Here is a 54,771-nt window from a genome sequence, read left to right as displayed (position 1 = left end):
CATCTGACCTGGGTATGCCGGCACAACCGCCTTGCCGTTCGGGCCACTCACGCCTCGACCATCCCGCATCCGCGATGAAAGCATTTCGCCCTATTGCCAGCCCGCCGCCTTGCCCCTATTGTCCCCGCCGTTCTCAGGGCGGGGTGAAAGTCCCTACCGGCGGTATGCAGTTTCGATTGCGAGCCCGCGAGCGCCTTCTTCGGAAGGGTCAGCAGATCAGGTGAGATGCCTGAGCCGACGGTCATAGTCCGGATGAAAGAGAACGCGCGTTCCTGCCGCCCTTGCGGGCTGTCGGGGACGTTCGTGATCGCCTTGGGTGACGTGTCTGTACGCCAAAGGAGATTACCATGACACCCACCCGTTACGCCTTTATCAAAGCCGGCTGGCACGCCGATATCGTCGACCGTGCGCTCGAAGGTTTCCAACAGCTTGTTCCCGCCGAGCAAATCGACGTGTTCGATGTTCCTGGCGCCTTCGAAATGCCGCTGCTGTCGCGCGATCTTGCCGCGAGCGGGCGCTATGCCGCCGTCATCGCCGCCGCCTTCGTCGTCGATGGCGGGATCTACCGCCACGAATTCGTCGCCCAAGCCGTGGTCGATGGCCTGATGCGCGCCGGCATGGATACAGGCGTACCGGTGCTGTCGGTCTCTCTGACACCGCATCATTATCAGGAAACCGAGCATCATACCCAGATCTACCGCGCCCATTTCGTCGAGAAAGGGCGTGAAGCTGCAAAGGCGGCTCTAGTGATCGGCAAAACCCGCGCCGCTCTCGCCGCATAAGGGCATTCATCTTCCGCCGCCGGCTCGACGAGCCGCAGAATGACAACGAAGACGGCGGGAACCGGTCCCGCCGCCTCATCGGATCGACAGACCTTGCGTCATCCCGAGCGACGCCTTGCGTTACAGCGGAATCCGCAAAGCTAGCCAAGAATAATTGATTCGACGCCCCGCCCGCGCTGTGGTCCACTGACCGCCGACATGTATCGCCATTCTTAACGCATCCAAAACCTCAAGGAGCTGAAGATGAGCAATGCAATGCGCAATGAATCCCCTATCGAAAATTCGCAAACACGGCCCGTCGACACCAAGCTCGAAGTGGTCGTCATCCCCGTTGCCGACGTCGACCGCGCCAAACGTTTTTACCAGAGTCTGGGCTGGCGGCTCGACGCCGACTTCGACAATGATCCCGATTTCCGGGTGATCCAGTTTACCCCGCCCGGCTCCGGCTGTGCGATCATCTTCGGCAAGAACGTCACCGCCGCAGCCCCCGGCTCCGCCCAGGGGCTCTACCTCGTGGTCTCCGACATCGAGGCAGCTCGCCGTGATCTCATCGCCCGCGGCATCGAAGTGAGCGACGTGTTCCATGATGCTGCCGGCGTCTATGCCGGCAAAGACGAACCGTACCTCTTCGGACGGCTGCGCGTCGCCGGCCGCGATCCCGAGCACCGCAGCTATCGCTCCTTCGCCTCGTTCAAGGATCCCGACGGCAACGGTTGGCTGTTCCAGGAAGTCACCGCCCGCCTGCCTGGCCGCATCGACGCCGACGAGACGGCCTTCTCCACATCGAGCGACCTGGCGTCCGCCCTGCGCCGCGCGGCAATCGCCCACGGCGAACACGAGAAGCGCAACGGCGGCAAGCACGACGAGGGCTGGCCGGACTGGTACGCCGAATATATGGTCAGCGAACAGGCCGGCCGGGAGCTGCCATTGTAGGAGACGGCAGACGCTGGGAGCACCTGCCTCGCTCTTGGAGGCCCCTCAGGGCGGGGCCTCTTTCCTTTACCGGGGTGCCGCGCGGCACCCCCTCTGTCCAGCCGGACATCTCCCCCACAAGGAGGGAGATCGGCTGGGCGTAACGGCGTCCCCAAACAACTGAGCATTGTGATTGTCGATGCCGTTCGAGAGGGAGCGATGGTCAAGCCTCTTGCCTGCCAATCTCCACCTTGTGGGGGAGATGGCCGGCGGGAGAGAGGGTGGTGCCACACAGCACACCCTCTCTCCCTTTCATCCCAAGACGAGCCCAACCCAACGCCCGCAGCTCGCGACTCACCTGTAGAACATATCCCGCCACTGCTTCTCACCGATCAGGCAATCCGTCGGCGGCCCAGCTCCGGCGACCGTCTCCATCGTCGGCGGCGGGGACAGGCCGCTGATCTCCAGCACCAGCTTGCGGCGCACGGCGATGGCGAAATCCTCGATCTTGTGGACCGGCAGCACGAAGGCGCCGGGACCGCCGATGACGCAATCGGCGTAATATTTGTCGAGCCCGCCGGGCGCATCGGAAGGACGCAGCATGATGGCCAGCCCATTGATGATCATGCCTGATGCCACCGCCTTGTCGCGGACAGGCGTGACAGGATCACCTGAGTTGTTCGGGCCGTCGCCGGAAACGTCGATCACCTCGCGCCTGCCCTGGAAGGGACCGGTGCTGATCATGTTGGCGCCCTGGTCGATGGCGGTGGAGATCGAGGTTCGCCGCTGCGTGGCGATCGGCCGGGCGTCGAGCTTGTCGGCGAAAGCGATCGCATCCGCTTCCGTCTCGATCACCTGCCAGTCGATCATCGAATCCTGGACGACATAGCCCGCCCATTCGAAATAGCTGATGGCAATCCGGCCGGTCAGACCGCCCTTCACCGCATCGATAAATTCCTTGTGCTTGAGCGCCGCGACATAGCCCTCGCGCTGAATGCCGATCTCTTCGAAATCCATCGACCGCGAGGTGTCGACGGCAAGTACGATACTGACGTCGACCTCGTTTGCCCCTGCCTGCGCTGCCGGGACGAGGCCGGAAAGACCCATGAGCACCGCAACTGTCGTCAGCATCGGCAAATCCCCGCGCCATTCAAGCCAGCGAACTCTAACACAGCTGGATTGTCTCGGGACGCCCGCCCGCGCGCGCGGCTTCAATTTTAGGTGATGGCATCGGGAGCCTCAATGCAGGGGCAGCCACAAGGGCGTCTTCCACGCCTTCAGCGCCTCGAGAAAAACCTGCAGGCGCAAGGGCAGGAAGCGGCGTGTGGGATAGACCGCATGCACGAATATTTCCTCCGATGACCAGTCCGGCAGCAGGCGGATCAGTTCGCCTCTTCTAATCTCATCTTCGCAATAGGTGGAAGGTAGGAGCCCGATGCCGTGTCCGCGATAGGTGAAGGCGCTCACCGCCGCGAAATCCCGGCTCGAGACCGGCCCCGACACCTGCTGGCGGACCGATTTGCGGCCGCTGACGAGATGCCACTCCGCTTCGCCGTTGCGGCCGTTCAACAGCACGCACCGGTGGTACTTCAGGTCTTCGGGCGTTGAGGGAAGCGCCCTGCCCTTCATATAGTCCGGCGTGGCGACCAGATAGCGCACGCTCTTTCCGAGCCGCTGTGCGACGATCGAGGAGTCCTTGAGCTCGCCGAAGCGGATGCCGAGATCGATATTTTCGGCGATCAGATCGAGAAACAGGTTGGTGACGAAGAGATCGATCCGGATTTCGGGATAGGTCTTCAAGAAAGCCGAAACGAATTCGTAGAAGACCTCCTGTCCGAAGATGACGGGAACGGAGATCTTCAGCAAGCCTTCCGGCTTTCTATGCGTTTCCGTCAATACCTGCTCGGCGTCCATAAGATGGGCGAGCGGCTCGCTGCACTGATCAAAATAGGCGCGGCCCTGCGCGGTCAGGCTGAGCTTGCGGGTCGTCCGCTGCAGCAGCGTCACGCCGAGTTGCTCCTCCAGCGACGTCACCTTCCGGCTGACGGTGGAGACCGGCATGCCGAGAGAATGGGCAGCGCGGCTGAAGCTGCCGTAGCGCGCCACCGTCACGAAAACCGCGATGTCGTTGAGGTCTGCCATGCCGAGATTTTTGCATTAATGCAAAAGAGAATCCAGATATTTCCATCTAATCGAGGAATGGAGTTTTCGCCATATTCACCCTGCGAAAACAACCACAAATCCGATGGAGGCGCATTCGCAGCCGCCCCATCTCGAGCGACCCGGCCTTCGCAAGCGCAAGACCTCCGTTGCCCGACCAAATTATGGAGTTCAACATGACTACCGGAAAGACTGTCATCGTCACGGGCGCCTCCCAGGGTATTGGAGCAGGGCTCGTCAACGCCTTCATCGAGCGCGGCTACAATGTTGTCGCCACCTCACGCCAGGTCAGCACCTCGGATGCCTTGCAGGCTTCGGAAAGACTGGCGCTTGTCGACGGCGACATCGGCAATGCCGAAACCGCAGCGCAGGTGGCAAAAACCGCTATCGACCGGTTCGGCTCGATCGACGGCCTCGTCAACAATGCCGGTATCTTCCTGGCCAAGCCATTCGTCGATTTCACGATGGCCGACTTCAGGACATTGTCCTCGACCAATCTCGAAGGCTTCATCCACCTGACGCAACTGGTCGTCGGGCAGATGCTCACACAGAAAACCGGCGGCAGCGTTGTCAGCATCACCACGCCATTGACCGATCATCCGATTGCCGGCTTCTCCGCCTCGGTATCGATGATGACGAAGGGCGGCATCAACGCCATCTCCAAGAACCTGGCGATGGAATATGCCAGCGAGAGAATTCGCTTCAATATCGTCGCTCCCGGCGTGGTGGACACGCCGCTGCATAAGGACAATCCGAAAGACTTCCTCAGCACGCTGTCGCCGATGGCTGGCATTTCCAACGTCGAGGAAATCGTCGATGCGGTCGTCTTCCTGACCGAAGCTCCGCGCGTAACCGGGGAGGTGCTGCACGTCGACGGCGGCGCACATCTGGGCAAATGGTAAACCAAGTGAAAGCGTTGGCAGCCGGCGCGGAACGACGGCTGCAGGAACAAGGCATTGCGCTTCCCCCGCCGCCGACACCCCTGGGTGCCTATGTCGAGGCGGTCACATCAGGCAAGCTGATCTTCTTCAGCGGCATGTTGCCGGTTCTCAACCGCGAGCCGCGCTATATCGGCCGCGTCGGTGGCGCACTGACGGTTGAAGATGGCAAGAAAGCGGCCGAAACGGCGGCGCTCAGCGCACTTGCAGCCGCCAAGGACTATCTCGGCTCGCTGGACAGGATCGCAAAAGTCGTCAAGCTCGGCGTCTATATCGCCACCGAAGGCGATTTCCGCGACCATCCGAAGGTTGCCGACGGAGCGTCGGAAATGTTGCTCCAGGTCTTCGGCGAAGAAAAGCTCTCCGGCCGCGTCGTGCTCGGCGTCGCCAGCCTGCCGCTTGGCGTGCCTGTTGAACTTGAGCTCGTTCTCGAGGTTGAGGATTGAAAAAGGGCCGCCCCTCATCCGCCTGCCGGCACTTGCTCCCCGTAAACGGGGCGAAGGGGATACAACCTCTCCGTTCCCCTCCCACCTCTCGTATGGGGCACGTCCCCTCTCCCCGTCAGAGCGGGGAGAGGGTTAGGTGAGGGGCTGACGCCGCGGCACCCTCCGGCAAAACCTCACACCGCCACCAACAGCAGCACGTAAGCAATGACACTCACCATCAAGCCTCGAAACGCAAAGGTGACGCAGCGGTATTTGTTGCGGGCGATGGTGGAGAGGATGTTGGCGTTTTCGAGATATTGGTCGAAGAGATAGCGCTCGTCGCGCCGGAGTGCCGCCTCGAAGAACATGTCGCGATGACCGGGCCAGGCGCCCCAGAACAGCGAGGTCGAGCTGTTCAAGCGACGCGGCAGCACAACGAGGATGGCCGACAGGATGGAAAAGACCGAGGCTGCGGCAAGCAGGCCCGAGAACAGCATGCCGCCCGGCGTCCCGCCGATATAACGTGCCGGGCTGAAAACCGCCCTCACCTCGCTTGAACTCACCAGAAAGGCGAGCATGAAAGTAAAGATATAGGCGGCCTTCTGATCGGAAATCTTGATCTGATCGTAGAAGATGTCATTGATTTTCTTGATATGGTCAAAATATTCGACGCCGATATCCGCGCTCGACGGCTGGCTCAGCATAACCTCAGTTGCAGTTTCGAATTCGCTCACGTGAATACTCCGCCATCAAGTGTTTCCCTGATATTACACTTGGCTGCGAAAGCAAGAACACGTGCGCAACACGCTTGACTTTTCCACTCTACACAGACAAACGGGATGTGGGGTATGGGGTTGAGGTCATGCGGGGGCATTCCAAACACATCTTTCGCGCAGCGGTGGCGCTAGCGCTTGCTCTGCCTGCTTTCGGGCCGCCTGCAATGGCCGATCCCGTGCAGCGCGCAACGCCGGTCGCCGGTTCCGTCATCGCCCGCAAAACCGGCGAAGAGGTCCGCTTCATCGACGTGTCGGACTGGCGTGTCGTCGACATCAATCAGGATCTCCTGACCGGCGACGTGCTGCGCACCAATGCCAACGGCCAGCTCGCCATCGTCTTTTCCGATCACACCCAGGTTCGCCTCGGCCGCAATTCCTCGCTGCAGGTCAAGAAAATGGCCGCGACCGGCGACACGACACTGGAGCTGCAATCGGGAACGATCTGGGCGCGCGCCGAGCGCGGCGGCCAGGGCCTGACGGTCGAGACCCCTGCCGCTGCAGCCGCCATTCGCGGCACGGACTGGACCATGACCGTCGAGGGCAGCAAAACCTCGATGATCGTGCTCGAAGGCCGCGTGGCACTCAGCAACCCGCAGGGCAGCGTCGAAGTGAGCGAAGGCGAAGGAGCGGTCGCCACCATTGGCCAGGCGCCGCGCAAGCTCGTCATCGTCACGCCTGACGACCGCGAGCAGATGCTGTTTTACCTGAACCTGCGCGATGGCTTCGGCCTGATGCCGACCTCGCCGCTGCCGGCAGGCCGCATGGCCGACGAACGCCGCCGGCTGCTCGCTTTACCGCCCGAGCGCCGCACTACCGAGGACTGGCTTGCGCTCGCCGAGGTGCAGAGCGCCTTCGACGGAAGGCAGGTGGCGGCAGCAACCCTTCAGGAGGTTCGCCGCCGCAAGCTGACAGTGGTCCAGAAGGCGCGCGCCGACCTGATCGACGCCACCATTGCCGGGTCCGAAAAGCGTTATGACGATGCCGCAAGGCTGTTTGCATCGGCCATGCCGCATCTCGACCCGGCCCGCCGCAGCATGGCGCAATATGGCGGCTATTTCGCCCGCTCGCTTGCCGATCCAGCCCACGTCGAGAAACCGCCGTCGGCCGCTGTCGGACCCTATGGCGCGATCATGCAAGCTTATACGGCAGGCTTCCTTGAAAATCCCCGCGCCGCCATCGACATCATCAGGCAAGCCGAGAAGCGCTTTCCCGACGATCCCACCCTGCCCGCCATCCGCGCCCAACTCGCGCAGTTGGTCGACGATCGCGAACAAATGCGGGAGGCGGTTGACCGTGCTTTGGCGCTCGACCCGAACCATCCGATCGCCCTTGCCGCGCGCGCCGCCTACAAGGCCGGATACAAGAGCGATATCGACGGCGCCCTTGCCGACCTGAACCGCGCCATCGAGCTTGCGCCTGGCGCATCCGGGTCACTGAACTCGATGGGCCTGCTGCAGGGCGCCCGCGATGCCAATGGTGAGGCAGAAGCCGCTTTCCTCAAGGCAATCGCGCTCGATCCGCAAGATCCCGTCCCCCACGCCAATCTCGCCATCCTCTATCTCGACCAATCAAGGATGAAGGATGCCAAGCGCGAGATCGATGCGGCGCTCGCCGCCGATCCGGGCTTCGACATCGCCCTTCTCGCCCGCGGCCGCTACTACCTGCAGACCGGCGAGCGCGATAAGGCACTGGACGACCTGCTGGCCGCCAGCACCGCCAATCCGGCGCATTCTCAGTCGCAGCTGATGCTCGCCGCCGCCCATTATGAAAAGGGCGACCGCATCCCTTCCGAGCAGGCGGTCGACAATGCCGACAGACTCGACAAGAACGATCCCGTCATTCCGGCCTTCCGCACCGCCGTCGACATCGACGACTATGACGCCGAGGGCGCGATCCGCAACGCGCAGGAATTTCTCCGCCGCTCCAGGGCGCGCGGCGGCGATTACAGCGCGCTCGGCGCCAACGAGGATGCCGGCTCGACGCTCAACAACGCCTTCCGCCTACAGGGCCTGGATGCCTGGGGCCGCTATTACGGCGATGCCGTCTTCAGCCCCTTCGAAGGCACCGGCTATACCGACCAGTCGATCAAGGGCAGCATCTTCCCCTTCAGCAACGCGACTGATTTCGGCGACGACAATATCAGCCAGTACCGCGCCAACACGTCGAGCTTCTCCTCGCTGTTCCAGGGCCTGCTGCTCGATCCGCACATGCTGTCGGGCCGTTCACGCTCGGCAACGCTTCTGCGCACGCCCTTCATCGAAGGCTCGCTCGGCGGCGGCATCACCAGCGTCGACGGCCATACACGCCGCGTCGGCGAGGCCGAGATACAGGGCTTCTCCAACGAGACGATCCCACTCAGCTTCTTCGGCAACCTGACCTGGGAAGAGCTTGCGCGCGACGGCGACTATACTGATTTCGGCGGGTTCTCCACCGATAACAAGATCCTCGGCGGCAACGGCTACCTGACGGCGACGATCACGCCGGACGATAGGGTCGTTGCCTATTTCAACGGCGCGAAACGCGATTATAACCTCGATACGCTGAGCGAGAATTCCCAGCTTTCGACCATTCTGAACGACGGGTTGTTCTTTCCCATATTCGGCGCCGCCGGCCCGCTGGTGCCCGACGAATTGCCGCTCTATCTGAACCGGCGCGACATCATCACGACAACCAATGCCGGCATCGGCTGGAGCCATACGTTCGGCTACGAAAACGTATTGAATGCCGCACTCCTCTATTCCGGCACGCGAACGAAGACGACTGCCGACCTGGCATTCGACTGGGAGATGGTGCCATTCCTCGGCGGTCCCGGCGCCGATATTCGTCCCTTCGGACAAACCGCCCAGGACCAGAGCTCGAAGACCTATGTCGCGGCCCTCAACCACGATATCGGGGTAGGACCGCTGACCTTCCGCTACGGCATAGAGGGCGGCTGGATCGATGCCCATAACAGCGACTTCCTTAACATCGAGGATATCATTCCGCGCCTTCTGCCCGGTGTGACGCTTGGACCCACGGAGACCGATGGCCGTGTCGACATCGGCCGCGCTTATGTCGACGTGCTGCACGAGATCACGCCAGATCTGAAGGGTGAATATGCGCTGTTCGGTACGCGCATGTCTGGCGGCAGCGTCGATGTCAGCCGGCTGGAGCCGCGATTCGGCCTTGCCTGGGCGCCTGTCCAGAACCATTGGCTACGGGCGGCCTTCATGCGCCAGAGCGTTGATACCGGCGTTCCCACCCTCGCCCCGGTCGGCATTCTCGGCCTGCAGCCGAACCAGTTCTCGGTGGGTGTCGAAGGTTATACCGATACGGCGGCGCTGCAATGGGATGCCGAATGGACCGACCGCTTCTTCACCTCGGTCGAATACCAGCACCAGGAACTGCATGATTTCTCGATCGATTTGCCGCTGATTGCGCTTCCGGCGGCCGACAGCCTGCCGCTGTCGCGCGGCAGCATCGACCGCGCCGCCGTCACTGCCAATATTGCGCTCGGCTATGGTTTCGGGCTTTCGGCCACCTATGCCTATATGGAATCGGAGAACAAGGACCCGCTGGAGCCGAATTACGGCGGCTCTCTGCCGTTCATTCCGAAGAATTCCGGCCAGATCGCGCTGACCTGGGTCAACGAGGCCAAGGTCAAGGCGACGGTGGCGGCCAACTATGTCGGCGAGCGCGACGGCGACGATCTCGGCACCAAACTCGACGACTACTGGAGCCTTGACGCTCACCTGATCTGGGAACCGCTCGACAAGCGCATGGCGCTCGAAGCGTCCGCCTACAACCTGCTCGACGAAGACTTCGAAATAACGCCCGGCGTTTCCGGCTGGGGCCGCGCCTTCAAGGGCACGCTCAAAGTCCGATTCTGATGCGGGACAAACCTCGGCGGGCCAGGCATATCACGAGCCGCCATCTCCGGCTGCTCGTGCTGTCGCTGACCACGCTGATCGCCATCTCGCTTCTGTCGCGCCTGCCCGCCTGGTCGCTGCTGGAACTCAGAAGCTTCGACTATCTCTCGACCGTCGACGACCCACGCCCGCCGCAGGGTGGGCCTGTGATCGTGGCGATCGACGAGCCCTCACTGGCCGATATCAACGCGCAATGGCCCTGGCCGCGCAGCCTGCATGCCGAGCTCATCAGGCAGCTGCGCGCAGCCGGCGCCCGTGCCATCGGCCTCGACATCATCATGGCCGAACCCTCCAATCCCGACAATGACGCGGCGATCACCAAGGCAGTCGGCGCCGATATCGTGCTCGCCGGCGACGAAATGCTGATCGAGACGCCGCAGGCCTCGCAGCTCATCCGTGCCACACCGCTGCCGCAGTTGACCGAAGCGGGCGCGGTGACCGGCATCGCCTCGATCGATCTCAGCGGCGACGGCATCTTCCGACGCATTCCAGGTTACGAGGACGGCTTTGCCGCGATGCTGGCGAAAACGTCGGGAGCGACACACGCATCCGTGCCGGCGGGTCAGCTCATCCAATCCTTGGGACCGGCCCGCAGCTATCCCACGGTTTCCTATTACCAGGCGCTCGACCCTGAAAATTTGCTGCCGCCAGATTATTTCAAAAACCGCGTCGTGCTGGTCGGCCTCAGCCTGCAGAATGCGCCCGAGATCGACAAGCGCGGTGTCGATGCCTTTGCGACACCCTATACCGTCCACACCGGCAAGCTCGTCTCCGGCGTCGAGATCCAGGCGACGATCTACGACAATATCCGCGCTGGACTGTCGATCGCGGAAGCCCGCCTGCCGACAGTTGCCGCCTGCATTCTGATATCGGTGCTGCTGGCCGCCGCAACCGTCTGGCGCTCGACAGGATGGCTGACGATCGTGACCAGTGCGGCGGCCCTCCTCGCCTTCGCGGCCGTCAGCTTTGCCGGCATCCGGCTTGCCCATGTCTTCGTCTCGCCACTCGGCCCGACCGTCGCTTATATCTCTGTCGTCTTCGGCCAGGCCGCCTTCGACTATGCCGAGGAGCGCCGCAACAAGCGCCAAATCATCCGCGCCTTCGCCCAATATATCTCGCCCGATCTCGTCAAACGCCTGTCCAACGACCCCTCGCAGCTGAAGCTCGGCGGCGAGCGGCGCACGCTCTCGGTGCTATTTTCCGATGTGCGGGGGTTTACCACCATTGCCGAGACGCTGAAGGACGATCCGGAGCAACTGACCGGCCTGATCAACCGGCTGCTGACGCCGCTCTCCGACGTGGTGATGGATCATGGCGGCACGATCGACAAATATATGGGCGACTGCATCATGGCCTTCTGGAATGCACCGCTCGACGATCCCGATCATGCGCTTCACGCCGTGCGCGCCTCGCTCGCCATGCAGGCGGCGATTTCGAGGCTGAATAGCCAGCTGGAGCGGGAGGCGGCCATATCTGGCCGTAAGCCGCACGTCTTGAAGATGGGCGTCGGCATCAACACCGGCGAATGCATCGTCGGCAACATGGGCTCGACCCGCCGCTTCGACTATTCCTGCCTCGGCGACAGCGTCAACCTCGCCTCCCGCCTCGAAGGCGCCTCGAAGAATTACGGCGTGGCGCTGCTGCTCGGCGAAGAAACCGCAAGGCTGGTCACTGAGACTTACATCGTCGTCGAACTCGACCGCATCATCGTCAAAGGCCGCACCCTGCCCTCGCCCGTTTTCACCGTCGTGCACAAGGCCGACTCCGAAGCGCTCGCCGCCCACCAGGCTTTCATCGAGACGAAATACGCCGGGACGTTGGCGCCGTCTGATCCCGTCTTCGACACGCTGGCTGCCGATATTCCCGAACTTGCCGCCTATTATGCGATCGTTCGGGATGCGCTGACAGAAGGCGGGGAATGACGGATCGGAAGGGCGGGTCAGCGCAACCGCTGACGTCTGGCGACCCCAAGCGGTCACCAATGGGGATTCTCAATCGCCTGCAATCGACTGCTTCTCGAGGTCAAACCCATAGGCCCGCTGAACCAGCGCAACGCGAATTTCATATCGGGAATACCAGTCCTGCCGTCCTCGACGTTGTGCCTCGACGTGATCGACGACGGACTTCCAGCTGCGGATGCTTGCCTCGTCCTTCCAGTAGGAGATCAATATGCCGAAGCCATCTGCTCCGCGAGCACTTTCGAAACCAAGATAGCCCGGCTGTCGGCTTGCGAGTTCGGTCATTGCATAACCCATCTCACCATAACCGTCGTCTATATCGGTTCGCTGAGACGTGAAGCTCACCATGTAGTATGGAGGTTCCGGTAGAGAAGAAATGCGCATTCAGCATCTCGCTTGTAGCCGACAGCAATTCGATCACACTCTCAGAGAGTGCAGGTGTATTCAAGCGCTACCAAGCCGAGCCATAGCAGATGGCGCCTAAGAACCATTGCAAAACATTCGGTGCGAGCAGTTACTATTTCCTTCTGCGTTTATCGATCGCATAGAGGTTGGTCGGCGCGCTGTGCAGCATGACCTCGCGTTCGAAACGGAAGCCGCATTTCTCAAGAACCTGTTTTGACGCTGCGTTGGCCGAGCGAACCAACCCGATCACCCGGTCCGCATCCAAGTCGTCAAAGGCAAAGGCCAGAGTTTCTCTGACCAGTTCTGTGGCATAGCCCCGCCCCCAGCTTTTGGGCTGCAGATGATAGGAAAGATTGAGGCCATCGAAATCTCTGGAAATGGTCACGCCGCCGAAACCGATCAACGCATCCGCCGTCTCGACCGCCCAGCGCCCGAAGCCGTTCTCTTTCCAATGCTTGATATCGCGCGCAAGCCGCTCCGCACTTTCTTCCGGCGAGCCCGGCCGGGGCACGGGCCGATGCGCGACCAATTCCGGCCTTGAAAAAAGTTCGGTCAGGAAATGAATATCCGCCGGCTCAGGAATTCTGAGCCTCAACCTTGTCGTCTGCCTCGTTACCGGCGCCACATCGCCATTGAATTCTCTTTCGCGCATCTCTCATCCAGTTTCGATCAGGATTCGGCCAGAGAATTCCTCTAGCGCGCCGGGACCCGCAGCCTCGAGATCTCAGGAGCGACGACCGCAATGAACAGCCCGGGATCGCCGAGTGCCCTCGCCGAGAGCATCGCCCCATGAACCGAGGCCATCAGCATTTGCGCCTGCTCTTCCGGCCGCTTGTCCAGCCGGAACTGGCCCTGCTCGACGCCTGCCTGCAGCACCAAGGTCAGCCATGCCGCGAGGCCCTGGAAATGGGCGCGGACGCGGGAGGCGACCTCGTCGGGCAGCATCTGCATTTCGCCGGCGAGCATCGCGCAGACGCAGAAGGGCTGCGAGGCGTCGCGAATGCATGTGTGCCAATAATTGACGTAGAAATGCAGCTGATCGGCGGGGCTTGCGGCCTGCTCGCGCAGCGACTGCAGACCCGCCTGCGCCTGCTTGAAGTAGCGCTCCACCAGCACCGCCACCAGTTCGGCCTTTGTCGGAAAATGATGGTGGATGCTGGCTTTCCTGATGCCGATCGCAGCCGAGATGTCGGCATAGCTGAAGCCGTTGTAGCCTCCCGCCACGATAAGCGACTGCGCGATATCCAGGATCTTGTCGGAAGTGGAAGCCATTGATTTCATAGCGTCGCCTACCTTCTGGTAGGCGAATTGTCAAGACTCTCACTGCATCGGTGCTATCACAACAAGGTGTGCGGCCGGCGCGTTGACTCCATTTTGCTATCTACCTACTAGTAGGCAGGCAATCACAAAGGAATCTGCCGATGCAAACTCCATCTTCCCTTCAGTCCAACTGGCTGAGATCTTATTATTTTACCCGTGCCGCCTTCTCGATGGTCTGGATTTCCGCCGCCATCCTCTTTGCCGGACAGTCACGCGCCGTTGCCTTTCTGCTGGTGGTCTATCCCTTGTGGGATGCGCTCGCCAATCTGATCGACGCCAAGGTCAATGGCGGCCTGCAAGCCAACCCGTCCCAAACGCTGAATGTCGCGGTCAGCACGGTCACGGCGCTCGCCGTCATCATCGCGGTCAGCAATAGCACCTACGCCGTCCTCGCCGTGTTCGGAGCCTGGGCGATCCTCTCCGGCCTGTTGCAGCTCTATACTGGCGTGAGGCGCTGGCGTACCGACGGCGCCCAATGGGTCATGATCCTGAGCGGCGCACAGTCGGCCCTTGCCGGCGGCTTCATGATCAGCCAGTCGTTTGGCATCGACGCACCGACTATCCTTGATATCGTGCCCTATGCCGGGTTCGGCGCCTTCTATTTCCTGCTGTCCTCGATCTGGCTTGTCGTCGCAGCCCGTCGCAAGGCGCATGCATAGGCTGCCCGGTCGGCGCGGCGGCGATCAGAGGTTATCGCCGCCGCCGCTCGTTCCCCATGCTCTCGGCGGAGATTTGCGGGAGACGACCACCTTCTTTCACGCTATGAAGGGTGATCGCAGTTCCCGCCCCTAGACCCCGAGGTCACTCCCATGGCTTTGAAAGTTCTCTTCATTGGCGGCACCGGCCAGATCTCCCATCCATGCGTCGAACGCGCCGTTGCCGAAGGTCACGATGTCAGCGTCTTCAATCGCGGCCTGAGAAGCGCCGCCTTGCCTGCCGGGACGACCTCGATCGTCGGGGAGCTTGGATCGGATGCCTACGCCGATCTCGCCAGGGCCAATTATGATGTCGTCTGCCAGTTCATCGCCTTTACCAGGGATGAGGTGGCGCGCGACATCGAGCTGTTCTCCGGCAATTGCGGCCAGTACATCTTCATCTCCTCGGCCTCGGTCTACGAAAAACCGCCGCGTCATTACGTGATCACCGAGGAAACGCCGGCGATCAATCCCTACTGGCCCTACAGCCAGGCCAAAATCGCCTGCGAGGAACTGCTCCAGAAATCCAGTAATCTCGCCTGGACGATCATCCGCCCCAGCCACACCGTCCGCACCGGCCTGCCGATGATGATGGGCGACGCCGACATTATGGCGAGGCGCATGCTGGACGGCGAGCCTATCATCGTGGCGGGCGACGGCCACACGCCCTGGACGCTCACCCGCTCGGTCGATTTCGCCGTGCCTTTCGTCGGCCTTTTCGGCAAGCAAGCGGCGCTGCGCGAAATTTTTCACATCACCTCCGACCGTGCGCATATCTGGGACGATATCCAGAAGACCATCGCGAGATTGCTGAGCGTCGAGGCAAAGATCGTGCACGTGCCGACCGACACGCTGGTCAGATACAATCCGGAATGGATCGGCCCGCTCCTCGGCGACAAGGCCTGGACCGCAATCTTCGACAATTCGAAGGTCAAGCGCGTGGCGGGCGAATTCACCTGCGCCGAGAGCCTGGAGGAAATCCTGGCAGACTCGATCGTGCACCTCAAATAGCGCCTGGCAAAGAGCCGTCCGCCGCGGGGTGAACTGGATGCTCTGATCGACAGGATTTGCGCGGAGCAAGGTGCTCTCGGCTAGAGACATCAACTCGCCAAAGTCAGCCCGCCATACCGACTGACCTCATTCTCGATCTCGGCGACCAGCGTATCGAGCGCCGGATTTCGCGCCTTTCGGGCGCGGCGCGCGACATAGGCCAAGGCGGGAGGCGCCGGCAGGCGGTTGGTGATGATCTCCATCTCCGGGCGCAGGTGGCGCCCGTTTAGAAGCGCCACGCCGAGGGCCGAGGTGACGGCCGAGATGATGCCGGCCGCGCTTGCGCATTCGAAGACCGTTTCGAGCAGCGTGTCGCCGTCCTGACCGATATCGAGCGCCCATTGGCGGTAGAAACATTCGTCGTCGAAGGACAGGAACGGGATAGGACCACCCGGCGGCAGAACGAGGTCCGGATGCTTCACCCAGTGGATCTGCTCGCGGAAGAGCACGATATCGCTCGGGCGGACCTCATGGGCAAAAATCTGCACGATCGCGGCGTCGAGTTCTCCCCGCTCAAGCATCGCCCTCAGCACCAGGCTGCAGGTCGTATCCTCTGTCAGCCCCAACGCGATGCGCCCGGCGAGCGGCGTTTTCGTCAGGCTGAGAAGCGCTTCATCATGCAGGCCGAGGATGCGCTCGGCATAATCGAGCAGATCCTCGCCGGCGGCGGTAAACATCGGCGCTCCCGGCCTGCGGCTCAGCAGGTGGCAATCGAGGCTGGTTTCAAGCCGCTTGATCTTGTGGCTGACGGCCGACTGCGACAGGCCGAGCGCCCCGGCAGCGCGGGTGATCCCGCCGTGGCGGCGAACGGACCACAGGACCCGCAGCGCGTCTGGCGAGCGGCTAACACATCGGCAATGGCTGGGGACGGCGATTGCGGTGGCGGGCGTATTGCTCGTTTCGCTCGAAAGCCTGAGCTTCGGCGAGGCCCCGTTCTGGGCCTATGGGCTGACGGTCGGTTCGATGGTGGTTTTTGCGCTGGCCTCCGTTCTCTACAGACGCCGGCGCACGAAGCATATGCCCGTGCACCAGAGCCTCTGCATCCAGACCCTGACCGGCTCGGCCCTGTTTTCCCTTGGCGCCTTACTGCAGGGCAACGTCGCCCCGCCGATGACGGCCGAATTCGTCATCGGCATAGCATGGCTCGTGCTGTTTGCGACCTTCGCCGCCTATTCGATCTATTATACCAGTCTGCGGCTGTTCCCGGTGGCGCAAGTCAGCGCCGTCATCTACCTCAGCCCGCCGATCACCATGGTATGGGCTTGGGCACTCTTCTCCGAGCCGTTGACGGCAACGATGTTCATCGGCCTTGCGGTGACGATGGTGGGGATCTGGATGACCGCGCGGGGGTGAAAGCGCCGTATTTTTGCCGAAGCCTCGAAGGACATGCCGCAGCGCAGCCTTGCCTTCATGTGAGGCTCTCTTTGCCATTCTTTGATAGCACCTCTATTCCAGCCGCCGCGCCGCCAGCGGAGCGTCCTGCCTGTATCCATCAAAATAACGGCCGCCGTGCAAGGCGAGCGTCCGGTCCGCGAGATCGAGAAGCCGGGCTCCGTCGCCCTGCGCCGCCAGGCGGAACGCCGTGTCGAATTCGCTCGCCAATTGCGGGTCGAATGCCCTGAGCAGGCGCGGCGCCCATTTTCCCCGGCCGGCCCATTGGCCATGCCCGAGCAGAATGAGATCGGCGAGTTTCTGGTAGAGATGCGCGGCGATGGCGGCGACCTCTTCGGGCGGGCGCTTGCCGCGCAGATCGTCGGCAAGGTCGGTCACATGATAGCGCAACGCGTCATAGGCCGGCCCGGCCAGCGGTTTCGGTCCTGCCGCCAGCATGCCTGCAGCCTTTTCCTGGATAGCGCGGGCACGCTCGAATTCCGGTCCCAATATGCTGCCCGTCGCAACCATATTGCCCATGATAGGATAACCGCTCTCGGCATCCTGATGAATATAATGCGCCAGCGTCTGCGGATCATGGACGAAAGCCTCGACCGGAAACTCATCCTCCGTGAACGATTCCCGCCAAGCTCTTTCCAGCGCCGGGAACACGATGACCAGATCGATATCCGAAAACTCGGTCCCTTCGCCGCGCATGATGGAGCCGGAGACATAGGCGAAGGCGGCCCCGGCATAGCGGCAGGCGACAGAGCGGCGGGCGGCGGCGAGCACCCGCTCGGCAAGAATCTGTTTCGCGATATCGTCCATGTTCTCGTCCTCGAAAGCCGGAGACGAGCGGCAACAAAAAACCCGCTCGTTTCCGGCGGGTTGGTGTCTTCTGCAATGAACGGAATTCGGTTCACGCGTCTGCCACCCACCGCCAAACGGTGGTCGTAGACATCGTAGAAACTGTGAAAATCCTGCTCATGAATGTAAGTTATCGATCGTCGGCAACAGCGTCAATCTGTCAAGCACGCTTCCCCGCCGCATTGTTTTCCGTTTAAGATCAACGAAAGACTCGTTGAACAGGAAGACCCGCCATGCCCCATCCCGCCACCGTCATTCCGCGTCCCGCACCGGTTCTGCTGCCGGTCGACGGCACCGATGAGCGCTTTCCGGTGCGACGCGTCTATTGCGTGGGGCGCAACTATGCCGACCATGCGATCGAGATGGGCCATGATCCCTCCCGCGAGCCGCCCTTCTTCTTCCAGAAGAACGCCGACAATCTGCTGCCGGCGGGAAATGCTTTTCCCTATCCGCCGCTGTCGAACGACGTCCATTACGAGGTCGAATGCGTGCTGGCGCTGAAATCGGGCGGCGCTGACATTGAGGCCGCAGACGCGCTCGACTGCATCTACGGCTACGCCGTCGGCATCGATTTCACCCGCCGCGATCTGCAGGGCGAAGCCAAGAAGCTCGGCCGCCCCTGGGAGCTCGCCAAGGCCTTCGAACATTCCGCCCCCGTCTCGGCGATCGTGCCGGCAAGCCGGCTCGGCCATCCCGCCGATGGCCGGATCTGGCTGGAGCAGAACGGCAGGCGCGTCCAGGACGGCGACCTCAACCAGATGATCTGGAAGGCGCCCGAGATCATCGCCGAGCTCTCGAAGCTCTTCGTGCTGGCGCCGGGCGATGTGATCATGACCGGCACACCGGCCGGCGTCGGCGCGGTTGCGAGGGGCGACCGCATCACCTGCGGCATCGACGGCGTTGCGACGCTGTCGGTCGAAGTCGTCTGAGCGGAGGATACCATGCCGATCTACGCCCTTGGCGGACTGACCCCGAAGCTACCGCCCGCCGGCCTTCACTGGATCGCGCCGGATGCGCATGTGATCGGCGACATCGAGGTCGGTGAGAATGTCGGCATCTGGTTCGGCTCAGTGCTGCGCGGCGACAATGAGCGGATCACCATTGGCGCCGGCACCAATATCCAGGAAGGCGTGATGGCCCATACCGACATGGGCTTCCCGCTGACCACCGGCGAAGGCTGCACCATCGGCCACCACGCCATCCTCCACGGCTGCACGCTCGGCGACAACGTGCTAATCGGCATGGGCGCCACCATTCTGAATGGCGCGAAGATCGGCAGCAACTGCCTGGTCGGGGCCAATGCGCTGGTGACTGAGGGCAAGGAATTCCCCGATAACTCTCTGATCGTCGGGGCCCCCGCCCGCGTCGTGCGCCTGCTCGACGACGCCGCAATCGAAGCCATCCGCCGCTCGGCGAAAAACTACGTCGCCAACTGGCAACGCTTCGCCCGCGATCTGAAGGTCATTGGGTGATTAGGTGGGAATTGCGGCCGCCCTCGCCCTTCGAGGCCCTTTGCGGGGTACTACAGGATGAGGCCGGAGAGAGGTGATGGGTGTGCCGTGGGACACCTGTAAAGGAAGGGGTAAAGTCTCACGCTCACCAAACACCCGGAATCCAGCGCCAGCGCACCCGCCCCATATACTCGACATATCCCTCGAGCCCCTTGCGCAATTCCGCCTCCTCCCCCAGCGTCCGGCCGAAAAGCACGACGACAAGCAGGCCGGCGGGGATCAGCGCGTAAAGCGAGCCAAGCGACAGCGCCATTCCGATGCCCAGCACGATGGCGAAGGCGTATCCCGGGTGGCGGATGACGGCATAGGGGCCGGTGTCGATCACCTTATGGTCGCGATCGGTTTGGATGCGCACCGTCGGCTCGAAGTGCCGGTTGACGGACTGCGCCCAAGTCAGGCCGAGATAACCTGATGTCATCAGGAGATAGCCGAGAAGGACGACCCAATCGGGCTGCGGCGCCCAAAGGAACCGCCCGTCATCCAAGGCGCCGACCGGAAGAATGGCCGCAAAGAGAATGATCGTCAGTGTCGCCACCACGGCGTCCCAGGCCTTGGTGCCTTTCTGGTATCGGCTGCGCGCCGCAAACAGTTCCGGGTTCACGCGCCAGATCCAGATCATCGCGACAAATGTCAGCGCAAGAAAGAGGCCGAGAAACATCCAGCCGCGCGGCCAATCGAGCCTGCCGGCTGGCCAGAAGAGCGCGGCAAACATCAGGGCTATGGTTATCGCAAGCGATCCGAGCGATGGCGCTGCGGCTGCGAATATCTGACCGGGACGGATGTCCTGCCGTGTCATGACCGCCGCTCCTTTCTCCTCGGGATATGCGCCCACTTCAAGGTCGGGCGATCAGCTCTCGCCCCGAAGCTGGGCTTCGATCGCCGCCTTGTCGATGACCGACCAGACCTCGACGATCTTTCCACCGCGAAATTCGTAGATGACGTTCTCGGCGAAGGAAAGGCGTCGGCCGTTCACGTCGAGCCCGAGGAACTTTCCCTTCGGCGCGCAGTCGAAGCCGAGCCGGCACGCAACGTAAGGCGGATCGGCAACCAACGTCACCACATTGAAATAGAGATCGGGAATCTCATCGAAATCCCGCTCCAGCATTTCGACGTAACCCGACACCCCGAGTCGCCGGCCGTTATGCACCGCGCCCTCATCGACGAACTGCCCGAGTTTCGGCCAGTCCTGCCTGTTCAGGCAGGCGATGTAGCCGCGATAGAGGTCCGAGAGTTCAGTCTTGGTCACGCGACTGCTCCTGTTTGTCGGCAGTTTCTGTGAGAAAGGTAGGGTCGCGGGTTGATTTGGTTACGGCAGTTCCGCTGTCACCATCCACATCGCCGTATGAGACACGAGCCGCCAGCCCGGTCCTTCGACGGTCATGCGCGGAAAGAGATTTGAGACGGTGCCTCAGTTCTTCCCCTCGTTGATGCAGGGTTGAGGTGCCGGTTGCTCCCTCTTCTCCCCACGCGCAACCCGATGGCAACCCAACGAATGAAAGCTGCGTCGGATTGCAACAACGCCCCTCGTATACCGCGTTCGAGTTACCGGAGACTGCCGTGGCGGTTACCTTACATCGTTGAAAAACCGCCCTACTCGGCCGCTTCGAGAAACTGGCTGTTTCGTGAGGAAGCGGCAAGAGCCTGAACCCTGGCTTCCGTCTTGGCGATCAGCTGATAGAATTCGTCCTGCGCTTCGACATCCAGTTGAATGACGGCATTGACGTCGTCGGGCGTATCGCAAACGCAGGCGACGGCCGAAATGGGACAGATGCCGCCGGGGTAACGCTTGCCGGTTCCGCTATAGGCGCGACGGCCCCAACGCTCGGAATAGACCGTTTCTTCCCGCTCGAGATGCAGGATCGTTCCCTTGCAGGCAGTCACAATGGCCGCCTTGCCGTAGGCGAACCAATGATAGTTCAGCCTTCGGAGAATATATTTGCCGGTGATATCTTCGCCAGCCAGTTCGGCAGGGTTTTCAATCATTCTGATCATGAAGGCTTCCCTCAACGTTTGCAGAATATCCTTCATCTCTCTTGACGCGGCAAGTCAAAAAACGCTGCTTTTGGAGACACTTAGTCACAAAGTGTTTCCGATTCTTACATCAGGCACGCATCAAGCACGGTGTTGAGCACGCAATTCTACGTCGAATTTACCGCTATCTGCACTCGATTTTGGCGTTGTTCGCGTTGGAGTCTGAGCGACGGCCCGCCTCAGGAGAACTCACCTGCGCGGGGACCGGCAAGCGTCACGCGCCAGCCCGTGCGCGATCGAAAATCCTGAGTGGCCAGGAACGTATAGCCCGTGGTGCGCCATGGCTTCACCACACTGGTCAGATTATCGAGCACATAATCGCCGCCATCCGTCCGGGCGACGAGAACGACATGGTTTTGATCATGCGGTCCAATGACCACCGAAAGGGCCAGTCGGTTCGATGGAAAACCAGCCTCGATCAGGTCCTTCATCTTCTGGAGAGCGTAGTCCTCACAGTCGCCACGGCCGGCAACCGGCAGAGACCAAACATCCCTGCTTCCGGATGACGGACGATCTTCTGCAGGAATGATGCGTCCGTTGACGGCACGATTGATCTTTTGAAGAAGCGCTATTCCTGCAGCGTCGTTCCGCTGTTGCGCCGCCATCCTGCCGCACAGCCACTTGTACTTGGCGCAGGCTGCGCCGAACCCCACAGGTGCGCCGATGCTTCTGGTCACAGGCAGTGATGATCCGGCAACGGCCTGAAAAGGCAGAAGAATGGCTAAAATAGCAGCAAGAGAAAAGAGACGCCTCATAGCCGATTCCCTTATTTACCCCACGACAATAGCAGAGTCGGGATAAAAATTTATTAAAATTTTATACTTGAGAATTTAACCTTATTATATAGCCGATACAGATTAACCATTGTTTATTCTTTCCGTTAATTCATCGTTAGTATAAGAATTCCTCCCATTAACATTCGGTTAACCTTTTGGGAGACGTATGAAATGATCAGCAGAGCATCGAAATTCGGCCTTGCCATTGCTTCCCTCCTGGCAAGCAGCAGCTTGGCAACGGCAGCTCCGGCAGTTGTTAATTGCAACAGCGCAGTTCGCGGCACACTCGAATACAGGCTGTGCATGCCGACAAGAGCAATTCAGACCGATAACAAATTCAGTTCCAACGATAGCGATCACGGCAGCCAAAACGTTGGCGGCGGCAAGAAGACATCCAACACCGGCTCGGTCGCCAGCAATGGGAACGATGGTAATGGCAACAGCGGCAGCGGTGGCAACGGCGAAGGCGTTGATCAAGGCGACGACACCGGCGGAAAAGATCAAGACCCCGGCAAGGATGGCCACCACGGAAAAGGCGACCACGGCGGCAAGGATCACGATCATCACGGCCGCGGCAAGGATGGAAAAGACCGCGACCACGGCAAGGATGGCAAGGGCGAGCACGGAAAGAACGATCACGGCGGCAAGGACCGCGATGATCATGGCGGCGGCAAGGATGGAAAAGACCGCGACCACGGCAAGGATGACAAGGGCAAGGGTGACAAGGGTGGTCCCGGCAAGGGCGACAATGACGGTCCCGGCAAGAGCGACAATGGCGGTTCCGGCGAGAGCGACAACGGCGGTTCCGGCAAGAGCGACAATGGCGGTTCCGGCAAGAGCGACAATGGCGGTTCCGGCAAGAGCGACAATGGCGGTTCCGGCAAGAGCGACAATGGCGGTTCCGGCAAGAGCGACAATGGCGGTTCCGGCAAGAGCGACAACGGCGGCTCCGACAAGAGCGACAATGGCGGTTCCGGCAAGAGCGACAATGGCGGTTCCGGCAAGAGCGACAATGGCGGTTCCGGCAAGAGCGACAACGGCGGTTCCGGCAAGAGCGACAATGGCGGTTCCGGCAAGAGCGACAATGGCGGTTCCGGCAAGAGCGACAATGGCGGTTCCGGCAAGAGCGACAATGGCGGTTCCGGCGAGAGCGATAATGGCGGTTCCGGCAAGAGCGATAATGGCGGTTCCGGCAAGAGCGACAATGGCGGTTCCGGCAAGAGCGATAATGGCGGTTCCGGCAAGAGCGACAATGGCGGTTCCGGCAAGAGCGACAATGGCGGTTCCGGCAAGAGCGACAACGGCGGTTCCGGCAAGGGCGACAACGGCGGCCCCGGCAAGGGCTGACCTAACGCTGGCCGGGATTAAACTCGACCGGCGAAACAATGCAAAGATGAGGCCGGTTTTCCGGCCTCATCTTTTGTCACGTTGAGGGCACCACCACTTTTGGGAAGATAAGGCGAAAGACTCTTTGCTTTCATGCGAGCCATTCACCGCTGGGACGCGCGATAAATGGATTCCCGCGACAAGCATAGCGATGAGGGAGGCGAAGCGCTTATTCCGGCACGCACGCTTTACGCCGCACAAGCCTCGCACAGACCGCGGATCTCGATCGTCGTCTTCTCCGGCTTGAATTTCTGCCCTCGCACCCAGCCCATCAGGCGGTGGTCGACCTCGTGGTCGTGGAATTCCATCACCTGGCCGCAGCTTTCGCAGATGGCGAAGGCGACGATGCCGTGGCTGTGGCAGTCATCGCCCGGATGGGCGCAGGCGACGAAGGAATTGATGCTTTCCAGCCGGTGCACGACGCCGTATTCGAGCAGCTTTTCCAGCGCCCGGTAGACCTGCAGCGGCGCCCGAAAGCCGTGGTCGCGCAGCTTGTCGAGGATGGTATAGGCGCTGAGCGGCCCTTCGGCCTTTTCGAGCACGTCGAAAACCAGCGACTGGTTCTTGGTGAGTTGCGGTGTTGTCATAAGCCTTATCCTTGCATGACCGCGCGGTGCCGCCTGAGGGGAAGCAGGCTGAAAATGAAGAGGATCAGCGCCGCGACCACGATCGAGGGACCCGAGGGCGTGTCGTAGCTGAGCGAGCCGAACAGCCCGCCGACGACGGCGGCTGCGCCGATGACCGAGGCGAGCACCGCCATGATCTCCGGCGTCGACGAAAACCGCCTGGCCGCAGCCGCCGGAATGATCAGCAGCGAGGTGATCAGCATGATGCCGACGATCTTCATGGCAATGGCAATGACGACGGCCATCAAAAGCATGAAGAACAGTCGCGCCCGCTCCGGCCTCAGACCCTCGGCCTCGGCAAGCTCGGCATTGACGGTCGCCGCCAGCAGCGGTCGCCAGAGCCAGGCCATTGCCGCAAGCACAAAGAGCCCACCACCCCAGATCAGCGCGATGTCGGTCGAGGAAACCGCGAGGATGTCGCCGAACAGGAAGGCAATGAGATCGATCCGCACCCAACTCATGAAGGCGACCATGACGAGGCCGATCGCCAGCGTCGCGTGCGAAAGGATGCCGAGCAGCGCATCGGCCGACAGCGCCTGGCGCTTCTGCAGGAAGAGCAGCAGCACCGATACGAGGGCTGCGACGGCAAAGACCGCCAGCGTCAGATTGAGTTCGAAGAGCAGCGAAAGTGCTACACCCAGCAGCGCCGAATGGGCAATCGTATCGCCGAAATAAGCCATGCGCCGCCAAATGATGAAGCAACCGAGCGGTCCCGTCGTCAGCGCCAGCCCGACGCCGGCGAGGATGGCTCGCAGGAAGAAATCGTCAAGCATGGCGGCCCTCCCCACTGTGGGAATGCGCGTGCGAGTGCTCATGGCCATGGTGATCGTCATGATCATGAGCGTGCGTATGACCTTCATGCGCGTGCTCATGACCAGCATGAGCGTGCTCATGGCCAGCATGAGCGTGATGCCCGTCGTCGGGATGGCAATGATCGGTCACGGTGCCGTCGGCATGCTGCACGCGCCCATCCGGCAGGTGTGTATGGTCATGGTGATGGCTGTAGACGGCGAGCGTCTGCGCCGCCCGGCTGCCGAACAGGCGCACATATTCCGGGCTGCGGCTGACGGCTTCCGGCGTGCCGCGGCAGCAGACATGGCCGTTGAGGCAGATGACCGTGTCGGTCTCGGCCATGACGACGTGGAGATCGTGCGAGATCAGCAGGATGCCGCAGCCGCTGGCGTTGCGGATCGACTTGATCAGATCATAGAGCGCGATCTCGCCGGAGAAATCGACACCCTGTACCGGCTCATCGAGCACGAGCAGATCAGGTTTGCGGGCAATGGCGCGCGCCATCAGGGCCCGCTGGAATTCGCCGCCGGAGAGATGCTGCACCTCGGCGTCAAGCATATGGTCGATACCGGCGGCTTCGAGTGCCGCACGCATGTCACGTTCCGGCAGGGGGCCGGTCAGCGTCATCAGCCGCCGCACTGAAAGCGGCAGCGTCCAGTCGATCGCAAGCTTCTGCGGGACATAGCCGACCTTCAGGCCGGCGAGACGCTCCACCCTGCCCTCATTCGGCTTCAGTACACCGATCGCCGCCTTGGCGCTGGTCGACTTGCCGGAGCCGTTCGGCCCGATCAGCGTGACGATCTCGCCGCGCGAGACGGAAAATTCCACGCCGCGCACAAGCCAGCGGCCGCTTCTGAGAACGCCGACATTTTCGAGCGAAACCAGCGGTTCGCCCTTCGTATTTGCGGGAGAGAACATCAAATTTTCCGACAGCGCTGTTGCATCCTGCTATTGCACACGTTATAGCATAACGCAATTGATGTAATAACATAACATCTGCAATTCAAGCGGAGCATTCGATGAAACGCACCCTGGGCCCAGCCCTGAAGATCCTGGCCTTTAGAATTCCGGTCGCCCTCACTCTCCCGGCGCTGGCGGTCCCCGCCTTGCTCTTTGCCGGCACCATGCGGGCGGCCGACACGCCGGTCGTCGTCACCTCGATCAAGCCGATCCATTCGCTGGTTGCGGCGATCATGCAGGGTGTGGGTGAACCCGAACTGATCGTCGACGGCGCCGCCTCCCCGCATACCTACAGCCTCAAGCCGTCGAATGCGCGCGCGCTGCAGGAAGCCAAGGTGATCTTCTGGACCGGGCCCGGTCTCGAGGCTTTCCTGCAAAAGCCGCTGCAAGCGCTGGGCTCGAACGCCAGCATCGCCGAACTCGACAATGCCCCCGGCCTCGTCAAACTGCCCTTCCGCGAAGGCGGCGCCTTCGAGCCGCATGAGGATGGTGATGAGCACCATGGCGCTTCCGCCGAAGGTGCGGATCACGACCATGCCGCCGACTCCGGGCATGATCAAGGACATGACAGTAGTCACGGACAAGACGGTGACGATGCGCATGGCGCCTTCGACACGCATCTCTGGCTCGACCCGATGAATGCCAAAGCCATGGCTGCCGTCATCACCACGACGCTGGTCGCCGCCGATCCCGCCAATGCGCTGACCTACCAGGCCAATGCCAAGGCGCTTGATGATAAGCTGACGGCGCTGGACAAGGAAATTGCCGCCACCGTCGCTCCCGTCAAGGACAAGCCCTTCATCGTCTTCCACGACGCCTACCAGTATTTCGAGCACCGCTACGGCATCCGCGTCGCCGGTTCGATCACCGTCAGCCCGGAAACCATTCCCGGTGCCGAGCGCGTTTCGGAAATCCACCGCAAGGTCGGCGAACTCGGCGCCACCTGCGTCTTTGCCGAACCGCAATTCGAGCCGCGCCTCGTCAATGTCGTTATCGAGGGCACGAACGCCAGATCCGGCGTGCTCGACCCCGAAGCGGCAACGCTGAAGGCCGGTCCCGATCTCTATTTCACCCTCATGCGCGGCATCGCCGAGAGCATGAAGGATTGCCTCTCCAACGCATGATTGTCATGCGGCGCTTCGGGGAGAGCTGAGGCGGAAAGAGGCGGATGACCCCGTTCCGCCTTTTTTTCGGCCACAACATTGTAATGATATAACATTAAATGTGCGAGGTTTCATGGACAACAGACTTCCGGTCACGGTGCTCTCCGGCTTTCTCGGTGCCGGCAAGACGACGCTGCTCAATCATGTGCTCGGCAACCGCGAAGGCATGCGCGTCGCCGTCATCGTCAACGATATGAGCGAGGTGAATATCGATGCCGCCCTCGTGCGCGATGGCGGCGCCAATCTCTCTCGCACCGAGGAGCAACTGGTCGAGATGACCAATGGCTGCATCTGCTGCACGCTGCGCGACGACCTCTTGAAGGAGGTGCGCGATCTCGCCACCCAGGGCAGGTTCGACTATCTGCTGATCGAATCCACCGGCATCGCCGAGCCGCTGCCGGTCGCCACCACCTTCGAATTCCGCGACGAGAACGGACAGAGCCTTTCCGACGTTGCAAGGCTCGATACGATGGTGACCGTCGTCGACGCCGCCAATCTGCTCGCCGACTACGCCTCGGCCGATTTCCTCGCCGACCGCGGCGAAACGGCAGGCGAAGGCGATACCAGAACCATCGTCGACCTGCTGGTCGAGCAGATCGAATTCGCCGATGTCGTGGTGCTGAACAAGATCGGCACGGCAAGCGAGACGGAACGCGACGCAGCGCGGAAAATCATCACCGGCCTCAACCCGGGTGCGAGGCTGATCGAGGCGGATTTCGGCAAGGTGGCGCTCAAAGAGGTGCTCGGCACCGGCCGCTTCGATATCGACAGGGCCGAGACACATCCGCTCTGGTACAAGGAATTGCACGGCTTCCGCGACCATGTGCCGGAAACCGAGGAATACGGCATCCGCTCCTTCGTCTATCGCGAGAAACGGCCCTTCCATCCGGCGAAGCTGCAGGCTTTCCTCGATAGGACTTGGCCGGGCGTGGTGCGCGCCAAAGGCTTCTTCTGGCTGGCAACGCGCCCGCACCATGTCGGCGAAGTCAGCCAGGCCGGCGCGATCGTGCGCACCGGCACGATGGGTCTCTGGTGGGCGGCCGTACCCCGTGAACAATGGCCCGACGAACCGGGCTTCATGCGCGCCATCGGCCCTTATCTCGACCCCATCTGGGGCGACCGCCGCCAGGAAATCGTCTTCATCGGCGCCGACCCGATGGACGAGGCCTGGATCAGGAGAGAACTCGACGCCTGCCTCATCGAGACCGAGGTCTTCGCGCCCGAGCGCTGGCGCAACCTGCCCGACCCCTTCGCCAGCTGGAGCCGCCAGGCGGCATGAAGGCGACGGCAATCAAACCCTACCGCTGCGTCTGCACGGAGTGTGACCCGTTGCCGCCGATCGAGGGGCTTCATCCGTCGACGCATGAGACTGCGGATGAGACGGCGCGGAAGATAAGGGGATTGCTCGGCATCATCGCCGAACGGGTGATGCCAGGCAGGCAGGGGTGACGGGAACGGCTGGAGGATGAGCGAAAGGCATGAACGAACTGGCGCAGACGAGAGACGTCTCATCAGCGAGCACGCCTGGTTTTGGGCAAGTCACCGGCCTCTCCTTCCTTCGGCGTCGGCGTGCATGGCACCCCCCTCTGGCCTGCCGGCCATCTCCCCCACAAGGGTGGAGATCGGCTGGGCGTGAGGGCTTCCCCAAACAACTAAAACATGGCGATTGTCGATACCAGTAGAGAGAAGAGCGATGGTCAAGCCTCCTGCCGATCTCCACCCTTGTGGGGGAGATGCCCGGCAGGGCAGAGGGGGGTGTCACACGGCACGCCCTTTCGTCCCTTCGTCTCAAAACCGAAAAGGGCGGCCTCAGCCGCCCTCATCCTTGCACCGATCAGCGCCCGGCACTGATGCTGGAGATCACACCGCTGGTGACGCCGATCAGCAGGTAGTCGTTGTCTGCCCGAACCCAGCGATAGCCGCGCGGCGGCGGTGCCAGACGGTAGCGGCGGTAGTCGTTGACGTCGTGGAACCGGCGGCGCTCGCTGGCGTTGACGCGGTATCCCTTCTTCCAATGCGGCCGGACGACCGTCTTCTGAACGACCACCTTCTTGTGCACGACGACGGGCGGACGGCGATAATCGTCGGCGCTGGCCTGGGAGACAACCATCGGCGAGAGAAGGAAGGAGGCTGAAAGAAGAGCTGCAAAAATCTTTTTCATTTGGGGTTCCTCAGTGTTGGGCACAGGAACAAACTAGGGCTGAAAAGATGAACCGAAACTGAAACTTAAATTAAACTTTCGTAATGGAATCCGCGGCGTTGAGGCCAGACTCTCGTATTTTAGATGAAGCTTACGCATCTTGACGACGGCGGCTTTGGCCAAGTCGGCGCGGCGTCCTGCAGATCGGATTCGATTTTCGGAAGGAATGAGCGCAGATTCAAAATCATCAAGCGTCTTGCCCGCATCCCATCCTGGCCTTAGCGCGTTCGAACGTCGCGAAGGGCCGTTCGAGACAAAGCAAAAGATGATGGAGGAAACCATGCCTGGCATCAGCATGCGCTACATCGTCGACGACGTCGACGCGGCGCTGGAATTTTACACGAGGCATCTCGGCTTCTCGGTCGCGCTTCACCCCGCCCCCACCTTTGCCATCCTGACCAGGGACGGTTTTCGTCTGCTCGTCAGCGGCATGGTGGGGCCGGGCGGCGCGTCCCAGGCAATGCCCGACGGGCGAACGCCGGAGCCCGGCGGATGGAATCGCATCCAGATCGAAGTCGCGGACCTGGAAGCGGAGGTCGCAAAACTGCGTCAGGCCGGCGCGCGTTTTCGCAATGAAATCGTCCAGGGCATCGGCGGCAAGCAGATCCTGCTCGAAGACCCGGCCGGAAACCCGATCGAACTCTTCGAAGCGCCGAAGAGATGATTGCTGAGGCGCGCGCATGATCCTGACCTGGCGGGCCGGCACCCGGCATCCCAAGGGAAGAATGGCCGCCCCGCCTTGCTACCTCTGCCCGAGCGTGTAGTTTCGGACTCGGATCAATTCAGAGGTAGGGAAAACATGTCCGAATCCGCGGGCGGGGTCTTCGACTATGTCGGGATACTCGCCGTGCTTCTTCTTGTCGCCGCCAACGGCTTCTTCGTCGCCGCGGAATTCGCGCTGGTGTCGGTCAGGCGCAGCCGTGTCACCGAACTTGCCGCAGCAGGCCGCATGAATGCCTCCGCCCTCCAGCGCGCCGTCGACAATCTCGACGCCAACCTCGCCGCCACCCAGCTTGGCATCACCATCTCGTCGCTGGCGCTCGGCTGGGTCGGCGAGCCGGCGCTTGCCCACCTGATCGAGCCTCTGCTGTCCTGGCTGCCCGGGCAATGGGCGGCAACAGGCGCGCATACCGTCGCCATCGTCATTGCCTTCGTCATCATCACGGCTCTCCACATCGTGCTTGGCGAACTGGCGCCGAAAAGCCTGGCGCTTCAGCGCAGCGAAGCCACCTCGCTTGCCGTGGTACGTCCGCTGGGGCTCTTTCTGGTGCTGTTCAAGCCGGCAATTTATACCCTGAACGGCATGGGCAATTTCGTGCTGCGCGCCGTCGGTCTCCGCGCCGGAACCGGGGAATCGTCGTTCCATTCGCCGCAGGAGCTCAAGCTGCTGGTTGCCGAAAGCCAGGAAGCCGGGCTTCTCAACCAGGTGCAGCAGCAGCTCGTCGAGCGGGTCTTCAACATCGGCGACAGGCCGATCTCCGACATCATGACCCCGCGTCTCGATATCGAATGGTTCGATGCCGACGACAGCGAGGCCGAGATCCTGAAGACCATCCGTGAATGCAGCCACGAACAATTGCTGGTTGCCCGCGGCTCGATCGACGAACCGATCGGCATGGTATTGAAGAAGGACCTTCTCGACCAGGTTCTCGACGGCGGCAAGGTCCGGCCGATGGAGGTGATCAAGCAGCCGCTGGTGCTGCACGAGGGCACCTCGGTCGTGCGCGTGCTCGACAGTTTCAAGGCCTCGCCCGTGCGGCTTGCCATCGTCATCGATGAATATGGCAGCCTTGAGGGTATCGTCACCCAGACCGACCTGCTCGAAGCCATCGCCGGCGACCTGCCGGGATCCAACGAAGAGCCGGACATCGTCGTGCGGGAAGACGGATCGCTCTTGATCGATGCGATGATGCCGGCCTTCGACGCCTTCGAAAGGCTGGGCCTGCGCGATCGTCCGGATGCCGATTTTCATACGCTTGCGGGCTTCGCGCTGCATCAGCTCCAGCACATCCCCGAAGCCGGCGAAACCTTCGTCTTCGATAGCTGGCGCTTCGAAGTGCTCGATATGGACGGCATGCGCATTGACAAGATGCTGGCGACGCGCATCCCTGCGGACGGGGCGGAAGCCTAAAGCGCGTCGCGATCTTTCAGATTCGGTCTTTGCGCTTTAGCTCTTGTTTTTACGCATGTCGTTACCGCAAAGCGCGACATGCTTTAGCCTACCGCCAGCGTCCAGAGCATTCCCGATATCGCACAGGCAAGCAAGGTGGTGATGACCGACGTCTTGAACCGGAAGATCGCGATTGCCGCGGCGGCAGACAGCGCCATTGCCGCCGGCACGGCCGATTGCAGCACGGGGATATCGAGCCGCAAGCCTCCGAGGCTGACGCTCGCGACCTCGGCAAACAGCGTATGCAGGCCGAACCAGATGGCGAGGTTGAGAATGACCCCGACCACCGCCGCCGTGATCGCCGACATTGCGCCTGCGAGCGCGACATTGCCGCGCAATTTTTCGATGAACGGCGCGCCGAGAAATATCCAGAGGAAACAGGGTACGAAGGTCACCCAAGTCGTCAGCATCGCCGCGAGCGTGGCGGCCAGCATCGGGTTCAGCGCTCCCGGATCGCGATAGGCGCCCATGAAGCCGACGAACTGCACGACCATGATCAGTGGCCCCGGCGTCGTCTCCGCCATGCCGAGGCCGTCGAGCATCTCGCCGGGTTTCAGCCAGCCGAAATGCTGCACGGCCTGCTGCGCGACGTAGGCCAGCACCGCATAGGCCCCACCGAAGGTCACGACCGCCATCTTGCTGAAGAACAGACCGATCTCGGTAAGGACGTTGCCCGGCCCAAAGGCGAGATAGAGCGCCGCGACTGGCACGATCCAGAGGGCGAGCAGCACCGCCGACATGCGCAGTGACCAGGCAAGGTTAGGACGCGCGTGCGCTGGGATGCCCTCGCCGAGCGCCGACTCGGCATCGGAGAGCACCGGGCCGCTTCCGGCCTTGTGGCCGCCGCCCGCCTGGAAGGCGGCAAGCCCGAGCCTGCCGCCGAGGAAACCCGCGATGCCGGCGGCAAGCACGATCAGCGGGAACGGCACGTGCAGAAAGAAAATGGCGATGAAGGCCGCGGCCGCGATGCCGACCATCACCCGATTTTTCAACGCCCGGCCGCCGATGCGGATCACCGCCTGCACGACGACGGCAAGCACCGCTGCCTTCAGCCCGAAGAACAGGCCGGCAACGATGCCGACATTGCCGTAGGCCGCGTAGATATAGCTGAGGCCGAGGATCGACAGAAAGCCCGGCAGCACGAACAGAATGCCGGCCACGAGGCCGCCCAGCGTGCGATGCATCAGCCAGCCGATATAAATCGCCAGCTGCTGCGCCTCCGGCCCAGGAAGCAGCATGCAGTAATTCAGCGCATGCAGGAAACGGTGCTCACCGATCCATCGCTTCTCGTCGACGACGATCCGGTGCATGACGGCGATCTGGCCGGCCGGGCCGCCGAAGCTCAAGGCCGCGACGCGCAGCCACACCCTGAAGGCATCGGCGAACGCGACACCGTGATGCCCCTCGCCCGCGTCCTTCTCCGCCGTCTCGCCGGCAGGCGTACTGCCTGTCATCTCTGCCATCTCACGCCCCTTTCTTCGGCGAGGGCCAGTTGTGGGTTTCCTCGGTCGCATCACGGCACCAGCGGTAAAAGGCGTCGTAGAGAAGCATCCCAGCCTCGAGCTGCTCCAGATCGTCGGAATACATTCTGGACAGGCCGAGCGAAGCGGCAAGCAGGCCTGATGCTTCGGGTGCGAGATCGAGCCTTGCGGTGTCGGCCGCCCGGACGATCCTTGCGAGGTGCAGCAGCGGCGCCGATGCCAGGCCGAACTCCTCGATCATCACGTCGAAGGTGCAAAGCTCGCCGCGATGGCTCCAGAACACGCCTTCTATATCGAAGGGCACGGCCTCGAAGCGGTCGCCGACCGCAAGAACCTCGGAGGTCGGCACGAACAGAAAGACGGCATCCGGATCGACGAAGCGCCGGATCAGCCAGGGACAGGCAATGCGGTCGATCTTCGGCCGCGACCGCGTTACCCAGACGGTGCGTCCTTGTGCGTCTCGGCGCGGCAGCTTTGCTTCGGGCACCGCCAGCCCGCCGGCGATCCATGCTTCGAAGCCGCCTTCGAGGCTTTCCGCGTCGATCCCGGCATGTCTGAGATAAGCGGCGACGCCGTGGCTGAGCTTGGCACCCCTCTGGCAGACCACCACGACGGCATCCGCATCGATGCTATCAGCCCAGGATGTAACGTCGGCATGGGTGCGCCGGATCGAGCCCGGCACAAGGCGCGGATCGAGCGCGAAATCCTCCTCCGTGCGGACGTCGACGATGGCAGGCGCACCGGGCGTTCCGATGAGTCGGTTGAGCTTGTCGGGAGAAATTTCGAGAAATGACGGCATGACGCGTCCTCCGTTGATCGGGTTACTGGACGCGATTCTTCAGCATGGCGCCTCGTGGGGTGATCGCAACCCCATACAGAAGCATTGGCAAACGGACCCCGCCCTGTCAAGCACGCGCTTCAGCTGTGGCCCTGCGATCGCGCGGCACGTCGAGGGGCGGAGCCTCGAAGGGGCAGCGCAGCCTTGCTCATTGCAGCCCTCCCGCCAAAGGCTCCTCGAACTGCCAAAACGCTGCTTGCGCGCACCGCCCTCACGCTAAAATTCCTGCCAATACAGGCGCTTCAGTCCCGACATGGAACAAAAAGCCCACTTCGGCATTCTTCTGTCACCGAAAGAGGAGAAAGTACCATGACGTACGACCCCAATAATGCCAACGACCCCAACCGCCCGCTGAACCCAAATCTGGATCTGCGCACCACGCCGAGCCCGCGCACCAATAATACCTGGGTTGTCTGGGTCGCTGCATTGGCCGTGATCGCTGTCGCTGCATTCGCCTATTCGCAGTGGAGCACCCCCGGCACATCTCCGGATACGACAGCCTCCACGACTCAATCCGAGCCTGCGCCGGTCAAGCCGATCGCCCCGACCGACAACAGCGCAACGCCCGCACCGGCACCGGCACCCGCACCAGCCACTCCGCCGGCCGCCCCTGCCCAGCAGTAACCCTGCTCGGCGCATAGAAGCTGGAAGCATCCCTGGCGTGCCGTATCCGACACGCCAGGGATGGTCCACGCTTTTGATGGCCATGATCCGGAAACGATCCCTGCTTTCGGGGCTATGTGCCGGCACGGGGGCATCTTTTGCCAGCAGCCCTTGAACCTCGTCGAACAAGACTTACATTTCAGTTATCGAGCTTGTCTCCGACGGCTGACCACGGATGTACTGGCAGCCGTGGTCGAGATAAATCGAGGAAGGTCGGTGCGAATGTCGCCCGGCCTTTTTTGTTGTCCTTCATCGCCCAACCGACTCGGCCTTCGCAGACTCGACGAATTCGCCAAGATTTGGCTCAGAGACTTATTTGGGAATCCTGTTATAGAAGGATTGCGGATCGTAGACGCACTCATAGTCGAGCAGGCAGAGCTTGCCGTCGCCGTCCTTGATCCTCGCGGTGTCGTATTTATCGCCCAGACTGCATCTCGCCGGCGGATAGCGGAAACTGCGGCCACCGAAACCCATGCGCACGAAGACCTTCTTGTCCTGGCGGATGATCTGCGCAAGCTCCCCGCAGCTATGATCCCTGGCATTAACCTCCACCGCCTCGGCAGCAAGGCCTGTGGAGGGAAGCAACAGCGCGACGGCCAGAACAAGGTTTTTCATGGAAACTCCTGAACATCAGAGGATGGAGATAGAGCACACGCGTCGATGCCGCCAGCGCCAACGCCTTGAATAATAGCCTTTAACCGCCCGGACAAAATTTGTCGCGCAATCGATCGTGCCAGCGCACATCCCGATCCGTTAAGATGCTTCGCCTATCCTACGGGCCATGAAACCGACCTTTGGACGCAAGCGCCCCGCATTACCCCGAAAGAAAGCGGATCGAGGCCGCTCCGGCGCCTCAGAATGATGCGCCTTATGACTGGCACAGGATTGGCCGATACGCCAGAAACGGCGCCCTTTCCCTTCTGATCGCCACAAGGCTTGCCGTTGCGGCCATACATTTCGCCGCCCTCGACACACTCTTTCTCGGACTACGCATCGCCCATGGCGGCGATGGCGGCCATGGTGATTTTCATCCTTGGAGCCCTCTGGCTCCTCGGCGTGAAGCCGACCGACCGCGACTGAGGCGCCAATCCTGCCGTTCGACTATCAAGGGAAGTTATAGGACGAGGCGGGGTCGAGGACGCAGGCATAGTCGAGAATGCACTGCTTTCCCTCGGCATCGCGAAAACTGGTCGTGGTGCGTTTGTCGCCCAGGCTGCACTGGGCCGGCGGATAACGGAAGCTGCGGCCGCCGAAGCCGACGCGGACAAACACCTTTTTGCTCTGGCGAATGATCTGCGCAATCTCGCCGCAGCTATGATCGCTTGCTTTGACGTTGATCACGCCGGCGGCAAAGGCCGGCACCGGCAGAGACAGGGCGATCGCAAAAATGACGCTTCTCATGGACCCCTCCCGACATGCAAGACGAAGATAGGGCGCGCGTATCGAGGCGGCCACACTTGCGTACAAATCGGACTATCTCGCCCGCTTCCGCGAAAATTTCCGACAGGCCGGAAAACCCGGCCTGAATTCGAAAACATCAATCTTTTCAAGAGATTTGGTGGGTGATGTAGGGCTCGAACCTACGACCCGCTGATTAAGAGTCAGCTGCTCTACCAACTGAGCTAATCACCCGTTCGCGCTTGGCTGCGCGGTGTGACGGGGCGTATAAACAGGATCGGCAGGCTTGTCCAGCGCATCGGCGAAATTTCTTTGGTTAATCGCGAAGATTTTTCGGCATGGCTGAAATGCTGGGCACAATCCGGCAAACCGGAATCGAGTTTCGGAAAGGATTATGCGCAGATTCAAAGCGATAGAGTGCCGCGCGTCCCCTCGGACGGACGGCATCTCTTATAAAATCAAAGATCGAGCGTGCCGCTCGCCAGCCGCACCGCCTGGCCGCCGATCCGCGCATTGGAGATCGTCCCGCCGTCGACATCGATATGCAGATGGATGAAGGATGGCCGGCCCATCTCGACGCCTTGCTCGATCATGATCGGGTGATGCCCGTCCGTCAGCCGGTCGAAATGGTGGATCGCGCCGGAGAGTGCCGCCGCCGCCGAACCGGTGGCCGGATCTTCGACGATACCCATGGCGCTTGCGAACATGCGCGCATGGAACTTGGCGACGTGGTTGACACCGCCGCGGCAATAGACATAGGCCGAAGCAAGCGCACCCTCGACGAAGGGCACGATCTTTTCCCAGAGCTGCGGATCGAATTCCACCCGCTGCGCGGCTCCGACATCGTGCACCGGAATGAGCAGGAAGGGAACGCCGGCGCTCCAGACCGACGGCACGTGATTTTCGAAGCCGATCTCTGTTACCTTCAGCGACAGCGCGTCGGCCATGCCGAGCTTGTCGAGCGGCATGACGGCCGGCTGCGATTTCCGCGGCAGGTCGAATTCGGCAAAGCTCGCCTCGCCCTCCCTCAGCCGCACAGCACAGCGCACCGGCCCGACATTTTCCTCAAGCACCGTCACGAGATCGAGCGTCGCCGCGCCATGCGCCCGTTCAGCCAGCGCCACCGCCGTGCCGACCGTCGGATGGCCGGCAAACGGCAGCTCACGCCCCGGCGTGAAGATCCTGAGCTTTGCCGCATAGGCGGGGTTGCTCGAAGGCTGCACGAACACCGTCTCGGAGAGATTGATCTCCCGGGTGATCGCCTGCATCACCTCGTCGCTGAGATCGTCTGCGTCGAAGATCACCGCCAGCGGGTTGCCCGCAAGCTTTCGATCGGTGAACACGTCATAGACGCTGTAGCTTCGCGCCACATCGGCCTCCTTGAATCGGTCATCGCGCCGCCAACCTGCCCGACCAAACGGCCGAGTGCAAGGCGGTAAGTCAGATGGATGCAAGGAGCCAAGCTGGAGCGTGTCCTTCGAGGCTCCGCCTTTGGCCTGCGCGCCTCAGGATAGGGGGCGTTGGAGGATGCCGCGCTGACAATAGCGCTTGGTCAAGAATGCCGCGCCCTCTCTCCAGCCGCCTCTTAAGCGCCCGCCTTGCCGAAATACCAGTCGATCACCGGCAGCATGGCGACGTTATAGGGATAGGCTGCATGATCAGCCGAGCGGATCGCCACCGCGCCAGCGATCTCCTTGTCTTCGGCGACCAGCATGTGGGCCTCGATCCGCTTTACCATCTCGACTGCCGTCATGTCGAAGCGGAAGAGGCGCATGAGCGTCACCGTCCGATTGGCGTGGCTGGCATAGAGACCCTGCCCCGCCACGGCATCCGAAAGATCGAGGCCTGTCTCCTCATGGACCTCGCGGCGCATATTCGCTTCGATGTCGCAGCGCCCATCGACGATGTCCTCGGGCTCCAGCGAGCCGGCGGCGAAATAGACCTGACCGGGATTGGCGGTATGGGCGCCCATGCGGATCGCCACCAGCGCGCCGTCGGCGCTTTCCAATATCGGATAGGCGAAGATGTGGATGCCGCCCTGACGCTCTGGCTGGCGGCGCCAGTACATGAAGGCGGAAAAGGGAGTGGCATAACCCTCGCCGGAAATCCCGTCTTCGCCGAACGACAGTCGCTGCTGGAACACCAGGCGCCCATCGAAGAGCGCCGGGTTGGCGGCCGTTTCCTTGGCCCAGTTCTCGCGGATCGCCGCTTGCTCGGCAAGGACGAAGGGATGGCTGCCGGGCAGGACGCGCAGATCCACGCCGGCGATCGGGAAGACGGTGGCTTCCGGCGGCCAGCCGGCGAAATCGTCGGGGAAATCGCTGTTTGCAAAATTCATGTTCAAATTGGTTTTCATGGTCGCTTTCAGGGAAGATCCAGTGTCATGACGACGGGGCAGTGATCGGACGCCTTCGGCCGGTCCCAGCCGGTGCGGGGATAACGCTCCACCTCCTGCCCCGGCGGGAAGATGGTGCGATAGGGCTGGCCACTGCGGATGATTTCGGGCAGACGGCCGGCATTATGGGCGGCGAGATCAGGCGAAAGCCAGAGATAATCAAGCTGGCAGAGCCACTGCTCCTGCGGCCCGCGCGTGTGATAGAGCGTCCAGCGGTCGAGAGCCTCGCGCCGGCGCACGACGTTTTCCGCAAAGCCGTCATGGCTGAAAACGTCGAGCGCGCTTTCGGCCTCCACCTGATGCTCGAAACGATAGCTGGTGCCGCGGCGGCCGATGACATCGACGCGCTCCTGATAATCGTTCATGTCGCCGCAGATGGCAAAGCTCTTGGTGCCTGCCTGATCGGCACCAAAGCGATCTTCGATGATCCGGCGCACGGCGCGTGCCTCGGCGCGGCGGATCGGCATCGTCGATTGCCGCCCATCCAGCCCGTCGCGCGGATTGCCCATCGATTTGAAATGCACGACGTAAAGCGAAAACGGCCGGCCGCCGATCAGAAGGTCGAGCTCCAGGCAGTCGCGTTTGAAGATCTTGTCGTCGATGCGGTTGGTCAGCGCCAACTCCTCGTCGAAGAGATCGAGGTCGCGATAAGTCGTCATCGCATGGCTGCGGATGTCCCTGAGTTCGATCTTCTGGCCGTCGCGCGTTTCCTCGCGCATCAAGACGGCGACATCGATGCCGCGGCTGTCATTGCCCTCGACCAGATATTTCTGCCGGTAGCCGTTTCCGACCATGCGGAAGAGATAGCCGTATTCGAAGGCCTGGAGGGCGGCCATATTGTCGATCTCCTGCAGGCAGAGGATATCGGCATCCGCATCGGCGATCGCCAGCGCCGTCATCTGCCGGGTGTCGTCGGTCGCGGCGATCACTCGCGCCTGCTCGAGCTGCTGGTAGACGCCCTCGCTCGACACTTGGAAAAGCTTGATGACCCGGTCCTGGCGCAGCTGGTTGCGGAAGCCGGTAAAATCGAAACGGGTGAGCAGATTTTCGACGTTGAAGGTGGCGAGGCGAAGCGACATGGCAAAGGTCCGGTTGCGTGCGGTACCTTATCCAGCAAAAGCCGCAGGAAAAGATGGCAGGGCCAAGAAAAATGCGGATAACTGCCCCTTTTACAGCCCCAGATGCAATTGCTTGCCTCCATCAAAGCCGCCACCCCGCGCGGATGACGACGCGCACCGCATCGCCGGGCACGACAGCCACACGGCTGAAGACGCGCAGCGTCTGGCCGTTGCCGAGCGTCAGCTTGACCGCGTAACGTTCGCCCTCGAACAGCACGGCTTCGACGGTCGCCGGAGCCCCCTCGCCGCCGATGATCACATCCTCCGGCCGCACCAGAATATCGGCGGCATTCTTGAGCGCCTCTGCGGCCTTGATCGGCAGGACCTTGATGGTGTCGCGCGCCGGAAAACCTTCCGGCAGCTTCATGCCGTTGCGGGCCGGATGTAGCCGAGCTTGAGAAAGCCTTCCTGGCCCTTTTCGGAGAGCACGTAATCGACGAACCTCTTGGCGGCATCGGCATTTTTGGTGCTGGCGAGGATACCGACCGGTTCGGTGACGGCCGATACACCTTCGCTCGGGAAGACGAACTCGACCGGAGCGCCCTTGGCTTTCTCGCGGATCGGCAGGTAATCGACGACCATGCCGTAAGCCTTTTCGCCCGAGGCGACCGACTTCAACACGGCGCCGTTGCCGCCGGCGGCGATTGCGCCGTTCTCAGCAAGCGACTTGTAGAAATCCCAGCCGAGGCCGGGAACGGCGGCCAGCGTCTGAGCGTGAATGAGGGCGGCACCCGAAGCGAGCGGGCTCGGCATGGTGACGAGGCCCTTGGCTTCCGGCTTCGTCAGGTCCTTCCAGCTCGTCGGCCTCATCGCCGCCGAGGTGTTGTACATGATTCCGGTGGTGATCAGCTTGGTGGAGTAATAATAGCCGTCGGCGTCATAGAGGGCGGCGTCGTACTGAGCAGCCTCCGGCGACTTGTAGGCGAGCAGCTTGCCGTCTTCCTTAAGGCGCTCCAGCGTCACGACGTCGGCGATGAGGAGGAGATCGGCGACAGGGTTGCCGGCCTGGATTTCAGCCTGCAGCTTCGCCATGATCTTCGGGGTGCCGTCGCGCACCCAGTCGACCTTGAGATCGGGATGGGCGGCCATGAAACCATCGACCGTCGCCTGCGCGTCTTCGTTCGGCTGGCTGGTGTAGAGAACGAGATTTGCGGCCGAAACCGGAATGGCAAAGAGGCTCGCGGCGAGAAGAGCTGCGGCGGAAACGATCGTCTTCATGGGAGGGGTCCTCGGGAATTGCTTCCCCCTCCCTTATTAGGGGTCGTTGACAGAGATGTGACAGGGCGCAGCGGCTGCGCTGCACCCTATACGCCGCGCTGGCGTTACTTCGCGGCCTCTTCGATGAGTTCCGCCACCTTCTGCGGCTGCGAAACCATCACGACATGGGAAGCACCGTCGACCACGACAGTGTGCTTCGAACCTGCTCGCTCGGCCATGAAGCCGAGGGCCGCGGCCGGGATGTTCTTGTCGCCGGTGCCGTAGACAAACCACGACGGCAGCTTCTTCCAGGCCGGCTCGCCCGACTTTTCGTTGAGGGCCGCGTCAGTAACCGGCCGTTGCGCCGCCGCCATCAGGGCCGCCTGTTCGGCCGGCACGTCGCTGGCGAACTGGTCATGGAATTTGGCCTGGTCGATATAGAGATCGACGCCGCCTGCGCTGAGTTTCACCGGGGCGCCAAGTGCTTGACCCAGCGTGCCGCCGGGAAATTTGCCGGCGAGATCCGCAACCGATTCCCCTGCATCCGGCGCGAAGGCCGCGACATAGACCAGGGACTTGACGTTGTCATGGCCGTTCGCGGCGGTCGAGATTACCTGGCCTCCATAGGAATGGCCAACGAGGACGACGGGGCCGGCAATGCTGCCGACGACATCGGAAACATAGGCGGCGTCGCTCGAGACGCTACGCAGCGGGTTGGCGGCAGCCACGACCGGGAAGCCGTCCTTACGCAGGATTTCGACGACGTCATTCCAGCTGGATGAATCGGCAAAAGCACCGTGAACGAGGACGACGGTCGGCTTGGCCGGCTGAGCGACGGCAGCACCGGAAAGAAGAGCGCCCGCCAGGGCGGCGACAGCAGCAAACTTGAACATGGGTCATTTTTCCTTCATCGGTTGAGCATTGGGAGCCGAACCGGGAGCGACAGGCGTCAACAAGCTCCCTCCGGACATTTAATTTGTAAGCGATTTTCTTGTGCGCTATATAAATAGCCAACCTTGTTTGCGACGTCAATAGCTTGCAAATAGATCGCGCACAAATTATATTGAAGTGAGAGGAGAGCGTGATGAAAAACACCGGAACGAATGATCTCGCCGACGTGCCGATGATCGAAGAAATGCTTTGTTTTTCAATCTATTCGGCAGGCCACGCCTTCAACCAGCTTTACCGCCCCCTGCTCGACGAGCTGGATCTGACCTATCCGCAATTCCTCGTCATGACCGCCCTGTGGACTCGCGACGATCGCACGGTGAAGGATCTCGGCGAGACTCTTTTCCTTGACTCCAGCACCCTCACCCCGCTCTTGAAGCGACTTGAAAATGTCGGCCTCGTCACCCGCAACCGAAATCCCGCCGATGAGCGCCAGGTGCTCTTGCGTCTGACGCAGAAGGGACTGGCCCTCAAGAGCCGTGCCGGCCATGTGTTCGACTGCATCGGCAAAGCCGTCGGTCTCGACGCCGAGACCGTGAGCAAGATTCGCGATACGATCGCGTCGCTCCGCGACAACATTCACAAGAAGGACAAGGACGAGACCTGAGCCAAGGCGGCGTTCACGTCGTCGCCACGCCAGGACGATTTCCATCGACAAGCCGATTCCATATTGTACGATCTGCCGCGTGGCCCAACGGCCCGTGACCGATCGGAGTCTCAGCGCCCGCAATCCTGCCTACCCCTCACGCAGGCGTGAACACGCCACCACTGTCATTCTACCGCGTTGAGAGACGTCAATCCCGTTTCGATGAAGGAGGAGTTTCAATGGAATATCGTCTGCTTGGCCGTTCCGGCCTGAAGGTTTCGACTTTGACCATGGGCACGATGACTTTCGGCGGCGTCGGCTGGGCGAAGATGGTCGGCGATCTTGGCACCTCCGAGGCGAAGAAGATGATCGACATATGCATCGACGCCGGCATCAACCTGATCGACACCGCCAATGCCTATTCCAACGGCGAATGCGAAAACATCATCGGCGAGGCGCTGGCCGGCAAGCGGCCGCAGGGCGTGCTGCTCGCCACCAAGGCAAGATTCGGCATGGGCGACGGCCCGAACGACCGCGGCCTGTCGCGCTACCACCTGATCCGCGAATGCGAGGCGAGCCTTAAGCGCCTGAAGACCGATGTCATCGACCTCTATCAGGTGCATGAATGGGACGGCCAGACGCCGCTCGAAGAGACGATGGAAGCCCTCGACACGCTGATCACGCAGGGCAAGGTGCGTTACGTCGGCTGCTCAAACTATTCCGGCTGGCACATCATGAAGGCGCTTGGCATTGCCAATGAACACCGCTACCAGCGCTTCGTCAGCCAGCAGATCCATTACACGCTGGAGGCCCGCGATGCCGAATACGAGTTGCTGCCGATTTCGATCGACCAGGGCCTCGGCGTGCTGGTCTGGAGCCCGCTCGCCGGCGGCCTGCTTTCCGGCAAACACCGCCGCAACCAGGCTGCCCCCGAGGGCACGCGCCAGTTCGCCGGCTGGACCGAACCGCCGATCCGTGACGAGAACCGCCTCTGGAACATCGTCGAGACGCTGGTGGCGATCGGCGAGGAGCGCGGCGTTTCCGCAGCACAGGTGGCGCTCTCCTGGCTGATCGGCCGCAAGGCGGTCACGTCAGTCATCATCGGCGGGCGCACCGAAGCCCAGTTCCGCGATAATATCGCCGCCGCCGAACTGAAGCTCACGGTAGAGGAGCGCGAACGCCTCGACGCCGTCAGCCTGCCGCCGGTGATCTATCCCTACTGGCATCAGCTGAACACCGCGAGCGACAGGTTTGGTGAAGCCGATCTCGAGCTTTTCGGCCCGCATCTCCAGCAATAGGCAAGCATGGATCACGCATTGCACGGTGAAAGTTAGCGTCATAAAAGATGCACTTTCGCCGTGTTAGCGTAAGAGCCCGCTACTCACGCGAGGTTCGCCATGCTGAAGAATTACAAAGTCCTGAAGGGTACGGCGAGCGCACTCGCTCTTGACGACGACAACGATCCCCACATCGAGATCCGCATCGAGGCGAACGGCATCAGCTATCGCATCGCGCTCAACGTCCGCTCCAAGGAATCGCCGCACGACCTGCTCTATGCCAACATCGTCGATTTCAAGCACCCGGCGCTGACGCAAGCACTCGAAGAGCTGCCGATGGGCCTGACCGACATCGGCAAGGACCGTCGGGAGCTGGCGATCGATTATGTCCGTGGCGGGCTGATCGAGCGAGAGGACATGGATGTCGCGCCCTTCCAGCTCTCCGGCCCGAAGAACGATCTGCGCGAGTTCATCGAGCCGATCGTCGAGGAAGGCATTGCCAATGCCGATATCCATTTCTATGCCTTCGGCGGGGCCTGGGGGCCCGAAAACAACAAGCCCGATCAATATTTCGATTTCGAGCCGGGCTACGGCATTCACGACATCCACATGAACCAGGGTGACGGCGGCAGCTTCAAGGCCACCAATGGGCCGAACCAGGACGGCGCCCTGCTCGTCCATTTCAACGATACCGACGAATGGGCGGCGATCTTCCTCTGCTTCCAGTCGCAGAACTGGAACACCGATGCGCAGACCGACCATCCCGTCTCCGACAGCCGCCGCGGCCAGGGCCGCGGCGAAGGCACCCGCCGGCCGCAGCCGGTCGTCGCCTCGTCGCTGCGCATCCTCGCCGCGCTGATCAACCCGGTGAACGGCGAAGACGGCGCCGAGGCCGAGACGGTGACGATCATCAACCGCTCAGACATGGCGGCATCGCTCGACGGCTGGACGCTGGAGGGCGAAAACGGCAGGACCCAGACGCTGTCGGGAACGCTTGATGCAGGCGAGCTACGCACCATATCGCTCGATGCCGCCGCCGGCGGCCCGCAGCTCGCCAACCGGGGCGGCGACATCATCCTGCGCAACACCGACGGCGCAGTCGCCGACCGCGTCGGCTACGGCAAGAGCGAGACGGCAAACGAGGGCTGGACGACGATCTTCTGACTGGCGCAAGCGCGCATCCGGCTGTAGGGCAAGAGGCTCGCATCCTTTCATTGCTGCGTTCGCCATAGGAACGAAGGTGCTGTGGAATACTCCTCTGCCCCGCCGGGCATCTCCCCCTCAACCTGCGGCGATCACCCGCCAATCTCAGCCGAGATCAACGCGCCCAGCCGGCCGATGCCGTCCTCGATCATCTGCTCGTTGGCGCAGGAAAAGCTGACGCGGAATGTGTTGGCGCCGGAGCCGTCGGCGAAGAAGGCCTTGCCCGGCACGAAGGCGACCTTGGCGGTTTCGAGCGATTTCGCCAAGAGCTTGGCGCCGTCCATGCCTTCCGGCAGCGTGATCCAGATGAACATGCCGCCTTCCGGCTTGGTCCAGCTGGTGCCTTCGGGCAAATATTTTTCGAGCGCTGCCAGCATGCAGTCGCGGCGCTTCATGTAGGCTGCCTTGATCTTGGCGACCTGGGCATCGAAGCCACGCTCGGCAACATCAGCGATCGCCATCTGGTTGATCGTCGAGGAATGCAGGTCGGCCGCCTGCTTCATCAGCACCAGCTTGCGGATGACGGGCGCATTGGCGACGATGAAGCCGACACGAAGGCCGGGCGCCAGTGTCTTGGAGAAGCTGCCGCAGTAGATCGTGCGCGTATTGTTGATGTCGCCCTTCTCTGCGATCTCGAGCGCCAGGATCGGCGGGATCGGCTCGCCGTCGTACCGCAGCGACTGATAGGCCGCGTCTTCGATGACGGCGATGTCGAGTTCTTCTGCGAGCGCCAGCACCTTCCGGCGGCCCTCGAGATCGACCGTTTCGCCGGTCGGATTGGAAAAGTCGGCGGAGAGATAGGCGAACTTCACCTTGCCGCCGGCAGCACCCGCGGCCGCGCGGTAAGACTCCGGCGTCCGGTTGCCGTTCGGCGCCAGCTGGTCGTATGTCGGCTCGTAGGCGTTGAAGGCTTGCAGCGCACCAAGATAGGTCGGCCATGTCACGAGCGCGGTATCATCAGGCGACAAGAACAGCTTGCCGAGATAATCGAGCCCCTGCTGCGAGCCCGAGACGATGAAGACATTGTCGAGTTCGCAGGGGATGCCGAGATCGGCCATCTGCCGGACCAGCCATTCGCGCAGCGGCTTGTAGCCTTCGCTGACCGAATATTGCAGCGCCGAATTGACGGCAGCGCCATCGAAAATATCGGCATAGGCCTGCTTGAATTCCTGATCGGGAAACAGCGCCGGATCGGGAATGCCGCCGGCAAAGGAAATAATATCGGGCCGGTCGAGAAGCTTCAGGAGCTCGCGGATTTCGGACGCGCGCATGCGCGACGAGCGCGACGCAAACATGGTGTCCCAGTTCAGCATGGTGGTTTCCTCGCATTTTCTAATATCCGCAGCTGATCACGCGGGGAAATTTATGTCAACAATACTGACCTATTTTCTTGTCACTACGACAAAGTTTGGAGACTAGGTATTCGAAAGCCTGGGGCAATTGGGCAGACGTGGGAGGTTTCACGCAAACTGGCCCGCCCCCCGTTGCGTGAAAATTTGCCACTCCGAGCGATTATTCCTCTGATCAAAAAGCCGAAACCGGCCGATTCAGACCTTTCCAAAACCGGCCCGGGGGAAGTAGTGTGCCGCCCATTATTCAATGGACTATCAAGGTGCCAGCATGACCGCGACGTCGACCTCTCCTGAAATCACAATCGAATTCCACAAGTCTCCCGTCCCCGACGCCGATCGCATCAAGGCACTGGAAACACCCGGCTTCGGCAAGATCTTCACCGATCATATGGTGCTGGCACGATGGACAGCCGACAAGGGCTGGCACGATGCGAAGGTGACGCCGCGTCGCCCCCTGGAACTCGATCCGGCAAGCGCCGTGCTGCACTACGCCCAGGAAATCTTCGAAGGCATGAAGGCCTACAAGGCAGACGATGGCCGGATTCTGCTGTTTCGGCCTGAAGAGAACGCCCAGCGCTTCGCGCAGTCGGCGGCCCGCATGGCGATGCCTCCTGTGCCCGAAGAACTGTTCCTGAAGGCGGTCGAAGAGCTGGTCCGAGTCGATAAGAACTGGATACCCTCGGGCGACGCCAGTCTGTATCTTCGCCCCTTCATGTTCGCCAACGAGGCGTTTCTCGGCGTTCGTCCGGCGCAGGAATATGTCTTCTGTGTCATCGCCTCTCCGGTCGGCGCCTACTTCAAGGGCGGCGCGAAGGCCGTCTCCCTCTGGGTCGAGACCGAATACACCCGTGCAGCCAGCGGCGGCACCGGCGCTGCAAAATGCGGCGGAAACTACGCAGCCAGCCTCGTGGCGCAAGCCGAGGCGTCGAAGAAGGGTTGCGATCAGGTCGTCTTCCTCGATGCCGCGGAGCATCGCTGGGTCGAGGAACTCGGCGGCATGAACGTCTTCTTCGTGATGAACGATGGATCGATCGTCACCCCACCCCTTGGCGGCACGATCCTGCCGGGCATCACCCGGGCCTCCGTCATCGTGCTCGCCGAAGAACGGGGCTTGCGGGTGGAGCAGCGCCCCTACTCGTTTTCGGAATGGCAGGACGATGCCGCCAGCGGCAGGCTCGTCGAAGCGTTCGCTTGCGGCACTGCCGCGGTCCTCGCAGGCATCGGCCTGGTTCGACATGCCGGCGGCGAGTTTCTCGTCGGAGACGGACAGACCGGCAAGCTGACCAGCGAACTGCGCCAACAACTCGTCAGCCTGCAGAAGGGCGTAACGAACGACGAGCACGGCTGGACGCGCCTCATCCCGGCCTAAACTCCAGACCTTCCACACAAACGGCGGCGCCGACAGCGACATGGTGGGCGCCGCTCTCGGCCTCGCCTGCAAAGCCGTCAGGCCGGCGGCAGCCCTCAAAATCCTCACCGCCGATGCGAACATCTATGCGACTGCGAGCGCCATCATGCGGCTATCCCGCGCGATGCCCGGCTCAAGGCTCGAGCGCGTCGTCGACATCGATAAAAAGACTGGCTTTGTTGTGACCCAGGTGCTCGACGACGGCCGGCCACGCTTCTATCACAGTGTGGGGAATGGGAATCCGGCCCTTGGGATGGCCGAATACCGGCATGTGCGGGCGGGTACTGAATCAATGGCGAAAATGACGATCTCGCTTCCGGATCATCTGGCGGATTACGTCGCACGCCGTGTTGCAAGCGGCAGATACAGCAGTGCCAGCGCATATCTGGCGGAACTCGTCTTGAAGGACCAGAACCACCGAAAGCTTGATGACGACGAACTGCGTGATATCCTGAGGCAGGCTGAGGGGAGCGGCATCAGCGACCGGCGCATTGCCGATATTCTGCTGGAAACGAAGGCGAAGCTGCGTGACACCCACCTATAGGCTGACCCGAACCGCAGACGCTGTGCTATCAGGCATTGACGAATATGCCAGCCTGCATTTCGGCGAGGCGCAGGCGGATGCCTATCTTCTCGATTGGGACAGGATCTTCGTGCTTCTCTCGCGCGCGCCTTCGATGGGAGACCAGTGCGAAGAACTCGGCGCCGGGCTTCGCCGCCTCCTCCACATGCGCCACGTCGCCTTCTACCGCGAAATACCGGACGGCATCCTCGTCATCGACATCATCGGCGCCGACCGGCTTCCCGAAAGGCACCTTCAATCCGCCCGACAATCGCGACCGGCCAACCCGCATGCCTCGTGACACGACCTCCGCCTTTTACGAGGAAAACGCCGAGACATACGCCAATCGGGCGCGCAGCCTGCCGAAGCAGCAGCTCGATGCGTTCCTCGCCCGGATCTCACCAGGTGGCGCAATCCTCGAACTCGGCTGCGGAGGCGGCCAGGACAGCGCCTATATGCTGTCGCAGGGTTTCGACGTGACGCCGACGGATGGCTCGGCCGAGCTTGCAAGGCAGGCGGAAGCGTTGATTGGCAGGCCGGTGAAGGTCATGCTGTTCCAGGATCTCGACGCCGACAGCGCCTTCGACGGCGTCTGGGCGCATGCGAGCCTTCTTCACGTCCCTAGACTTGAGCTGCCCGATGTCTTCGCCCGCATCCGCCGCGCACTCAGAATCGGCGGCCGCCTTCACGCAAGTTTCAAGGCAGGAGAAGCGGAAGGCCATGACGGCTTCGGACGTTACTACAACTACCCCTCCCGCGAATGGCTGTCGGCGCTTTTGACGAAAGACGGCTGGCGAAACCTCGCCATCGAGGAAAGCGATGGCGGCGGCTATGACGGCAAGCCGACCCGCTGGCTCACCGTCAGTGCAGAACGATAGAGGCCGGAGCTTTCGCCCCGGCCTCTTATATTTATTTCATCGGAACCGCTTAGTTCACGCTCTTGTCGACCAGCTTGTTCTTGCCGATCCAGGGCATCATGCCGCGCAGCTTGGCGCCGACTTCCTCGATCTGGTGGCTGTCGTTATTGCGGCGGATGCCCTTGAAGCGGGCAGCGCCGGACCGGTATTCCTGCATCCACTCGGAGGTGAACTTGCCGGTCTGAATGTCCTTCAGGACGCGCTTCATCTCAGCCTTGGTTTCTTCGGTGATGATGCGCGGACCGGTGACGTATTCGCCCCACTCGGCTGTGTTGGAGATCGAATAATTCATGTTGGCGATGCCGCCTTCATAGATCAGGTCGACGATCAGCTTCACTTCGTGCAGGCATTCGAAATAGGCCATCTCAGGCGCATAACCGGCTTCCGTGAGCGTTTCGAAACCGGCGCGGATGAGCTCGACCAGACCGCCGCAGAGAACGACCTGTTCGCCGAAAAGATCGGTTTCGCACTCTTCGCGGAAGTTGGTTTCGATGATCCCCGAACGGCCGCCGCCGACGCCGCAGGCGTAGGAGAGCGCGAGTTCAAGCGCATTGCCGGACGCGTTCTGGTGAACGGCCACGAGGCAGGGAACGCCGCCGCCCTTCTGGTATTCGCCGCGAACCGTGTGGCCCGGGCCCTTCGGCGCGATCATGACGACGTCAACCGAAGCCTTCGGCTCGATCAGGCCGAAGTGAACGTTGAGGCCGTGAGCAAAGGCGATGGCGGCGCCGTCGCGGATGTTCGCAGCGATATCGGCCTTGTAGATGTCGGCCTGCAGTTCGTCGGGCGTCGCCATCATCATCAGGTCGGCCCAGCCGGCAGCTTCGGCAACCGTCATGACCTTGAAGCCATCGGCTTCGGCCTTCTTGACTGTGGGCGAGCCGGCCTTGAGGGCGATAACGAGGTTCTGGGCGCCGCTGTCCTTGAGGTTCAGCGCATGCGCACGGCCCTGCGAGCCGTAGCCGATGATGGCGACCTTCTTGGCCTTGATGAGGTTGAGATCGGCATCACGATCGTAATAGACGCGCATTTGAGTTCCTTCCCTTTGCTTGTCTTGTTGACTGTCAATAAAAACGAAAATCAGCCGAGAACCGGCATCTCCGCCAGAACCTTGTCCGTGCCATGCAGCCGGAGGAAGGCGGTCACCGCCCTCTCCGCCTGGCGTGCGGTATCCTTGAGGCCGGGTTCGCCGAGCAGCATGCGCACATGCAGGTCGGAAACAACAAGGCCGTAAAGCGTATGATAGGCCTCGTCGGCATCGGAAAAGCGAAGCAGCCCTGCCCTCTTTCCGGCATCGATCAGCGCCATGGCGCGGCGGTCGATCTGGCGGCGGCCGCGCTCGAGCAGCAGTTTGCCGAGCTTCGAGCCGTCGCGGTTCGACTGGCCGATCGCCAGCCGGTTCAGCGCCAGCGAAACGTCGCCGGCGAGCACCTCCAGCAGGTCGCGCGCGAAAATGACGACATGGTCGTGCAGGCTCGCCGCCGTCAGCCGCTCACCATTGCGCTCGAAGGTGCGCACCTTGCTCGCCTGGTAGGCGATCATCGCAGACAGCAGCCCGTCCCGATCGCCGAACCATTTGTAGAGGCTTTCCTTCGAGCAATTGGCGGCACGCGCCACACCCGAGGTCGTCAGCGCCTTCTCGCCGCCATCGACAAGCAGCCGCAGCGCCTGCTCCAGAACGGCGTTCTGGCGCGGCGAAAACTCGCTCGGCTCTGCGGTATCGACGGACACGGTCACGACTCCCATATACGTACCGTACGGTACGGTTCGTGAGCTTTATGCGGCAATCCGACCGAGCCGTCAAGCAGGCCCGGCAGATTTTTATACGGGAAAGCTCAGGGAGATACCAGAATGGGATAGGCGCACATCCGTCAGCATCGCATAATCTCACTCCATGCCATTGCCGGGAGCTTTCCATGTCGCGCTTGCCTGCCGCCCTTCTCCTCGCCGGAGCAGTCGTCCTGGGAGCATCACTTCTCAGCGCCGGCGCCTTCGCGCAGTCGGAAAACGAGGTCTACGACAGGATCGAGGAACTGCACGGCAATGCCGAGGCCTTCGACCGGCCGCTGCGTCAGCTCGTCCGGGCCATGCGCTCAGATGATGCCGAATCCATTGCCGGCCTTGCCGAATATCCGCTGACCGTCAAAGCCAACGGCGAGACCTATGATGTCGAGAACGCCGAGGATTTCGTCGAGAATTTCGACGATCTGGTGACGCCGGAGACGCGCCGCGCCGTCGGGCGCCAGCAATATCAGGATCTCTTCGTCAGCAGCGACGGCGTCATGCTCGCAAACGGCGCCGTCTGGATGGGCGCGGTCTGCGAGGATAATGCCTGCGGGGACAGCCATTGGGCGATCATCGCCATCAACAATTAGACGATGCCGAAGATCGGATAGGCGGTCCTGCTGCGACGATGTCAGCCATCGCTGCGAAGCTTACGCGCCAGTGCCTGAAGCTCCTTGAAGGCTTCATAACGCTTGCGGTGGAGATCGGAAATCTCACCTTCACAAGGCTGAAAACGTGTTTCCACCCTAGTGAGCTCGCTCATCGCCGCACCGACATCGGCAAATCGCCGGCCGGCGACGGCGCCGAGGATGGCCGCTCCCAGCAACACCGGCTCTTCGGCCTTCGTGGCCACCACCGGCTTGCCGCTCGCATCGGCGAGCACCTGGCGGACGAAATCGTGCTGGCCGGCGCCGCCGCTGATGACAATGTTTTCGACGGTCACACCCGCCTCGGCCTGCGTTTCGGTGATCTGCCTGAGGCCGTAGCCGATGCCGCAAAGCCCGGCGATGTAGAGGGAGACCAGGCTTTCGACATCCCGCTCCATACCGAGACCGGCGATGATCGCCCGAGCATGCGGATCGGCAAAGGGCGCACGGTTGCCGAGGAATTCGGGAACGACGTGCAGCCCCGCCGCCAGCTTGACGGCATCGGAAGAACGGCCCGCCTTGCCGGCGGCCATGTCGGCAAGCAGGACCGGCAGCGGAACGCCCGCGCTCTTCGCAAGCTCCCTCGCCTCGCCGGCCGCCGGATGGAAGGAGAGGAGATGGTCAATCGCCGCGCCGGCAGCGCTCTGGCCGCCCTCATTCAGCCACAGGCCCGGGACCATTGCCGAATAATAAGGTCCCCAGACACCGGGAACGAAAGACGGTTCTGCCGTCGAGGTCATCGTGCAGGACGAGGTCCCGAAGACATAGGCAAGGTTGGCCTGCGGATCGGCGCCGACAGTTCCGACACCCCCGGCATGGGCATCGATCAACCCGGCAGCGACGGCCGTTCCGGGCGTCAGGCCGAGCTGCTCTGCCGCATTGGCGGTCAGTCCCTCACCGAGCGCCGAACCGGGCTCGACGATAGACTTGCCGATGCGGGCAAAACCTTCCTCCGCCAGCACGCCGAGGCCGATCTGGTGGAAATAGCTGCTGTCCCAACGCTTTTCATGGGCGAGATAGGTCCACTTGCAGGTGACCGTACAGGTCGAACGCGACAGATCGCCGGTCGCCCGCCAGGTCAGGAAATCCGCAAGATCGAAGAATTGCCAGGCGGCATCGAACACCTGAGGACGGTTTTCCTTGAGCCAGAGAAGCTTGGGCGTTTCCATCTCGGGCGAAATGCGGCCGCCGACGTAACGCAGCACCTCATGCCCGAACGCATTGATGCGCTCCGCCTGCGGGACGGCGCGATGGTCCATCCACACGATGATATCTCGGTCCGGATCGTCCGAAGGCCCGACGGGGAGCGGCTTGCCGCCTTCGCCGAGAACGACCAGCGAGCAGGTGGCGTCGAACCCCAAGCCGACCACCGAGGCCGGATCGACGCCGGCTGCGGCAACCGCCTCCCGCACCGCCGCGCACACGGCGCTCCAGATTTCGCGGCTCGATTGCTCGACGATGAAACCCGGTTCATGAAACAGGCTGATATTCCGCTTGGCGGAGGCAAGCATGCTGCCGGCCATATCGAACAGGCCCGCCCGGGCGCTGCCGGTGCCGACATCGACGCCGATCACATATTTGGCGCCGGCTTGCGGGGTATGAGATGTGTCGCTCATGGTCTCTCGTTTCAGATCGCCAGGGATCGGGTTGATTGGCAACTGCGGCCGGTTTTCAAGGTCGTCCAGGGAGGCTGACATTACGCGGTCGCGATGACATGACAAGGAGGGCGAGGCTTGGGCCGGGCCGAGCCTGACCTCTTTTCGGGACGATCGCCGTCACAGCCTCTCGCCGACATTTTCCAGAATGGCGGCGAGCTCATCTGCCCCGGTCGCAATGGCGACCGCTCCGGCAGCGTCCAACACCGCCCGGCGGCCAGGTCTCGGATCGGCCGGGTCAACGAATCCAACCGCTGTCATGCCTGCGGCCACTGCTGCCGCAACGCCATGAGGGCTGTCGTCGATCATGACGCATTTGGCCGGGCGGGCTCGGAAACGCTCGGCGCAATGCAGCAGCAGATCCGGCGCCGGCTTCGGCCGGGGGACGACTTCGGCGCTAAAGACGCCCTCGCCGAAGGCGTTCCACAGATCGAGTTTGCCCAGGCTGTTGCGCAGCCGCTGCATCGTGCTGTTCGATGCGACACATTTCGGCCGGTTGAGATTGTGGACGATGGCGGAGATACCTGGAATGGGCGTCAGCGAGCGCGCGAATTCGTCGAACAGGTGCAGATGCCAGGTCTGAAACAGCGCGGCTATATCGATGATGCCGTAATCGCGCCGGCACATCTCGGCGATGATGCTCTCCGAATTGCCGGTGAATTTGACATGGGCCTCCGCTGCGCTGATTGCGATGCCAGCGCCTTGCAAGGTTTCCGCCAGAGTGCGGCTGGCGATCGGCTCGCTGTCGATTAGCACGCCATCGCAATCGAAGATCACGAGGTCGATATTATCCATGGCCCCGGGCATGCCGGAATAATCGATGCGGCTATTGAGCATGCTCACCCCGCGCTTGCAAGGCGAGGTCCGGCCGGTCGGTGGTGATCTGCCGGATCGCTTTGGCAAGCCAGTATTCGAGATCGCCCACTTCGTTCGGGACCCAGGCGCCGAGACGGTCGAGCGGCACGAGTTGAGTGATCTCATCCCACTGCGCCAGAAGCAGCGACTTTTCGACGGCGATAATATCCGAGCATTGCTTCATCAGGCTGAGACCGCTCGTCAGGCCGAGACGCGCGGCCGACTTGGCATCGAAGGACGACAAGGTGCAAATTCCAGGGGCGGCCTTGCGAATATCGACAAGCACATCAAGATGAAAGCTCGTCAGGATCGAGCGCTCAGGTAGACCAAGCCGCTCGACCGCGGCAAATGCCCTGGTGGCAAGCCCCTCATAAGGCGTTCCATCGGCATGGGTCTTCAGTTCGATATGAAGCTCGAGCGTGGAATCCTTGAAGACGGCAAGCACCTCTTCCAGCGTCGGGATCGTCTCCCCATCGCTCTCCTTGAGCCTGATTTCACGATGTTTTCCGGGGCCGAGATCGGCGACCGACCCTTGCGCATCCGTGGTACGCTCGAGCGTCGGGTCGTGAATAACGAGCATCTCGCCCGAACGCGTCAGGTGGATGTCGAATTCCACGCCGTCAACCGGCATTTGCGCAAGTTTGCGAAAGCCCGAAAGACTGTTTTCGGGCCAGAGATTGCGGCCACCGCGGTGGCCGATAATATGCACCATCGTCTGAATTTCCTTGAGATTCGGCCTGTTATTTTCCGGAGTCCACCAGCCCCTTGGTGAACCAGCGTTGCATGAAGAGGATGACGGCCGCAGGCGGAAGCATGACGAGCAGCGCAGCGCTCATCGCAATGTTCCAGGCAGGGGCGGAGTCCGAGACGGGAACGAGTTGCTTCAAGCCGAGCACCGCGGTTCCCATCTCCTTGTCGGTCGTAAAGAGCAGCGGCCACAAATACTGGTTCCAGCCGTAGAGAAACAGGATGATCGACAGAGCCGCGATGTTGGCGCTCGACAGCGGCAGGAGGATATCCTTGAAAAATTTCAGCGGGCCGGCGCCGTCGAGTTTGGCCGCCTCGCAAAGCTCGTCGGGAACGGTCAGGAAGAACTGCCGGAACAGGAAGGTTGCCGAGGCAGAGGCGATCAGCGGCAGGATCAGGCCGGCATAGCTGTTGACCATGTTCCATTTCAACGAGGCCTCGATGCTGTATCCCGTCAGCTGTTCGACGACACCGGACAGACCGATTATCCCGGCGAGCCACCGAACCGGCCCGGCCGCATCGGCGACTGCTTCATAGGTCGGAATGATCCGGACCTC

Annotated in this window: 55 protein-coding genes, 1 tRNA gene, 3 pseudogenes and 1 riboswitch (1 of these 60 cut by a window edge); of the genes and pseudogenes, 26 read left to right on the top strand and 33 right to left on the bottom strand. The window is 61.9% G+C overall.

The genetic code is table 11. The annotated features are described in order from the left end of the window. The first annotated feature begins 125 nt into the window (after nt 1–125). Nucleotides 126–268: riboswitch (FMN riboswitch) on the top strand. A 79-nt stretch (nt 269–347) separates the two neighbouring features. Together FFM81_RS07705 and FFM81_RS07700 are read left to right on the top strand one after the other, a co-directional pair. Beyond that, entirely contained in the window at nt 348–782 is a 435-nt protein-coding gene (locus FFM81_RS07705; protein ID WP_003564641.1) for a 6,7-dimethyl-8-ribityllumazine synthase, read from the top strand. Between the two features lie 243 nt (nt 783–1,025). Further along, complete coding sequence (locus FFM81_RS07700; protein ID WP_003564643.1) at nt 1,026–1,715, top strand: VOC family protein; 690 nt, start codon at nt 1,026–1,028, stop codon at nt 1,713–1,715. Nucleotides 1,716–2,048: 333 nt separating this feature from the next. On the opposite strand, the gene FFM81_RS07695 is transcribed toward FFM81_RS07700, so the two are convergent. Both FFM81_RS07695 and FFM81_RS07690 read right to left on the bottom strand, forming a co-directional pair. Continuing rightward, a complete protein-coding gene (locus FFM81_RS07695; RefSeq protein ID WP_138385759.1) occupies nt 2,049–2,825 on the bottom strand; it encodes a DUF1194 domain-containing protein in 777 nt (258 codons plus the stop codon). A 108-nt stretch (nt 2,826–2,933) separates the two neighbouring features. Further along, nucleotides 2,934–3,836, bottom strand: coding sequence for a LysR family transcriptional regulator (locus FFM81_RS07690; RefSeq protein WP_138385758.1), 903 nt, complete (start codon nt 3,834–3,836; stop codon nt 2,934–2,936). Nucleotides 3,837–4,030: 194 nt separating this feature from the next. Between FFM81_RS07690 and FFM81_RS07685 the strand changes: the two genes are divergently transcribed. Next, the gene (locus FFM81_RS07685; protein ID WP_003564648.1) at nt 4,031–4,756 is read left to right on the top strand and encodes an SDR family NAD(P)-dependent oxidoreductase; all 726 of its coding nucleotides are present in this window, start codon (nt 4,031–4,033) and stop codon (nt 4,754–4,756) included. Next, a complete protein-coding gene (locus tag FFM81_RS07680; protein ID WP_025416542.1) occupies nt 4,750–5,238 on the top strand; it encodes a RidA family protein in 489 nt (162 codons plus the stop codon). The genes FFM81_RS07685 and FFM81_RS07680 overlap by 7 nt, the downstream gene beginning before the upstream one ends. 173 nt (nt 5,239–5,411) lie before the next feature. On the opposite strand, the gene FFM81_RS07675 is transcribed toward FFM81_RS07680, so the two are convergent. Then, a complete protein-coding gene (locus FFM81_RS07675) occupies nt 5,412–5,951 on the bottom strand; it encodes a Pycsar system effector family protein (protein ID WP_025416543.1) in 540 nt (179 codons plus the stop codon). Between the two features lie 128 nt (nt 5,952–6,079). Here FFM81_RS07675 and FFM81_RS07670 point away from each other — a divergent pair, with 128 nt between their 5' ends. Together FFM81_RS07670 and FFM81_RS07665 are read left to right on the top strand one after the other, a co-directional pair. Next, nucleotides 6,080–9,862: a FecR domain-containing protein gene (locus tag FFM81_RS07670; protein WP_138385757.1), complete on the top strand. Its 3,783-nt coding sequence runs from the start codon at nt 6,080–6,082 to the stop codon at nt 9,860–9,862. After that, nucleotides 9,856–11,823 carry a CHASE2 domain-containing protein gene (locus FFM81_RS07665; protein WP_138385756.1) on the top strand — a complete coding sequence of 656 codons (1,968 nt, stop codon included), beginning with the start codon at nt 9,856–9,858 and terminating at the stop codon, nt 11,821–11,823. The genes FFM81_RS07670 and FFM81_RS07665 overlap by 7 nt, the downstream gene beginning before the upstream one ends. A gap of 69 nt (nt 11,824–11,892) precedes the next feature. On the opposite strand, the gene FFM81_RS07660 is transcribed toward FFM81_RS07665, so the two are convergent. The 3 genes from FFM81_RS07660 to FFM81_RS07650 all read right to left on the bottom strand — a co-directional run bounded on the left by FFM81_RS07660 (nt 11,893) and on the right by FFM81_RS07650 (nt 13,545). Beyond that, nucleotides 11,893–12,243: an antibiotic biosynthesis monooxygenase family protein gene (locus FFM81_RS07660; RefSeq protein WP_003564653.1), complete on the bottom strand. Its 351-nt coding sequence runs from the start codon at nt 12,241–12,243 to the stop codon at nt 11,893–11,895. Nucleotides 12,244–12,376: 133 nt separating this feature from the next. Further along, complete coding sequence (locus FFM81_RS07655) at nt 12,377–12,916, bottom strand: GNAT family N-acetyltransferase (protein WP_138385755.1); 540 nt, start codon at nt 12,914–12,916, stop codon at nt 12,377–12,379. 41 nt (nt 12,917–12,957) lie between these two features. Then, the gene (locus FFM81_RS07650; RefSeq protein ID WP_138385754.1) at nt 12,958–13,545 is read right to left on the bottom strand and encodes a TetR/AcrR family transcriptional regulator; all 588 of its coding nucleotides are present in this window, start codon (nt 13,543–13,545) and stop codon (nt 12,958–12,960) included. A 140-nt stretch (nt 13,546–13,685) separates the two neighbouring features. On the opposite strand from FFM81_RS07650, the gene FFM81_RS07645 reads away from it, so the two are divergent. Both FFM81_RS07645 and FFM81_RS07640 read left to right on the top strand, forming a co-directional pair. After that, the gene (locus tag FFM81_RS07645) at nt 13,686–14,243 is read left to right on the top strand and encodes a DUF308 domain-containing protein (protein ID WP_097534178.1); all 558 of its coding nucleotides are present in this window, start codon (nt 13,686–13,688) and stop codon (nt 14,241–14,243) included. Between the two features lie 150 nt (nt 14,244–14,393). Then, nucleotides 14,394–15,374 (top strand): annotated as a pseudogene (locus FFM81_RS07640) (SDR family oxidoreductase). Nucleotides 15,375–15,379: 5 nt separating this feature from the next. Here the strand turns inward: FFM81_RS07640 and FFM81_RS07635 are convergent. Beyond that, entirely contained in the window at nt 15,380–16,204 is an 825-nt protein-coding gene (locus tag FFM81_RS07635) for a LysR family transcriptional regulator (RefSeq protein WP_138385753.1), read from the bottom strand. Here FFM81_RS07635 and FFM81_RS07630 point away from each other — a divergent pair. Continuing rightward, a pseudogene (locus FFM81_RS07630) lies at nt 16,164–16,682 on the top strand (DMT family transporter); the annotation flags it as partial. The gene FFM81_RS07635 and the pseudogene FFM81_RS07630 sit on opposite strands and share 41 nt — an antisense overlap. Nucleotides 16,683–16,775: 93 nt before the next feature. On the opposite strand, the gene FFM81_RS07625 reads toward FFM81_RS07630, so the two are convergent. Then, a complete protein-coding gene (locus tag FFM81_RS07625) occupies nt 16,776–17,528 on the bottom strand; it encodes a nucleotidyltransferase domain-containing protein (RefSeq protein WP_003564664.1) in 753 nt (250 codons plus the stop codon). Between the two features lie 272 nt (nt 17,529–17,800). On the opposite strand from FFM81_RS07625, the gene FFM81_RS07620 reads away from it, so the two are divergent. Both FFM81_RS07620 and FFM81_RS07615 read left to right on the top strand, forming a co-directional pair. Next, nucleotides 17,801–18,496, top strand: coding sequence for a fumarylacetoacetate hydrolase family protein (locus FFM81_RS07620; protein ID WP_097534172.1), 696 nt, complete (start codon nt 17,801–17,803; stop codon nt 18,494–18,496). A 12-nt stretch (nt 18,497–18,508) separates the two neighbouring features. Beyond that, nucleotides 18,509–19,039 (top strand): gamma carbonic anhydrase family protein, encoded by a 531-nt coding sequence (locus FFM81_RS07615; protein WP_003564668.1) that lies wholly within the window; start codon nt 18,509–18,511, stop codon nt 19,037–19,039. 124 nt (nt 19,040–19,163) lie between these two features. Here the strand turns inward: FFM81_RS07615 and FFM81_RS07610 are convergent, their stop codons facing one another. The 4 genes from FFM81_RS07610 to FFM81_RS07595 all read right to left on the bottom strand — a co-directional run bounded on the left by FFM81_RS07610 (nt 19,164) and on the right by FFM81_RS07595 (nt 21,864). Next, entirely contained in the window at nt 19,164–19,874 is a 711-nt protein-coding gene (locus FFM81_RS07610) for a methyltransferase family protein (RefSeq protein ID WP_003564671.1), read from the bottom strand. A gap of 51 nt (nt 19,875–19,925) precedes the next feature. Further along, a complete protein-coding gene (locus tag FFM81_RS07605) occupies nt 19,926–20,324 on the bottom strand; it encodes an ester cyclase (RefSeq protein WP_003564673.1) in 399 nt (132 codons plus the stop codon). Between the two features lie 344 nt (nt 20,325–20,668). Next, nucleotides 20,669–21,070 (bottom strand): hypothetical protein, encoded by a 402-nt coding sequence (locus FFM81_RS07600; RefSeq protein WP_003564674.1) that lies wholly within the window; start codon nt 21,068–21,070, stop codon nt 20,669–20,671. Nucleotides 21,071–21,288: 218 nt separating this feature from the next. Next, nucleotides 21,289–21,864 carry a transglutaminase-like cysteine peptidase gene (locus FFM81_RS07595; RefSeq protein WP_025416552.1) on the bottom strand — a complete coding sequence of 192 codons (576 nt, stop codon included), beginning with the start codon at nt 21,862–21,864 and terminating at the stop codon, nt 21,289–21,291. Nucleotides 21,865–22,056: 192 nt separating this feature from the next. Between FFM81_RS07595 and FFM81_RS32640 the strand changes: the two genes are divergently transcribed. Continuing rightward, entirely contained in the window at nt 22,057–23,232 is a 1,176-nt protein-coding gene (locus tag FFM81_RS32640) for a putative sodium/potassium/calcium exchanger (protein WP_246401177.1), read from the top strand. Between the two features lie 227 nt (nt 23,233–23,459). Here FFM81_RS32640 and FFM81_RS07585 read toward each other — a convergent pair whose 3' ends face one another. The 3 genes from FFM81_RS07585 to FFM81_RS07575 are packed head-to-tail and all read right to left on the bottom strand — an operon-like array spanning nt 23,460 to nt 25,607. Next, nucleotides 23,460–23,858, bottom strand: coding sequence for a Fur family transcriptional regulator (locus tag FFM81_RS07585; protein WP_003564680.1), 399 nt, complete (start codon nt 23,856–23,858; stop codon nt 23,460–23,462). Nucleotides 23,859–23,863: 5 nt separating this feature from the next. After that, a complete protein-coding gene (gene znuB / locus FFM81_RS07580) occupies nt 23,864–24,670 on the bottom strand; it encodes a zinc ABC transporter permease subunit ZnuB (RefSeq protein ID WP_025416554.1) in 807 nt (268 codons plus the stop codon). After that, nucleotides 24,663–25,607, bottom strand: a complete 945-nt coding sequence (locus FFM81_RS07575) for an ATP-binding cassette domain-containing protein (RefSeq protein WP_138385751.1) — start codon at nt 25,605–25,607, stop codon at nt 24,663–24,665. Before FFM81_RS07575 ends, znuB begins: the two co-directional genes overlap by 8 nt. A gap of 101 nt (nt 25,608–25,708) precedes the next feature. On the opposite strand from FFM81_RS07575, the gene FFM81_RS07570 reads away from it, so the two are divergent. The 3 genes from FFM81_RS07570 (at nt 25,709) to FFM81_RS07560 (ending at nt 28,261) form a co-directional block, all read left to right on the top strand. Then, entirely contained in the window at nt 25,709–26,773 is a 1,065-nt protein-coding gene (locus tag FFM81_RS07570; RefSeq protein WP_128397982.1) for a zinc ABC transporter substrate-binding protein, read from the top strand. A gap of 112 nt (nt 26,774–26,885) precedes the next feature. Continuing rightward, nucleotides 26,886–28,091, top strand: a complete 1,206-nt coding sequence (zigA, locus tag FFM81_RS07565; protein WP_128397983.1) for a zinc metallochaperone GTPase ZigA — start codon at nt 26,886–26,888, stop codon at nt 28,089–28,091. Next, entirely contained in the window at nt 28,088–28,261 is a 174-nt protein-coding gene (locus FFM81_RS07560; RefSeq protein ID WP_164895912.1) for a hypothetical protein, read from the top strand. Before zigA ends, FFM81_RS07560 begins: the two co-directional genes overlap by 4 nt. A 385-nt stretch (nt 28,262–28,646) precedes the next feature. Here FFM81_RS07560 and FFM81_RS07555 read toward each other — a convergent pair whose 3' ends face one another. Then, nucleotides 28,647–28,973 (bottom strand): RcnB family protein, encoded by a 327-nt coding sequence (locus tag FFM81_RS07555; RefSeq protein ID WP_097534160.1) that lies wholly within the window; start codon nt 28,971–28,973, stop codon nt 28,647–28,649. 319 nt (nt 28,974–29,292) lie between these two features. Here FFM81_RS07555 and FFM81_RS07550 point away from each other — a divergent pair, with 319 nt between their 5' ends. Both FFM81_RS07550 and FFM81_RS07545 read left to right on the top strand, forming a co-directional pair. Further along, complete coding sequence (locus FFM81_RS07550; RefSeq protein ID WP_097534230.1) at nt 29,293–29,676, top strand: VOC family protein; 384 nt, start codon at nt 29,293–29,295, stop codon at nt 29,674–29,676. Nucleotides 29,677–29,811: 135 nt separating this feature from the next. Next, nucleotides 29,812–31,143, top strand: coding sequence for a hemolysin family protein (locus tag FFM81_RS07545; RefSeq protein WP_003564698.1), 1,332 nt, complete (start codon nt 29,812–29,814; stop codon nt 31,141–31,143). Nucleotides 31,144–31,226: 83 nt separating this feature from the next. On the opposite strand, the gene chrA is transcribed toward FFM81_RS07545, so the two are convergent. Further along, complete coding sequence (chrA, locus tag FFM81_RS07540) at nt 31,227–32,645, bottom strand: chromate efflux transporter (protein WP_003564699.1); 1,419 nt, start codon at nt 32,643–32,645, stop codon at nt 31,227–31,229. 1 nt (nt 32,646) lies between these two features. Continuing rightward, complete coding sequence (locus FFM81_RS07535; protein WP_025416559.1) at nt 32,647–33,462, bottom strand: chromate resistance protein ChrB domain-containing protein; 816 nt, start codon at nt 33,460–33,462, stop codon at nt 32,647–32,649. Nucleotides 33,463–33,810: 348 nt separating this feature from the next. Here FFM81_RS07535 and FFM81_RS07530 point away from each other — a divergent pair, with 348 nt between their 5' ends. Then, nucleotides 33,811–34,125 carry a hypothetical protein gene (locus tag FFM81_RS07530; RefSeq protein ID WP_003564703.1) on the top strand — a complete coding sequence of 105 codons (315 nt, stop codon included), beginning with the start codon at nt 33,811–33,813 and terminating at the stop codon, nt 34,123–34,125. Between the two features lie 351 nt (nt 34,126–34,476). Here FFM81_RS07530 and FFM81_RS07525 read toward each other — a convergent pair whose 3' ends face one another. From FFM81_RS07525 to FFM81_RS07490, 8 genes and pseudogenes are all read right to left on the bottom strand, one after another. Continuing rightward, nucleotides 34,477–34,779: a hypothetical protein gene (locus FFM81_RS07525; RefSeq protein ID WP_128397984.1), complete on the bottom strand. Its 303-nt coding sequence runs from the start codon at nt 34,777–34,779 to the stop codon at nt 34,477–34,479. A 489-nt stretch (nt 34,780–35,268) separates the two neighbouring features. Further along, entirely contained in the window at nt 35,269–35,565 is a 297-nt protein-coding gene (locus FFM81_RS07520) for a hypothetical protein (RefSeq protein WP_003564706.1), read from the bottom strand. A 155-nt stretch (nt 35,566–35,720) separates the two neighbouring features. Next, nucleotides 35,721–35,796: transfer RNA gene (locus tag FFM81_RS07515), tRNA-Lys, on the bottom strand. Nucleotides 35,797–36,020: 224 nt separating this feature from the next. Continuing rightward, entirely contained in the window at nt 36,021–36,932 is a 912-nt protein-coding gene (locus FFM81_RS07510; protein ID WP_003564708.1) for a PhzF family phenazine biosynthesis protein, read from the bottom strand. 215 nt (nt 36,933–37,147) lie between these two features. Continuing rightward, a complete protein-coding gene (locus FFM81_RS07505; protein WP_003564710.1) occupies nt 37,148–37,918 on the bottom strand; it encodes an NUDIX hydrolase in 771 nt (256 codons plus the stop codon). A gap of 8 nt (nt 37,919–37,926) precedes the next feature. Beyond that, complete coding sequence (locus FFM81_RS07500) at nt 37,927–39,036, bottom strand: endonuclease/exonuclease/phosphatase family protein (protein ID WP_003564712.1); 1,110 nt, start codon at nt 39,034–39,036, stop codon at nt 37,927–37,929. Between the two features lie 121 nt (nt 39,037–39,157). Beyond that, nucleotides 39,158–40,293, bottom strand: a pseudogene (locus FFM81_RS07495) (ABC transporter substrate-binding protein). 104 nt (nt 40,294–40,397) lie between these two features. Continuing rightward, nucleotides 40,398–41,165, bottom strand: coding sequence for an alpha/beta fold hydrolase (locus FFM81_RS07490; RefSeq protein WP_025416562.1), 768 nt, complete (start codon nt 41,163–41,165; stop codon nt 40,398–40,400). Nucleotides 41,166–41,356: 191 nt separating this feature from the next. Here FFM81_RS07490 and FFM81_RS07485 point away from each other — a divergent pair, with 191 nt between their 5' ends. The 3 genes from FFM81_RS07485 (at nt 41,357) to FFM81_RS07475 (ending at nt 44,247) form a co-directional block, all read left to right on the top strand. Beyond that, nucleotides 41,357–41,827, top strand: a complete 471-nt coding sequence (locus FFM81_RS07485; protein ID WP_003564717.1) for a MarR family winged helix-turn-helix transcriptional regulator — start codon at nt 41,357–41,359, stop codon at nt 41,825–41,827. Between the two features lie 218 nt (nt 41,828–42,045). Continuing rightward, nucleotides 42,046–43,104: an aldo/keto reductase gene (locus FFM81_RS07480; RefSeq protein WP_097534157.1), complete on the top strand. Its 1,059-nt coding sequence runs from the start codon at nt 42,046–42,048 to the stop codon at nt 43,102–43,104. A gap of 99 nt (nt 43,105–43,203) precedes the next feature. Continuing rightward, the gene (locus tag FFM81_RS07475; RefSeq protein ID WP_138385750.1) at nt 43,204–44,247 is read left to right on the top strand and encodes a DUF2278 family protein; all 1,044 of its coding nucleotides are present in this window, start codon (nt 43,204–43,206) and stop codon (nt 44,245–44,247) included. A gap of 131 nt (nt 44,248–44,378) precedes the next feature. Here FFM81_RS07475 and FFM81_RS07470 read toward each other — a convergent pair whose 3' ends face one another. Further along, on the bottom strand, nt 44,379–45,599 hold the full coding sequence (locus FFM81_RS07470) for an aminotransferase-like domain-containing protein (RefSeq protein WP_138385749.1): 1,221 nt from the start codon (nt 45,597–45,599) through the stop codon (nt 44,379–44,381). A gap of 307 nt (nt 45,600–45,906) precedes the next feature. On the opposite strand from FFM81_RS07470, the gene FFM81_RS07465 reads away from it, so the two are divergent. The 4 genes from FFM81_RS07465 (at nt 45,907) to FFM81_RS07450 (ending at nt 48,486) form a co-directional block, all read left to right on the top strand. Then, complete coding sequence (locus FFM81_RS07465) at nt 45,907–47,007, top strand: branched-chain amino acid aminotransferase (protein ID WP_138385748.1); 1,101 nt, start codon at nt 45,907–45,909, stop codon at nt 47,005–47,007. A gap of 331 nt (nt 47,008–47,338) precedes the next feature. Next, nucleotides 47,339–47,590 carry a ribbon-helix-helix domain-containing protein gene (locus FFM81_RS07460; protein ID WP_025416567.1) on the top strand — a complete coding sequence of 84 codons (252 nt, stop codon included), beginning with the start codon at nt 47,339–47,341 and terminating at the stop codon, nt 47,588–47,590. Continuing rightward, nucleotides 47,574–47,909, top strand: a complete 336-nt coding sequence (locus tag FFM81_RS07455; protein ID WP_003564731.1) for a type II toxin-antitoxin system RelE/ParE family toxin — start codon at nt 47,574–47,576, stop codon at nt 47,907–47,909. The genes FFM81_RS07460 and FFM81_RS07455 overlap by 17 nt, the downstream gene beginning before the upstream one ends. Continuing rightward, on the top strand, nt 47,899–48,486 hold the full coding sequence (locus FFM81_RS07450) for a class I SAM-dependent methyltransferase (RefSeq protein ID WP_003564733.1): 588 nt from the start codon (nt 47,899–47,901) through the stop codon (nt 48,484–48,486). Before FFM81_RS07455 ends, FFM81_RS07450 begins: the two co-directional genes overlap by 11 nt. Before the next feature lie 49 nt (nt 48,487–48,535). Here the strand turns inward: FFM81_RS07450 and ilvC are convergent, their stop codons facing one another. Together ilvC and FFM81_RS07440 are read right to left on the bottom strand one after the other, a co-directional pair. Then, nucleotides 48,536–49,555 (bottom strand): ketol-acid reductoisomerase, encoded by a 1,020-nt coding sequence (gene ilvC / locus FFM81_RS07445; protein ID WP_003564734.1) that lies wholly within the window; start codon nt 49,553–49,555, stop codon nt 48,536–48,538. Between the two features lie 50 nt (nt 49,556–49,605). Beyond that, a complete protein-coding gene (locus FFM81_RS07440; protein WP_025416571.1) occupies nt 49,606–50,271 on the bottom strand; it encodes a TetR/AcrR family transcriptional regulator in 666 nt (221 codons plus the stop codon). Between the two features lie 170 nt (nt 50,272–50,441). On the opposite strand from FFM81_RS07440, the gene FFM81_RS07435 reads away from it, so the two are divergent. Continuing rightward, nucleotides 50,442–50,900, top strand: a complete 459-nt coding sequence (locus FFM81_RS07435; RefSeq protein ID WP_025416572.1) for a hypothetical protein — start codon at nt 50,442–50,444, stop codon at nt 50,898–50,900. Nucleotides 50,901–50,941: 41 nt separating this feature from the next. On the opposite strand, the gene FFM81_RS07430 is transcribed toward FFM81_RS07435, so the two are convergent. The 4 genes from FFM81_RS07430 to FFM81_RS07415 all read right to left on the bottom strand — a co-directional run. After that, entirely contained in the window at nt 50,942–52,573 is a 1,632-nt protein-coding gene (locus tag FFM81_RS07430) for an FGGY-family carbohydrate kinase (protein ID WP_138385747.1), read from the bottom strand. Nucleotides 52,574–52,732: 159 nt separating this feature from the next. Next, a complete protein-coding gene (locus tag FFM81_RS07425) occupies nt 52,733–53,449 on the bottom strand; it encodes an HAD family hydrolase (protein ID WP_138385746.1) in 717 nt (238 codons plus the stop codon). Next, the gene (locus FFM81_RS07420) at nt 53,439–54,179 is read right to left on the bottom strand and encodes a glycerophosphodiester phosphodiesterase family protein (protein ID WP_025416575.1); all 741 of its coding nucleotides are present in this window, start codon (nt 54,177–54,179) and stop codon (nt 53,439–53,441) included. Before FFM81_RS07420 ends, FFM81_RS07425 begins: the two co-directional genes overlap by 11 nt. Nucleotides 54,180–54,207: 28 nt before the next feature. Continuing rightward, nucleotides 54,208–54,771: the 3' portion of an ABC transporter permease subunit gene (locus FFM81_RS07415; protein WP_003564746.1), read on the bottom strand. It continues 357 nt past the right edge of the window; 564 of the gene's 921 nt are visible here — the last part of the coding sequence; its start codon lies off the right edge, out of view; it ends in the stop codon at nt 54,208–54,210.

It is taken from the genome of Rhizobium hidalgonense (genome assembly GCF_005862185.2).
Classification (GTDB): Bacteria; Pseudomonadota; Alphaproteobacteria; order Rhizobiales; family Rhizobiaceae; genus Rhizobium; species Rhizobium hidalgonense.
This window is presented reverse-complemented; position numbering and strand designations above follow the sequence as displayed.

Bases quoted from the DNA above. Each gene is read 5' to 3' on its own strand.
- FFM81_RS07705 (WP_003564641.1), top strand. From the start codon at position 348: ATGACACCCACCCGTTACGCCTTTATCAAAGCCGGCTGGCACGCCGAT.
- FFM81_RS07700 (WP_003564643.1), top strand. From the start codon at position 1,026: ATGAGCAATGCAATGCGCAATGAATCCCCTATCGAAAATTCGCAAACA.
- FFM81_RS07695 (WP_138385759.1), bottom strand. From the start codon at position 2,825: ATGCTGACGACAGTTGCGGTGCTCATGGGTCTTTCCGGCCTCGTCCCG.
- FFM81_RS07690 (WP_138385758.1), bottom strand. From the start codon at position 3,836: ATGGCAGACCTCAACGACATCGCGGTTTTCGTGACGGTGGCGCGCTAC.
- FFM81_RS07685 (WP_003564648.1), top strand. From the start codon at position 4,031: ATGACTACCGGAAAGACTGTCATCGTCACGGGCGCCTCCCAGGGTATT.
- FFM81_RS07680 (WP_025416542.1), top strand. From the start codon at position 4,750: ATGGTAAACCAAGTGAAAGCGTTGGCAGCCGGCGCGGAACGACGGCTG.
- FFM81_RS07670 (WP_138385757.1), top strand. From the start codon at position 6,080: ATGCGGGGGCATTCCAAACACATCTTTCGCGCAGCGGTGGCGCTAGCG.
- FFM81_RS07660 (WP_003564653.1), bottom strand. From the start codon at position 12,243: ATGCGCATTTCTTCTCTACCGGAACCTCCATACTACATGGTGAGCTTC.
- FFM81_RS07655 (WP_138385755.1), bottom strand. From the start codon at position 12,916: ATGCGCGAAAGAGAATTCAATGGCGATGTGGCGCCGGTAACGAGGCAG.
- FFM81_RS07650 (WP_138385754.1), bottom strand. From the start codon at position 13,545: ATGAAATCAATGGCTTCCACTTCCGACAAGATCCTGGATATCGCGCAG.
- FFM81_RS07645 (WP_097534178.1), top strand. From the start codon at position 13,686: ATGCAAACTCCATCTTCCCTTCAGTCCAACTGGCTGAGATCTTATTAT.
- FFM81_RS07625 (WP_003564664.1), bottom strand. From the start codon at position 17,528: ATGGACGATATCGCGAAACAGATTCTTGCCGAGCGGGTGCTCGCCGCC.
- FFM81_RS07620 (WP_097534172.1), top strand. From the start codon at position 17,801: ATGCCCCATCCCGCCACCGTCATTCCGCGTCCCGCACCGGTTCTGCTG.
- FFM81_RS07615 (WP_003564668.1), top strand. From the start codon at position 18,509: ATGCCGATCTACGCCCTTGGCGGACTGACCCCGAAGCTACCGCCCGCC.
- FFM81_RS07610 (WP_003564671.1), bottom strand. From the start codon at position 19,874: ATGACACGGCAGGACATCCGTCCCGGTCAGATATTCGCAGCCGCAGCG.
- FFM81_RS07600 (WP_003564674.1), bottom strand. From the start codon at position 21,070: ATGATCAGAATGATTGAAAACCCTGCCGAACTGGCTGGCGAAGATATC.
- FFM81_RS07595 (WP_025416552.1), bottom strand. From the start codon at position 21,864: ATGAGGCGTCTCTTTTCTCTTGCTGCTATTTTAGCCATTCTTCTGCCT.
- FFM81_RS32640 (WP_246401177.1), top strand. From the start codon at position 22,057: ATGATCAGCAGAGCATCGAAATTCGGCCTTGCCATTGCTTCCCTCCTG.
- FFM81_RS07585 (WP_003564680.1), bottom strand. From the start codon at position 23,858: ATGACAACACCGCAACTCACCAAGAACCAGTCGCTGGTTTTCGACGTG.
- znuB (WP_025416554.1), bottom strand. From the start codon at position 24,670: ATGCTTGACGATTTCTTCCTGCGAGCCATCCTCGCCGGCGTCGGGCTG.
- FFM81_RS07575 (WP_138385751.1), bottom strand. From the start codon at position 25,607: ATGTTCTCTCCCGCAAATACGAAGGGCGAACCGCTGGTTTCGCTCGAA.
- FFM81_RS07570 (WP_128397982.1), top strand. From the start codon at position 25,709: ATGAAACGCACCCTGGGCCCAGCCCTGAAGATCCTGGCCTTTAGAATT.
- zigA (WP_128397983.1), top strand. From the start codon at position 26,886: ATGGACAACAGACTTCCGGTCACGGTGCTCTCCGGCTTTCTCGGTGCC.
- FFM81_RS07560 (WP_164895912.1), top strand. From the start codon at position 28,088: ATGAAGGCGACGGCAATCAAACCCTACCGCTGCGTCTGCACGGAGTGT.
- FFM81_RS07555 (WP_097534160.1), bottom strand. From the start codon at position 28,973: ATGAAAAAGATTTTTGCAGCTCTTCTTTCAGCCTCCTTCCTTCTCTCG.
- FFM81_RS07550 (WP_097534230.1), top strand. From the start codon at position 29,293: ATGCCTGGCATCAGCATGCGCTACATCGTCGACGACGTCGACGCGGCG.
- FFM81_RS07545 (WP_003564698.1), top strand. From the start codon at position 29,812: ATGTCCGAATCCGCGGGCGGGGTCTTCGACTATGTCGGGATACTCGCC.
- chrA (WP_003564699.1), bottom strand. From the start codon at position 32,645: ATGGCAGAGATGACAGGCAGTACGCCTGCCGGCGAGACGGCGGAGAAG.
- FFM81_RS07535 (WP_025416559.1), bottom strand. From the start codon at position 33,462: ATGCCGTCATTTCTCGAAATTTCTCCCGACAAGCTCAACCGACTCATC.
- FFM81_RS07530 (WP_003564703.1), top strand. From the start codon at position 33,811: ATGACGTACGACCCCAATAATGCCAACGACCCCAACCGCCCGCTGAAC.
- FFM81_RS07525 (WP_128397984.1), bottom strand. From the start codon at position 34,779: ATGAAAAACCTTGTTCTGGCCGTCGCGCTGTTGCTTCCCTCCACAGGC.
- FFM81_RS07520 (WP_003564706.1), bottom strand. From the start codon at position 35,565: ATGAGAAGCGTCATTTTTGCGATCGCCCTGTCTCTGCCGGTGCCGGCC.
- FFM81_RS07505 (WP_003564710.1), bottom strand. From the start codon at position 37,918: ATGAAAACCAATTTGAACATGAATTTTGCAAACAGCGATTTCCCCGAC.
- FFM81_RS07500 (WP_003564712.1), bottom strand. From the start codon at position 39,036: ATGTCGCTTCGCCTCGCCACCTTCAACGTCGAAAATCTGCTCACCCGT.
- FFM81_RS07490 (WP_025416562.1), bottom strand. From the start codon at position 41,165: ATGTTCAAGTTTGCTGCTGTCGCCGCCCTGGCGGGCGCTCTTCTTTCC.
- FFM81_RS07485 (WP_003564717.1), top strand. From the start codon at position 41,357: ATGAAAAACACCGGAACGAATGATCTCGCCGACGTGCCGATGATCGAA.
- FFM81_RS07480 (WP_097534157.1), top strand. From the start codon at position 42,046: ATGGAATATCGTCTGCTTGGCCGTTCCGGCCTGAAGGTTTCGACTTTG.
- FFM81_RS07475 (WP_138385750.1), top strand. From the start codon at position 43,204: ATGCTGAAGAATTACAAAGTCCTGAAGGGTACGGCGAGCGCACTCGCT.
- FFM81_RS07470 (WP_138385749.1), bottom strand. From the start codon at position 45,599: ATGCTGAACTGGGACACCATGTTTGCGTCGCGCTCGTCGCGCATGCGC.
- FFM81_RS07465 (WP_138385748.1), top strand. From the start codon at position 45,907: ATGACCGCGACGTCGACCTCTCCTGAAATCACAATCGAATTCCACAAG.
- FFM81_RS07460 (WP_025416567.1), top strand. From the start codon at position 47,339: ATGGCGAAAATGACGATCTCGCTTCCGGATCATCTGGCGGATTACGTC.
- FFM81_RS07450 (WP_003564733.1), top strand. From the start codon at position 47,899: ATGCCTCGTGACACGACCTCCGCCTTTTACGAGGAAAACGCCGAGACA.
- ilvC (WP_003564734.1), bottom strand. From the start codon at position 49,555: ATGCGCGTCTATTACGATCGTGATGCCGATCTCAACCTCATCAAGGCC.
- FFM81_RS07440 (WP_025416571.1), bottom strand. From the start codon at position 50,271: ATGGGAGTCGTGACCGTGTCCGTCGATACCGCAGAGCCGAGCGAGTTT.
- FFM81_RS07435 (WP_025416572.1), top strand. From the start codon at position 50,442: ATGTCGCGCTTGCCTGCCGCCCTTCTCCTCGCCGGAGCAGTCGTCCTG.
- FFM81_RS07430 (WP_138385747.1), bottom strand. From the start codon at position 52,573: ATGAGCGACACATCTCATACCCCGCAAGCCGGCGCCAAATATGTGATC.
- FFM81_RS07425 (WP_138385746.1), bottom strand. From the start codon at position 53,449: ATGCTCAATAGCCGCATCGATTATTCCGGCATGCCCGGGGCCATGGAT.
- FFM81_RS07420 (WP_025416575.1), bottom strand. From the start codon at position 54,179: ATGGTGCATATTATCGGCCACCGCGGTGGCCGCAATCTCTGGCCCGAA.